Source organism: Stenotrophomonas sp. GD04145, assembly GCF_029835135.1.
In the GTDB taxonomy this organism is placed as follows: Bacteria; Pseudomonadota; Gammaproteobacteria; order Xanthomonadales; family Xanthomonadaceae; genus Stenotrophomonas; species Stenotrophomonas maltophilia_P.
In genome coordinates this window covers 1-55,660 of the sequence record NZ_JAODZG010000004.1, presented here as the reverse complement: position 1 = coordinate 55,660, position 55,660 = coordinate 1, and the positions used below count along the sequence as shown (strand labels likewise).

General features: G+C 66.7%; 57 protein-coding genes and 1 other RNA gene (1 of these 58 cut by a window edge). 40 read left to right on the top strand and 18 right to left on the bottom strand.

Features of this window, described 5'->3' with window-relative positions:
• The 10 genes from N7367_RS03410 to N7367_RS03365 all read left to right on the top strand — a co-directional run.
• Positions 1-149: the 3' portion of a DUF1674 domain-containing protein gene (locus N7367_RS03410; RefSeq protein ID WP_074901279.1), read on the top strand. It extends 22 nt beyond the left edge of the window; the window shows 149 of its 171 coding nt (coding positions 23-171); its start codon lies beyond the left edge, outside the window; it ends in the stop codon at positions 147-149.
• A 56-nt stretch (positions 150-205) separates the two neighbouring features.
• Positions 206-598 (top strand): succinate dehydrogenase, cytochrome b556 subunit, encoded by a 393-nt coding sequence (gene sdhC, locus N7367_RS03405; RefSeq protein ID WP_004153151.1) that lies wholly within the window; start codon positions 206-208, stop codon positions 596-598.
• Entirely contained in the window at positions 595-981 is a 387-nt protein-coding gene (sdhD, locus tag N7367_RS03400) for a succinate dehydrogenase, hydrophobic membrane anchor protein (RefSeq protein ID WP_053517295.1), read from the top strand. Before sdhC ends, sdhD begins: the two co-directional genes overlap by 4 nt.
• Before the next feature lie 31 nt (positions 982-1,012).
• Complete coding sequence (sdhA, locus tag N7367_RS03395) at positions 1,013-2,803, top strand: succinate dehydrogenase flavoprotein subunit (RefSeq protein WP_053517296.1); 1,791 nt, start codon at positions 1,013-1,015, stop codon at positions 2,801-2,803.
• 67 nt (positions 2,804-2,870) lie between these two features.
• Complete coding sequence (locus N7367_RS03390) at positions 2,871-3,656, top strand: succinate dehydrogenase iron-sulfur subunit (RefSeq protein ID WP_053517298.1); 786 nt, start codon at positions 2,871-2,873, stop codon at positions 3,654-3,656.
• Between the two features lie 90 nt (positions 3,657-3,746).
• On the top strand, positions 3,747-3,995 hold the full coding sequence (locus N7367_RS03385) for a succinate dehydrogenase assembly factor 2 (protein ID WP_053517299.1): 249 nt from the start codon (positions 3,747-3,749) through the stop codon (positions 3,993-3,995).
• Positions 3,946-4,395 (top strand): hypothetical protein, encoded by a 450-nt coding sequence (locus N7367_RS03380; RefSeq protein WP_081279720.1) that lies wholly within the window; start codon positions 3,946-3,948, stop codon positions 4,393-4,395. Before N7367_RS03385 ends, N7367_RS03380 begins: the two co-directional genes overlap by 50 nt.
• 23 nt (positions 4,396-4,418) lie before the next feature.
• Complete coding sequence (locus N7367_RS03375; RefSeq protein WP_065174956.1) at positions 4,419-5,660, top strand: lipoprotein-releasing ABC transporter permease subunit; 1,242 nt, start codon at positions 4,419-4,421, stop codon at positions 5,658-5,660.
• A complete protein-coding gene (locus N7367_RS03370; protein WP_065174957.1) occupies positions 5,653-6,471 on the top strand; it encodes an ATP-binding cassette domain-containing protein in 819 nt (272 codons plus the stop codon). Before N7367_RS03375 ends, N7367_RS03370 begins: the two co-directional genes overlap by 8 nt.
• Before the next feature lie 107 nt (positions 6,472-6,578).
• The gene (locus N7367_RS03365; RefSeq protein WP_053517332.1) at positions 6,579-7,028 is read left to right on the top strand and encodes a DUF6491 family protein; all 450 of its coding nucleotides are present in this window, start codon (positions 6,579-6,581) and stop codon (positions 7,026-7,028) included.
• An 18-nt stretch (positions 7,029-7,046) separates the two neighbouring features.
• Here the strand turns inward: N7367_RS03365 and N7367_RS03360 are convergent, their stop codons facing one another.
• The 3 genes from N7367_RS03360 to ftsY are packed head-to-tail and all read right to left on the bottom strand — an operon-like array spanning position 7,047 to position 9,728.
• A complete protein-coding gene (locus N7367_RS03360) occupies positions 7,047-7,316 on the bottom strand; it encodes an oxidative damage protection protein (protein ID WP_065174958.1) in 270 nt (89 codons plus the stop codon).
• 5 nt (positions 7,317-7,321) lie between these two features.
• Positions 7,322-8,434 carry an A/G-specific adenine glycosylase gene (mutY, locus tag N7367_RS03355; RefSeq protein WP_279941736.1) on the bottom strand — a complete coding sequence of 371 codons (1,113 nt, stop codon included), beginning with the start codon at positions 8,432-8,434 and terminating at the stop codon, positions 7,322-7,324.
• Positions 8,427-9,728 carry a signal recognition particle-docking protein FtsY gene (gene ftsY, locus N7367_RS03350; protein ID WP_279941735.1) on the bottom strand — a complete coding sequence of 434 codons (1,302 nt, stop codon included), beginning with the start codon at positions 9,726-9,728 and terminating at the stop codon, positions 8,427-8,429. Before ftsY ends, mutY begins: the two co-directional genes overlap by 8 nt.
• 129 nt (positions 9,729-9,857) lie before the next feature.
• On the opposite strand from ftsY, the gene N7367_RS03345 reads away from it, so the two are divergent.
• A complete protein-coding gene (locus N7367_RS03345; protein ID WP_065174961.1) occupies positions 9,858-10,157 on the top strand; it encodes a hypothetical protein in 300 nt (99 codons plus the stop codon).
• Between the two features lie 70 nt (positions 10,158-10,227).
• Here N7367_RS03345 and htpG read toward each other — a convergent pair whose 3' ends face one another.
• The gene (htpG, locus tag N7367_RS03340; RefSeq protein WP_279941733.1) at positions 10,228-12,120 is read right to left on the bottom strand and encodes a molecular chaperone HtpG; all 1,893 of its coding nucleotides are present in this window, start codon (positions 12,118-12,120) and stop codon (positions 10,228-10,230) included.
• Positions 12,121-12,730: 610 nt separating this feature from the next.
• Here htpG and rsmD point away from each other — a divergent pair.
• From rsmD to N7367_RS03310, 6 genes are all read left to right on the top strand, one after another.
• Positions 12,731-13,309 (top strand): 16S rRNA (guanine(966)-N(2))-methyltransferase RsmD, encoded by a 579-nt coding sequence (gene rsmD / locus N7367_RS03335; protein WP_279941732.1) that lies wholly within the window; start codon positions 12,731-12,733, stop codon positions 13,307-13,309.
• Between the two features lie 26 nt (positions 13,310-13,335).
• A complete protein-coding gene (gene coaD / locus N7367_RS03330) occupies positions 13,336-13,845 on the top strand; it encodes a pantetheine-phosphate adenylyltransferase (RefSeq protein ID WP_053517312.1) in 510 nt (169 codons plus the stop codon).
• 58 nt (positions 13,846-13,903) lie between these two features.
• Positions 13,904-14,395, top strand: coding sequence for a hypothetical protein (locus N7367_RS03325; RefSeq protein ID WP_053517314.1), 492 nt, complete (start codon positions 13,904-13,906; stop codon positions 14,393-14,395).
• Positions 14,396-14,527: 132 nt separating this feature from the next.
• Complete coding sequence (locus tag N7367_RS03320) at positions 14,528-14,809, top strand: YfhL family 4Fe-4S dicluster ferredoxin (protein ID WP_053517316.1); 282 nt, start codon at positions 14,528-14,530, stop codon at positions 14,807-14,809.
• The gene (ggt, locus tag N7367_RS03315; RefSeq protein ID WP_279941731.1) at positions 14,806-16,536 is read left to right on the top strand and encodes a gamma-glutamyltransferase; all 1,731 of its coding nucleotides are present in this window, start codon (positions 14,806-14,808) and stop codon (positions 16,534-16,536) included. The genes N7367_RS03320 and ggt overlap by 4 nt, the downstream gene beginning before the upstream one ends.
• Before the next feature lie 120 nt (positions 16,537-16,656).
• A complete protein-coding gene (locus tag N7367_RS03310) occupies positions 16,657-17,544 on the top strand; it encodes an MBL fold metallo-hydrolase (protein WP_279941730.1) in 888 nt (295 codons plus the stop codon).
• A 52-nt stretch (positions 17,545-17,596) separates the two neighbouring features.
• Here N7367_RS03310 and upp read toward each other — a convergent pair whose 3' ends face one another.
• The gene (upp, locus tag N7367_RS03305; protein ID WP_053517320.1) at positions 17,597-18,229 is read right to left on the bottom strand and encodes a uracil phosphoribosyltransferase; all 633 of its coding nucleotides are present in this window, start codon (positions 18,227-18,229) and stop codon (positions 17,597-17,599) included.
• 162 nt (positions 18,230-18,391) lie between these two features.
• Between upp and N7367_RS03300 the strand changes: the two genes are divergently transcribed.
• The 6 genes from N7367_RS03300 to N7367_RS03275 all read left to right on the top strand — a co-directional run bounded on the left by N7367_RS03300 (position 18,392) and on the right by N7367_RS03275 (position 26,395).
• On the top strand, positions 18,392-20,953 hold the full coding sequence (locus tag N7367_RS03300; RefSeq protein WP_279941728.1) for a TonB-dependent receptor: 2,562 nt from the start codon (positions 18,392-18,394) through the stop codon (positions 20,951-20,953).
• Entirely contained in the window at positions 20,953-22,065 is a 1,113-nt protein-coding gene (locus tag N7367_RS03295; RefSeq protein ID WP_279941727.1) for a phytase, read from the top strand. Before N7367_RS03300 ends, N7367_RS03295 begins: the two co-directional genes overlap by 1 nt.
• Positions 22,062-23,426 carry a metallophosphoesterase family protein gene (locus N7367_RS03290; protein ID WP_279941726.1) on the top strand — a complete coding sequence of 455 codons (1,365 nt, stop codon included), beginning with the start codon at positions 22,062-22,064 and terminating at the stop codon, positions 23,424-23,426. Before N7367_RS03295 ends, N7367_RS03290 begins: the two co-directional genes overlap by 4 nt.
• Before the next feature lie 10 nt (positions 23,427-23,436).
• On the top strand, positions 23,437-24,057 hold the full coding sequence (locus N7367_RS03285; RefSeq protein ID WP_065174967.1) for an inorganic diphosphatase: 621 nt from the start codon (positions 23,437-23,439) through the stop codon (positions 24,055-24,057).
• Between the two features lie 85 nt (positions 24,058-24,142).
• Positions 24,143-25,558, top strand: a complete 1,416-nt coding sequence (locus tag N7367_RS03280; protein ID WP_279941724.1) for a deoxyribodipyrimidine photo-lyase — start codon at positions 24,143-24,145, stop codon at positions 25,556-25,558.
• Positions 25,559-25,699: 141 nt separating this feature from the next.
• Complete coding sequence (locus N7367_RS03275; RefSeq protein ID WP_053517326.1) at positions 25,700-26,395, top strand: OmpA family protein; 696 nt, start codon at positions 25,700-25,702, stop codon at positions 26,393-26,395.
• 99 nt (positions 26,396-26,494) lie between these two features.
• Here N7367_RS03275 and N7367_RS03270 read toward each other — a convergent pair whose 3' ends face one another.
• A complete protein-coding gene (locus tag N7367_RS03270) occupies positions 26,495-27,220 on the bottom strand; it encodes an SDR family oxidoreductase (protein ID WP_279941723.1) in 726 nt (241 codons plus the stop codon).
• A gap of 122 nt (positions 27,221-27,342) precedes the next feature.
• On the opposite strand from N7367_RS03270, the gene N7367_RS03265 reads away from it, so the two are divergent.
• Positions 27,343-28,239 (top strand): LysR family transcriptional regulator, encoded by an 897-nt coding sequence (locus N7367_RS03265; protein WP_279941722.1) that lies wholly within the window; start codon positions 27,343-27,345, stop codon positions 28,237-28,239.
• Positions 28,240-28,257: 18 nt separating this feature from the next.
• On the opposite strand, the gene N7367_RS03260 is transcribed toward N7367_RS03265, so the two are convergent.
• The gene (locus N7367_RS03260) at positions 28,258-29,289 is read right to left on the bottom strand and encodes a LysR family transcriptional regulator (RefSeq protein ID WP_065174970.1); all 1,032 of its coding nucleotides are present in this window, start codon (positions 29,287-29,289) and stop codon (positions 28,258-28,260) included.
• Between the two features lie 147 nt (positions 29,290-29,436).
• On the opposite strand from N7367_RS03260, the gene N7367_RS03255 reads away from it, so the two are divergent.
• The 7 genes from N7367_RS03255 (at position 29,437) to N7367_RS03225 (ending at position 37,826) form a co-directional block, all read left to right on the top strand.
• Entirely contained in the window at positions 29,437-29,664 is a 228-nt protein-coding gene (locus N7367_RS03255; RefSeq protein ID WP_053517540.1) for a hypothetical protein, read from the top strand.
• Entirely contained in the window at positions 29,661-30,431 is a 771-nt protein-coding gene (locus tag N7367_RS03250; protein WP_074901312.1) for an SDR family NAD(P)-dependent oxidoreductase, read from the top strand. The genes N7367_RS03255 and N7367_RS03250 overlap by 4 nt, the downstream gene beginning before the upstream one ends.
• Positions 30,432-30,520: 89 nt before the next feature.
• The gene (locus N7367_RS03245) at positions 30,521-31,744 is read left to right on the top strand and encodes an efflux RND transporter periplasmic adaptor subunit (protein WP_065181297.1); all 1,224 of its coding nucleotides are present in this window, start codon (positions 30,521-30,523) and stop codon (positions 31,742-31,744) included.
• Positions 31,745-31,871: 127 nt separating this feature from the next.
• On the top strand, positions 31,872-35,042 hold the full coding sequence (locus N7367_RS03240; RefSeq protein ID WP_279941721.1) for a multidrug efflux RND transporter permease subunit: 3,171 nt from the start codon (positions 31,872-31,874) through the stop codon (positions 35,040-35,042).
• Positions 35,043-35,106: 64 nt separating this feature from the next.
• On the top strand, positions 35,107-35,844 hold the full coding sequence (locus N7367_RS03235; RefSeq protein ID WP_128990667.1) for an SDR family oxidoreductase: 738 nt from the start codon (positions 35,107-35,109) through the stop codon (positions 35,842-35,844).
• Positions 35,838-37,259: an efflux transporter outer membrane subunit gene (locus N7367_RS03230; RefSeq protein ID WP_053517459.1), complete on the top strand. Its 1,422-nt coding sequence runs from the start codon at positions 35,838-35,840 to the stop codon at positions 37,257-37,259. Before N7367_RS03235 ends, N7367_RS03230 begins: the two co-directional genes overlap by 7 nt.
• A 303-nt stretch (positions 37,260-37,562) precedes the next feature.
• Entirely contained in the window at positions 37,563-37,826 is a 264-nt protein-coding gene (locus N7367_RS03225; RefSeq protein WP_053517461.1) for a hypothetical protein, read from the top strand.
• An 18-nt stretch (positions 37,827-37,844) separates the two neighbouring features.
• Here N7367_RS03225 and N7367_RS03220 read toward each other — a convergent pair whose 3' ends face one another.
• The 5 genes from N7367_RS03220 to N7367_RS03200 all read right to left on the bottom strand — a co-directional run bounded on the left by N7367_RS03220 (position 37,845) and on the right by N7367_RS03200 (position 44,311).
• Entirely contained in the window at positions 37,845-38,699 is an 855-nt protein-coding gene (locus N7367_RS03220) for an endonuclease/exonuclease/phosphatase family protein (protein WP_065181299.1), read from the bottom strand.
• Between the two features lie 109 nt (positions 38,700-38,808).
• Complete coding sequence (locus N7367_RS03215) at positions 38,809-39,513, bottom strand: PA1136 family autoinducer-binding transcriptional regulator (protein WP_279941720.1); 705 nt, start codon at positions 39,511-39,513, stop codon at positions 38,809-38,811.
• A gap of 5 nt (positions 39,514-39,518) precedes the next feature.
• Complete coding sequence (gene hchA / locus N7367_RS03210; protein ID WP_279941719.1) at positions 39,519-40,391, bottom strand: glyoxalase III HchA; 873 nt, start codon at positions 40,389-40,391, stop codon at positions 39,519-39,521.
• Positions 40,392-40,516: 125 nt separating this feature from the next.
• Complete coding sequence (locus N7367_RS03205; protein WP_111185468.1) at positions 40,517-42,526, bottom strand: alpha/beta fold hydrolase; 2,010 nt, start codon at positions 42,524-42,526, stop codon at positions 40,517-40,519.
• Between the two features lie 285 nt (positions 42,527-42,811).
• Positions 42,812-44,311 carry a S8 family serine peptidase gene (locus N7367_RS03200; protein ID WP_279941718.1) on the bottom strand — a complete coding sequence of 500 codons (1,500 nt, stop codon included), beginning with the start codon at positions 44,309-44,311 and terminating at the stop codon, positions 42,812-42,814.
• 272 nt (positions 44,312-44,583) lie between these two features.
• On the opposite strand from N7367_RS03200, the gene N7367_RS03195 reads away from it, so the two are divergent.
• Positions 44,584-44,799 (top strand): hypothetical protein, encoded by a 216-nt coding sequence (locus N7367_RS03195; protein WP_279941716.1) that lies wholly within the window; start codon positions 44,584-44,586, stop codon positions 44,797-44,799.
• A 276-nt stretch (positions 44,800-45,075) separates the two neighbouring features.
• Positions 45,076-45,750 (top strand): DUF6338 family protein, encoded by a 675-nt coding sequence (locus N7367_RS03190; RefSeq protein ID WP_279941714.1) that lies wholly within the window; start codon positions 45,076-45,078, stop codon positions 45,748-45,750.
• Positions 45,751-46,002: 252 nt separating this feature from the next.
• Here the strand turns inward: N7367_RS03190 and N7367_RS03185 are convergent, their stop codons facing one another.
• Together N7367_RS03185 and ssrA are read right to left on the bottom strand one after the other, a co-directional pair.
• Entirely contained in the window at positions 46,003-46,242 is a 240-nt protein-coding gene (locus N7367_RS03185; protein WP_279941713.1) for an Arm DNA-binding domain-containing protein, read from the bottom strand.
• A 230-nt stretch (positions 46,243-46,472) separates the two neighbouring features.
• Positions 46,473-46,826, bottom strand: a transfer-messenger RNA (tmRNA) gene (gene ssrA, locus N7367_RS03180).
• Positions 46,827-47,055: 229 nt separating this feature from the next.
• Between ssrA and N7367_RS03175 the strand changes: the two genes are divergently transcribed.
• Positions 47,056-47,628: a hypothetical protein gene (locus N7367_RS03175; protein ID WP_053519702.1), complete on the top strand. Its 573-nt coding sequence runs from the start codon at positions 47,056-47,058 to the stop codon at positions 47,626-47,628.
• Between the two features lie 51 nt (positions 47,629-47,679).
• Here the strand turns inward: N7367_RS03175 and smpB are convergent, their stop codons facing one another.
• Positions 47,680-48,183 (bottom strand): SsrA-binding protein SmpB, encoded by a 504-nt coding sequence (gene smpB, locus N7367_RS03170; RefSeq protein ID WP_019661238.1) that lies wholly within the window; start codon positions 48,181-48,183, stop codon positions 47,680-47,682.
• 57 nt (positions 48,184-48,240) lie between these two features.
• Here smpB and N7367_RS03165 point away from each other — a divergent pair, with 57 nt between their 5' ends.
• Positions 48,241-48,666, top strand: coding sequence for a type II toxin-antitoxin system RatA family toxin (locus N7367_RS03165; RefSeq protein WP_053519703.1), 426 nt, complete (start codon positions 48,241-48,243; stop codon positions 48,664-48,666).
• 3 nt (positions 48,667-48,669) lie between these two features.
• A complete protein-coding gene (locus N7367_RS03160; protein WP_053519704.1) occupies positions 48,670-48,927 on the top strand; it encodes an RnfH family protein in 258 nt (85 codons plus the stop codon).
• Between the two features lie 36 nt (positions 48,928-48,963).
• Here the strand turns inward: N7367_RS03160 and bamE are convergent, their stop codons facing one another.
• Positions 48,964-49,356 (bottom strand): outer membrane protein assembly factor BamE, encoded by a 393-nt coding sequence (bamE, locus tag N7367_RS03155; protein ID WP_074901327.1) that lies wholly within the window; start codon positions 49,354-49,356, stop codon positions 48,964-48,966.
• Positions 49,357-49,459: 103 nt separating this feature from the next.
• Between bamE and fur the strand changes: the two genes are divergently transcribed.
• Complete coding sequence (fur, locus tag N7367_RS03150) at positions 49,460-49,867, top strand: ferric iron uptake transcriptional regulator (RefSeq protein ID WP_053519706.1); 408 nt, start codon at positions 49,460-49,462, stop codon at positions 49,865-49,867.
• 55 nt (positions 49,868-49,922) lie between these two features.
• Here the strand turns inward: fur and N7367_RS03145 are convergent, their stop codons facing one another.
• Positions 49,923-51,176, bottom strand: coding sequence for an SGNH/GDSL hydrolase family protein (locus tag N7367_RS03145; protein WP_279941712.1), 1,254 nt, complete (start codon positions 51,174-51,176; stop codon positions 49,923-49,925).
• 97 nt (positions 51,177-51,273) lie between these two features.
• Here N7367_RS03145 and N7367_RS03140 point away from each other — a divergent pair, with 97 nt between their 5' ends.
• A complete protein-coding gene (locus N7367_RS03140; RefSeq protein WP_279941711.1) occupies positions 51,274-52,191 on the top strand; it encodes a LysR family transcriptional regulator in 918 nt (305 codons plus the stop codon).
• Between the two features lie 43 nt (positions 52,192-52,234).
• Here the strand turns inward: N7367_RS03140 and recN are convergent, their stop codons facing one another.
• Positions 52,235-53,896 carry a DNA repair protein RecN gene (gene recN / locus N7367_RS03135; protein WP_053519709.1) on the bottom strand — a complete coding sequence of 554 codons (1,662 nt, stop codon included), beginning with the start codon at positions 53,894-53,896 and terminating at the stop codon, positions 52,235-52,237.
• A gap of 114 nt (positions 53,897-54,010) precedes the next feature.
• Here recN and hrcA point away from each other — a divergent pair, with 114 nt between their 5' ends.
• A complete protein-coding gene (hrcA, locus tag N7367_RS03130; RefSeq protein ID WP_279941709.1) occupies positions 54,011-55,075 on the top strand; it encodes a heat-inducible transcriptional repressor HrcA in 1,065 nt (354 codons plus the stop codon).
• A gap of 63 nt (positions 55,076-55,138) precedes the next feature.
• Positions 55,139-55,654 carry a nucleotide exchange factor GrpE gene (gene grpE, locus N7367_RS03125; RefSeq protein WP_074901336.1) on the top strand — a complete coding sequence of 172 codons (516 nt, stop codon included), beginning with the start codon at positions 55,139-55,141 and terminating at the stop codon, positions 55,652-55,654.
• Positions 55,655-55,660: the final 6 nt, after the last annotated feature.

Here is a 55,660-nt window from a genome sequence, read left to right as displayed (position 1 = left end):
CTCCCGACGACGAAACTGAAGCCCCGCTGGTCCCTGCGGCACCCGTGCCCGTGGAACAGGAAAAGGCAGAGGAATTCGGCGGCCGCGGCGGACTCGATCCGGTGCGGTATGGCGATTGGGAGAAAAACGGACGCTGCATCGATTTCTGATCAGCATTGAGCCAACGCGGCCGCGTGCCGCCCAGCCGAGACAACGAGCCCAGCGAATGGCGACCAGACAACGCCCACTTTCCCCGCACCTTCAGGTGTATCGCTGGCAGATTCAGATGGCCACCTCGATCCTGCATCGAGCCACTGGCGTCTTTCTGTCTGTTGGTGCCCTCATCATCGCTGCGGGCCTGCTGGCCCTGATGATGGGGCCCGATTCGTGGAACTGCTTCACCGGCCATGCCGGGGCCTGGTATGGCCGCGTGTTCCTGTTCGCGTGGACATGGTCGTTCGCCTATCACCTGTGCAATGGCATCCGCCATGTGGTGCAGGACTTCGCCATCGGCTTCAGCATCCCCGCCTTCATCCGCAGCAGCTGGCTGTCGGTCATCGGCAGCCTGGTGATCACCCTGCTGGTGTGGGCCTACGTGATGTTTGGAGGTGCCGCGTGAGCAAGTTCCGTACTCCGCTTAAGAACGTGCGTGGTCTGGGTTCGGCCAAGACCGGCACCGAGCACTTCGTGCACCAGCGTCTGACCGCCGCCGCCCTGGTTGTGCTGGGGATCTGGTTCCTGGTCTTCGTGCTGGGCCTGCTGGGTTCCGACTACGCGACCGCCACTGCTGCCATCGCCAAGCCGTGGAACGCGGTGCCGCTGATCGGCCTGCTGATCGCCATGTTCTGGCACGCACAGCTCGGCATGCAGGTCGTGCTGGAAGATTACATCCACGAATCGCTGCTGGCCCTGGTGCTGCAGACCGCGGTGAAGTTCGTTGCCGTGCTCGGCATGATCGTCAGTGTGTTCGCGGTGGGCCGCATCGCCCTCGGCGTTGCCTGAGCCCAGGCACCTACACAGGAATCCAGACTAGATGTCCGCTTACAAGATCACCGAACACAAGTACGACATGGTCGTGGTGGGCGCCGGCGGCGCCGGCCTGCGTGCCACGTTCGGCCTGGCCGCCAAGGGCCTGCAGACCGTGTGCCTGACCAAGGTCTTCCCGACCCGTTCGCACACCGTCGCCGCCCAAGGCGGTATCTCCGCCGCGCTCGGCAACATGGGTGAGGACGACTGGCGTTACCACTTCTTCGACACCATCAAGGGGTCGGACTGGCTGGGCGACCAGGACGCCATCGAGTACATGTGCCGTGAGGCCATTCCGGCCATCATCGAGCTCGAGCACTACGGCGTGCCGTTCTCGCGTACCGCCGAAGGCAAGATCTACCAGCGCCCGTTCGGTGGCATGACCACCAAGTACGGCGAAGGCCCGGCGGCGCAGCGCACCTGCGCGGCGGCCGACCGTACCGGCCACGCGATGCTGCATACGCTGTACCAGCAGTCGCTGAAGCACGACGCGCGCTTCATGATCGAGTACTTCGCGCTCGACCTGATCTTCGACGACGAAGGCGTCTGCCGCGGCGTGCTGGCCCTGGACATGTCCGACGGCACGCTGCACCTGTTCCGCGCCCAGGGCGTGGTACTGGCCACCGGCGGCTACGGCCGAGCCTATTTCAGCGCAACTTCCGCGCATACCTGCACCGGCGACGGTGGCGGCCTGGCCATGCGTGCCGGCATCGCCATGCAGGACATGGAGTTCGTGCAGTTCCACCCGACCGGCATCTACGGCGCCGGCTGCCTGATCACCGAGGGTGTCCGCGGTGAAGGTGGCATCCTGCGCAACAGCAGCGGCGAGCGCTTCATGGAGCGCTATGCACCGCATTACAAGGATCTGGCATCGCGCGACGTGGTCAGCCGTTCGATGACCATCGAGATCCGCGAAGGCCGCGGTGTCGGCGAGCACAAGGATCACATCCTGCTCGACCTGACCCACCTGGGCCCGGGCGTGATCGATGACAAGCTGCCGGGCATCGCCGAGAGCGCCCGCATCTTCGCCGGCGTCGACGTGCACAAGCAGCCGATCCCGGTCATCCCGACCGTGCACTACAACATGGGTGGCATCCCGACCAACTACCACGGTGAAGTGGTGCGCAAGGTCGGCGACAACCCCGATGCCGTGGTGCCGGGCCTGTACGCCATCGGCGAAGCCGCCTGCGTGTCCGTGCACGGCGCCAACCGCCTGGGCTCCAACTCGCTGCTGGATCTGGTGGTGTTCGGCCGCGCGGTGGCCAACCGCTGTGCCGAGACCATCAAGCCGGGCGCGGCGCACAAGCCGCTGCCGGCCGATGCCTGCGACAAGGCGCTGGGCCTGCTGGACAAGCTGCGCCACGCCAACGGCGATACCCCGACCTCCGTCATCCGCGACCGCATGCAGCGCACCATGCAGGCCGACGCGGCCGTCTTCCGCACCAGCCAGACGCTGAAGGAAGGCTGCGAGAAGATGGACAAGATCTTCGATTCGTTCCAGGACGTGAAGGTCTCGGACCGTTCGCTGGTGTGGAACTCGGACCTGATCGAGACCTACGAGCTGAACAACCTGCTGCTCAACGCGGTGGCGACGATCAACTCGGCCGAACAGCGCAAGGAAAGCCGCGGCGCGCATGCGCACGAGGACTTCCCGGACCGCGACGACGTCAACTGGCAGAAGCACACCCTGGTCAGCGTCGACGAGAAGGGCAAGTGCAGCTTCGACTACCGTCCGGTGCACATGTACACGTTGACCGATGACGTGTCCGTGGTGCCGCCGAAGCCGCGCGTGTACTGATCCGACCCCGCCTACCATGCAATCCGCGCCTTGAGGGCGCGGGCCGCCTGAGCCAACGAGAGCAGCCATGGCCGAGTTTTCACTCCCCAAGAATTCCAAGATCACGAAGGGCCAGCACTTCCCCGTCAAGAACGGCGGCAAGAACGTGCGTACCTTCAAGATCTACCGCTGGAGTCCGGACGACGACAGCAATCCGCGCACCGATACCTATGAGGTCGATCTGGACGCCTGCGGCCCGATGGTCCTGGACGCGCTGATCAAGATCAAGAACGAGATCGACCCGACCCTGACCTTCCGTCGCTCCTGCCGCGAAGGCATCTGCGGTTCGTGCGCGATGAACATCGACGGCACCAACACGCTGGCCTGCACCCGCGCCATCGCGGACTGCGGCAAGAAGGAAGTGCCGATCTACCCGCTGCCGCACATGAACGTGGTCAAGGATCTGGTGCCGGATCTGACCCACTTCTACGCGCAGTACGCCTCGATCAAGCCGTGGATCCGCACGCAGACCCCGGCGCCGCCGGATCGCGAGCGCCTGCAGTCGCCGGAAGACCGCAAGAAGCTCGATGGCCTGTACGAGTGCATCCTGTGTGCCTGCTGCTCGACCAGCTGCCCGAGCTACTGGTGGAACGGCGAGCGTTACCTGGGGCCGGCGATCCTGCTGCAGGCCTACCGCTGGATCATCGACTCGCGCGATGAGGACACCGGTGCGCGCCTGGACGATCTGGAAGATCCGTTCAAGCTGTACCGCTGCCACACCATCATGAACTGCGCCCGCACCTGCCCGAAGGGCCTGAACCCGGCGCTGGCGATTGCCGAGATCAAGAAGCTCATGATGGAGCGTCGCGCCTGATCCATCCCGCATGCGGCCGCATCGACGGCGGCCGCACGCACCCCAGCCGAGCCACGCCATGCGTGGCTTCGCTGTATCTGGAGGCCTGCAATGGATGAAGAAACCCTGCTGAAGAAGCTGCGCTGGCGCTGCCGGCGTGGCATGCGCGAACTGGACCAGCTGTTCGAACGTTACCTCGACCGCGAATGGAGCGCTGCGCCGACCGAAGAGCGCGAGGTTTTCCTGTTCCTGCTCGACTGTGAGGACGATAAATTGTGGCGCTGGTTCATGGGCTACGAGGTCTGCCCGCATGCGCACGCCATCCCGCTCATGGACAGGATCCGCGCCCTCAAGCCTTGAGTGGCGCCCTTCACGGCTGCAGGCGGGTGCCCAGCTGGCGGTACTGCTCGCCGCCCCCTGGCTGCTGCGCGCTTCGGATCTGCCCCGAGACGCCCTGGTTCCCGTCGTACTGCTGGTCTGGGCGCTGGGCCTGGCCGAGCTCTTCTGGCGCCTGCGCCGGCCGAAGGTGAGGGTGTGCCTGCCGGCGTTGCCCGCTCCGCTGCAGGTGGCGGGGCAGGCGCTGGACGCTCCACAGCTGGTGATCCGCGGCCCGTGGCTGTTGCTGCATGGGCGCCAGGGGCGGCGGCAACGGCGGCTGCTGTTCTGGCCGGATGTGCTCGATGCCCGGCAGCGACGTGAACTGCGACTGGCCGTCGCCGCACGCGCCGTTTCCCGTCGAGCCCGGTCGATGGCACCATAGGCTGAATCGTCCGGCGTGCCTGCATGTTCAAACCCATTCCCGTGGCCATCGGCCTGCGCTACCTGCGCGCCAAGCGCCGCAACGGCTTCATCTCCTTCATTTCGATGGCATCGATCCTGGGCATCGCGCTCGGCGTTACGGTGCTGATCACCACCCTGGCGGTGATGAGCGGCTTCCAGAAGGAAATCCGCAGCCGCCTGCTGCAGATGACGGCGCATACCACCATCAGTCGCGACGGCGAGCCCATGCCGGACTGGATGCGCGTGGTGGACGTGGCCAACAAGGACCCGCGCGTGGCGGGCGCCGCACCCTATATCGAGATCCAGTCGATGATCAGCGGCCCGCGCGTGCAGGGTGCGATCATCCAGGGTATCGACCCGGCACTGGAGCCGAAGGTGTCGGTGATCGACCAGAAGGTGGTCAAGGGCAGCTACGACAGCCTGAAACCCGGCAGCTTCAATCTGCTGCTGGGCAAGGAACTGGCGATCTGGCTGGGCGTCGACGTCGGCGATCAGGTGCTGGTGACCTTCGCCGAAGTGCAGGGCACACCCGCAGGTGCCGTTCCGCGGATGAAGCGCTTCACCGTCAGCGGCATCTTCGAGGCCGGCTACAACGAGGTCGATCGCGGCGTCGGCTTCGCCAACATGAAGGATCTCGAGCGCGTACTGCGCGCCGATGGCGCGACCGGCGTGCGCCTGAAGCTGCACGACATGGACCGCTCGCTGGAAGTCGGCGTGGACCTTGCGCAGAACCTCGGCGGCGCCTATCGCGTGAGTGACTGGACCCAGCAGAACGCCAATCTCTACCACTCGCTGCGCATGGAGAAAGTGGTGATGGGCATCCTGCTGTCGCTGATCATCGCCATGGGCGCGTTCAATCTGGTGTCCTCGCAGGTGATGCTGGTCACCGACAAGCAGGCGGACATCGCCATCCTGCGCACGCTTGGCCTGACCCCGGCCGGGGTGATGCAGGTGTTCATGGTGCAGGGCTCGTTGATCGGCATCTTCGGCACGCTGGCCGGACTGATCGGCGGCATCACCCTGACCTTCAACCTGGAACGCATCCTCGGTGCCATCGAGCGCGTGTTCAATGTCAAGCTGCTGCCGGAAGACGTGTACTACATCACCGGCCTGCCGACGGACATGCAGACCGGCGACGTGGTGGTGATCACCGTGGTCGCACTGCTGATGAGCTTCCTGGCCACCCTGTATCCCGCCTGGCGGGCGGCACGCACCCAGCCGGCGGAGGCCCTGCGCTATGAATGAAGCCTTTGACCGCGGCCAGGAAGTGATCCGCGCCGAGCACCTCGGCAAGATCTATGCCGAAGGGCGCATGCAGACCCCGGTATTCGACGGCCTGAACCTGACCGTCACCGCGGGTGAAACCGTGGCCATCATCGGCGCGTCCGGTGCAGGCAAGAGCACGCTGCTGCACCTGCTGGGGGGACTGGACGTACCCAGTGCCGGCGAGGTGTACGTGGCCGGTCAACGCATGTCGGCGCTGTCGGATACCGCACGTGGCCTGCTGCGCAACCAGGCGCTGGGCTTTGTCTACCAGTTCCATCACCTGCTGCCGGAATTCACCGCGCTGGAAAACGTGATGATGCCGCTGCTGCTGTCCCGCTCGCATTCGCCGATGTCACAGCGGGCGATGTTCGCCGGCCTGGGCGTGGTGGGGACGGCGCTGGCCAGCATCGTCAACGGGGCCACCGCCTTCGTCCGTGGTCGTCCTGAAGTGGAGGAGGCGGCCGCGCGCGCAACCTTGCTGCTGGAGTCGGTCGGGCTGGGCCATCGCCTGGACCACAAACCGGGCGAGCTTTCCGGTGGCGAGCGCCAGCGTGCGGCGGTGGCGCGCGCGCTGGTGAATCATCCGGCCTGCGTGCTGGGCGACGAGCCGACCGGAAACCTGGACGATCGCACGGCCGGCACCGTGTTCGACCTGATGCTCGAACTCAATCGTGCCCGCCATACCAGCCTGGTGCTGGTCACCCATGACCGCGGTCTGGCGCGGCGCCTGGACCGGGTGCTGGAACTGCGCGAAGGGCGCCTGCACGAGCTGGCCCACGCCGACGTCTGAGCGGCCGGCAACGTGCACCTCCCGGCGCCTGAACGGTGGCGCCGGGATTCTCGCCGCCCATACCCGGGCAGGCGCATGATGGCCCCCGGTTCCCCGTGGAGATCGACATGAAGACCCCGCTTGTGATCGCAGGGCTCTGCCTTGCCCTGGCCGCGTGTGCGACCACCGGCCGCCTGAGCAGTGCCGAGCGGCTGGACCTGTACCGGGCGCACGCCGGCGCACCGCAGAATGACATGCAGTTCTTCGGCAGCCTCAACGGCTGGACCGAACTGGGCGACAGTGCACTGGCGGTATGGACCCGGCCCAGCGAGGCCTACCTGCTGGAATTGAACGGCCCCTGCCAGGATCTGTCGTTTGCGACCGCCATCGGCCTGACCAGCCGCATGAACCGCGTGTCGGCCCGCTTCGACAAGGTGCTGGTCCGGGACCCGACCGGAGGCCCGCGCCTGCCGTGCTTCATCAGCAGCATCCGCAAGCTTGACGTGAAGGCGCTGCGTGCTTCGGAACAGGAGCTGCGGCAGGCGCAGGTGCAGGAGCGCGAGGAGCCGGCGAACTAGGCCGGCGCCATCTCCGGATCAGGCTTCCGGGATGAAGCCGGCGGGCTTCTCCGCGTCCTTCTCGAACAGGAACTTGACCAGTTCCCCTTCCAGGAACGCGCGGTGCTTCGGGTCGCGCGGTGACAGGCGGTTCTCGTTGATCAGCATCGTCTGGTGCGCCAGCCATGCCGCCCAGGCCTGCTTGCCGATGTGGTTGAAGATGCGCTGGCCCAGTTCGCCCGGATAGGGCACGAAGTCCAGGCCCTCGGCATCGCGTTGTTCGTACTGGCAGAAGACGGTTCGGGGCATGGCACTCACTCGTGGTTGCGGGGTTTCTTGGATCTGCGTTGTGGCGGTTTGATCGCGGTGCCATCAAGCAGCTTGCGGATGGGAGCCGGCAAGCCCAGCGTCGGCAGTTCGTCGGCGGTGACCCAGCGCAGCGAGGATTCTTCCACGCGCAGGCCGCGTACCTGTCGCGACAGGATCTGCAGGTGCAGCCTGTAGTGGCTGAAGGTGTGCTGCAGCACCGGCAGCTCGTCGGCATCTTCCAGCGAGCCGTCCACGTGTGCATCGAACCAGTCCTGCAGCGCTTCACCGGCGTCGGCCTGCGGCAGGGTCCACAGTTGCGCCCAGATGCCGGTCTCCGGTCGCTTCTGCAGCAGCACGCGCTGCTGGGCATCGCGCAGCAGCAGGGCCACGGCTTCGCGTTCGGGCAGGGCCTTGCCGGGCTTCGGCGTGGGCAGCTCGGCGGTCCGGCCTTCGCGGCGCGCCACGCAGTCCTGCTGCTGCGGGCAGATCACGCAGGCGGGCCTGGCGCGGCTGCACACGGTGGCACCGAGGTCCATCTGCGCCTGCGTGTAGTCGGCCATCCGGCCATCCGGCACCCGGGCCGCGTGCGCTTCGGCGATGGCCCACAACTGCCTTTCGATGGCTGGCAGGCCGGGGAAGCCTTCGATGCCGTGATACCGGCTGAGCACGCGCTTGACGTTGCCGTCGAGGATCGGAAACCGGTCGTTCCAGGCTTGGCTGAGGATCGCGCCTGCGGTGCTGCGGCCGATGCCGGGCAGCGCATGCAGCGCGTCGAAATCACGCGGCAGTTCGCCGTCATGCAGTTCCACGCAGCGCTGGGCCGCCGCATGCAGGTTGCGCGCACGGGCGTAGTAGCCCAGCCCGGCCCACTGCGCCATCACCGCATCGTTGCTGGCCGCGGCCAGCGCGGGCAGGGTCGGGAAATGCTGCAGGAACCGCTGGAAGTACGGGATGACCGTGGCCACCTGGGTCTGCTGCAGCATGATCTCCGACAACCAGACCCGATAGGGGCTGCGCGGATGCTGCCAGGGCAGGTCGTGGCGGCCGTGGTGGTCGAACCAGTGCAGCAGGCGGGCGACGAACGGGTCGCCCGCGGGCACGACGGTGGCCTCAGGCACTGCCAAGCGCTTCGGGCAGCAGCGCGTCGACGAAGGCTTCCGGATCGAATTCACGCAGATCTTCAGGGCGTTCACCGATGCCGGCGAAACGGATCGGAATGCCGAACTCGCGGGCCAGTGCGAACACCACGCCGCCCTTTGCGGTGCCGTCCAGCTTGGTCACCACCAGGCCGGTCACGTTCACCGCGGCGTTGAACTGGCGCAGCTGCGACAGCGCGTTCTGGCCGGTGGTGCCGTCGATCACCATCAGCACCTCGTGCGGCGCAGCGGGATCGATCTTGCCGAGCACACGACGGATCTTGCCCAGCTCGTTCATCAGGCCGGACTGGGTATGCAGGCGGCCGGCGGTATCGGCAATCAGCACCGACGTGCCGCGCGCCTTGCCGGCCTGCAGCGCGTCGTAGGCCACCGAGGCGGCGTCGGCGTTCTGGCCCTGGGCCACCACGGCCACGCCGTTGCGCTCGCCCCAGGCCTGCAGCTGGGCCACGGCAGCGGCACGGAAGGTATCGCCGGCGGCCAGCATCAGGCTGTGCCCGTCGTCCTTGAAGCGCTTGGCCAGCTTGCCGATGGTGGTGGTCTTGCCGACGCCGTTGACGCCAACGGTCAGCACCACGAAGGGCCTGGCGTTGCGATCGATCACCAGTGGCCTGGCGACCGGCTGCAGGATCGCGATCAGGTCGGCACGCAGTGCGCCCAGCAGTGCGTTGGCATCGGCGAACTCACGTGCCTTCATGCGTCTGCGCAGGCCTTCGACCAGCTCGGTGGTCGCACCGACGCCGACATCGGCGGTGATCAGCGCGGTTTCCAGTTCGTCCAGCAGGTCATCGTCGAGCTTGGGATTGCGCGAGAACAGGCCGCCAAAGCTGCGCGCGATGACGCTGTTGCGCAGGCGTTCGCGCCAGCCGGACTTGCCGGCGGGGGCCGGTGCGGCATCCACCAGCACCGGCAGGTCGGCGGCCGGTGCGGAGGGCTGCTGTGCGGGGATCACCGGAGCCAGCGGGGCGAGCACGGCTGCGGCGGCACGTGCCTCGGCCTCGACGTCTTCCGGTGCCAGGACGCGTTCGGTCGCTGCCGGCGCCGGCGGGGACGCCGGGGCAGCGGCGGGCGGCGCCGGGACGGGCACCGCCTCAGCTGGAGCCACGGCGGGCGGGGCGTCGGCTACGACCGTGGTGTCCTCGACGGGCGCGGCCGACGGGAATGCCGCCGCCAGCTCTTCAGCCGAGTAGTGCTGGGTCTTGGGCGCGTCCGGTGTGGCGGCGTCCTGGGGCTTCTTGCGGCGGAAAAAACTGAGCATTGGCAAAAGGCGCTGAAATCAGAGGGATATGCTACCACCCGGGCCCGTCTGCCCGATGTGGACTCAAGGTCGCGGCCGGGCAGCCGCTAATGGCTTCGGAGGGCTGCACCGGGCGGCCCGGAGACCGCCATGGACAACGTGATGGCAACGGCCTGGAGCGGCATGCGGGCAGCAGGGCAAGGCGTGCAGGTGGCCGCGCACAACGTGGCCAACCTGGCGACAGCCGATGCACCGCGCCTGCAGGTGCAGCGCGCGGCGGTGGAGCAGGGTGGGGTGCAGACCCGGGTGACCGCTGCCGGCGCCGATCCCGCCGCGCCGCTGGCTGATCTGCTGGCGGCAAACGCGGAGGTGGTGGCCTTCGCCGCCAACGCTTCGCTGGTCCGCCGCCAGGACCAGATGCTGGGGTCGCTGCTGGATCGCCGGGCCTGAGCGGCCCGGCCTGGCAGATGACAGCCAGCGCCTGGCAGCGCCGGGCCATGCCCGGCGACCACCCAGCGTGTCAGGCCGACAGTTCCAGCAGCAGCTTGTTCAGGCGCGCAACGTAGGCGCCCGGGTCCTTCAGGCTGTCGCCGGCCGCGAGCGCGGCCTGGTCGAACAGCACGCGGCCGAGATCATCGAAACGATCACCGTCGGCCTCGCCATCGAGCTTGGCGATCAACGGGTGCCCCGGATTGATCTCCAGCACCGGCTTGCTGTCAGGCACCTTCTGGCCGCTGGCTTCCAGGATCTGGCGCATCTGCAGCCCCAGATCCTGTTCGCCGATGGCCAGCACCGCTGGCGAATCGGTCAGCCGGTGCGACACGCGGACTTCGGCCACGTCGTCGCCAAGCACCGCCTTCAGCCGCTCGATCAGGGCCTGCTTGTCCTTGGCCGCCGCTTCCTGTTCCTGCTTGTCCGACTCGGTCTCCAGCGCGCCGAGGTCGAGGTCGCCACGGGCGATGTCGACAAAGCCCTTGCCGTCGAAGTCGGTCAGGTAACCCATCAGCCATTCGTCGATGCGGTCGGTCAGCAGCAGCACTTCCACGCCCTTCTTGCGGAACACTTCCAGGTGCGGGCTGTTGCGGACCTGGCTGTAGCTCTCGCCGGTCAGGTAGTAGATCTTGTCCTGGCCTTCGGCCATGCGACCGATGTAGTCGGCCAGCGAGACGGTCTGGGCATCGCCCTCGCCACGGGTGGAGGCGAAGCGCAGCAGGCCGGCCACCTTCTCGCGGTTGTTGTAGTCCTCGGCCGGTCCTTCCTTCAGCACCTGGCCGAACTCCTTCCAGAACGTGGCGTACTGCTCGGGCTTGTCGGTTGCCAGCTTCTCCAGCATGTCCAGCGAGCGCTTGGTCAGCGCGGCCTTCATCGAATCGATGACCGGGCCGGACTGCAGGATCTCGCGCGAGACGTTCAGCGACAGGTCGTTGGAATCGACCACGCCCTTGATGAAGCGCAGGTACAGCGGCAGGAACTGCTCGGCCTGGTCCATCACGAACACCCGCTGGACATACAGCTTCAGGCCCTTGGGCGCATCGCGGTGATACAGATCGAACGGTGCACGGCCCGGCACGTACAGCAGCGAGGTGTACTCCAGCTTGCCTTCGACCTTGTTGTGGCTCCACGCCAGCGGATCGCTGTGGTCGTGTGCCACGTGCTTGTAGAACTCGCTGTACTCGGCGTCGCTGATCTCGGTGCGCGGACGGGTCCACAGCGCGCTGGCACGGTTGACGGTTTCCCATTCGACCGCCGCGCCCTCTTCACCCCCTTCCTTCGGCATCTGGATCGGCAGGCCGATGTGGTCGGAGTACTTCTTGAGGATGCTGCGCAGGCGCCAGCCATCGGCAAAGTCGTGTTCGCCGTCCTTCAGGTGCAGCACGATGCGGGTGCCGCGCTCGGGCTTGTCGAGGGTCGCGACATCGAAGTCGCCTTCGCCGCGCGAGGTCCAGCGCACGCCTTCGCTGCTGGCCAGGCCGGCCCGCCGCGAGGTGACTTCGACTTCGCCGGCGACGATGAACGCGCTGTAGAAGCCGACACCGAACTGGCCGATCAGCTGCGAGTCCTTCTTCTGGTCGCCGGACAGCTGGCGCAGGAAGTCGCCGGTACCGGACTTGGCAATGGTGCCGAGGTGGGCGATGGCCTCGGCGCGGCTCATGCCGATGCCGTTGTCCTCGATGGTGATGGTGTGGGCGGCCGGGTCGAAACTGACGCGCACGCGCAGGTCGCTGTCGTCTTCCAGCAGGGACGGCTGGGTCAGCGCCTCGAAGCGCAGCTTGTCGGCCGCGTCGGCGGCATTGGACACCAGCTCGCGCAGGAAGATCTCCTTGTTGGAGTACAGCGAGTGGATCATCAACTGCAGCAGCTGCTTGACTTCGGTCTGGAAGCCAAGGGTTTCGGTCTGGGTCGTCTCGGTCATCGATAGGGCTCCGTGTGCAATGCCGCGCCAGCGCGTGCGGCCTCGCCAAGGGGTAGGGGTGATTGTCCCGAAATCAAGGGGGTTGGTCGGGCAGGGCGGCGCCCTGCACCCGCAGAGGCCAGAGCAAAAGCAACAGCGTGCATTCCGAGGGATGGCGGGGCACTGTGGGTTCGCGGGGGCGCCGTGAATCCGTCCATGGAGGCTTGGTCGCCGCATCCATGCGGCTCACACCCCGCGAACCCACAGTGCCCCGCCTTCGACAGTTGGCCGGTGGCCACTAGATCCACGCCATGCGTGGATGAAATCTCCCAGATCTCGAAATTCAAACCAAGGGCCGTTCCGACAGATCGCAGGAAACGGTCGAAGGCGGGGTGGGTCAGGTTGTGGGGGTGTCCGCGGCATGGATGCCGCGGCCAAGCCCCCAGGGATGGGTTCACGGCGTCCCCCACGACCTGACCCGCCCCGCCAACCCACAGGAAACCAGCCTTTGCCGTTGCTCCAGCCGTTGCTCCAGCCGTTGCTCTGGCTTCTGCGGGTGCCGGGCGCCGCCCGGCCGAACTACAATCCCGCTCATGCTGAAATTCTCGAACACCCCCCGCAGGTGGCGCCGATGAGCGGCCGTGGGGGCAATGAAGGCCAGGTCCGCATCATCGGCGGGCGCTGGCGCAATACCCGCCTGCCGGTGCCGACCCTGCCGGGCCTGCGGCCCAGCAGTGACCGTGTGCGCGAGACCCTGTTCAACTGGCTGATGCCCCGACTGGCCGGGGCCCGCGTGCTGGACCTGTTTGCCGGCAGCGGCGCGCTGGGCCTGGAAGCCGTCTCGCGCGGTGCCGCTCACGCCACCCTGGTCGAGCGCGATGCCCAGCTCGGCCGCAATCTGTCGGCCGCCGTCGCCAAGCTGCAGGCCAGCGCGCAGATCACCGTGGTCCAGGCCGATGCCCTGCGCTGGTTGCAGGGCGCTCCCGCGCAGCAGGCGGATCTGGTGTTCATCGACCCGCCGTTCGCCGATGGCCTCTGGCAGGACGTGCTGGCCCAGCTGCCGCGGCATCTGGCAGCCGACGCCTGGCTCTACCTGGAGTCGCCGGCCGGTCACGTCCCGGTGCTGCCGCCGGACTGGCTGCTGCACCGCGAGGGCGGCACCCGTGAGGTGCGCTTTGCCCTGTACCGCCGCGCCGCTGCTACACTTTGACTTCATCTGAACATCTGCAACCGCCCATGACCGTGGCCAACCGCCGCATTGCCGTCTACCCCGGCACGTTCGATCCGATCACCAACGGTCATATCGACCTGGTGAACCGGGCCGCGCCGCTGTTTGAAAAGGTCGTGGTCGGCGTGGCGCAGAGCCCGTCCAAGGGGCCGACCCTGCCGCTGGAGCTGCGCGTGCAGCTGGCCCGGGATGCCCTGGGCCACCATGGCAACGTCGAGGTCTGTGGGTTCGATACCCTGCTGGCCCATTTCGTACGCTCCGTCCAGGGCGGGGTCCTGCTGCGCGGCCTGCGCGCGGTGTCGGACTTTGAATACGAGTTCCAGATGGCGAGCATGAACCGCCACCTGATCCCGGAAGTCGAGACCCTGTTCCTGACGCCGGCCGAGCAGCACAGCTTCATTTCGTCTTCGCTGGTCCGCGAGATCGCGCGCCTGGGCGGCGACGTGTCCGGCTTCGTGCCGGCCGCGGTGCTTGAAGCCCTGCGCAGGGTCCGCGAGGCGAAATCGACCCAGTCATAAGCCCCGCCGTACCCGCACCCCTTACGTACAACACCACGCACCATTCCGGGAGGAAACCATGAACACCACCATGCGCGCGATGCTGATCGCCTCGTTGGCCCTGGCCTTCACTGCCTGCAAGAAGGAAGAGGCCGCTCCGGTCGACGAAGCCAAGCAGGCGCTGGTCGCCCCATCCAAGGACGACGACGCAGGCTGGAAGAAGTACCTGCAGGAAGTCGCCATCCAGAACATGGGCAACATCTCCAACAGCCCGTTCCTGTACTACCTCTCGCCGGAATCGGACCCGGACTTCCAGGCCAAGTACGAGCGCCAGACCGAGAGCGCGACCCAGGCCGTGGCCCGTGGCGTGCAGCCGGGCAACATGCTGGCCTTCGGTTCGTCGGCCTCGGGCAAGATGGCGGACATGATCCAGGCCGTGTTCAAGGACGTGTCGCCGGATTCGATGAAGGGCGTGCGCGTCGTCTTCATCGGCCAGTCGGCCGACAACGCCCGCGTGCAGGCGGCCGTGCAGCCGACCGGTGCCGAGTACATTTTCGTCGAAGCCAAGTAAGACCGAGCCGTGGCGGCCACGTTGCAACGTGGCCCGGGTGGCGCCTGTAGCGGGCGCCACCGATGACCTGACCGGCCCGCGCGCCCGCGCTGGCCGGTCCTTTGTCCCAAGGCGCGGGCGAGGAGTATCGCCATGTCGCTGAAAATCAATGAGCTCTGCGTCAACTGCGACGTCTGCGAGCCGGCCTGCCCGAACCAGGCCATTGCGATGGGTGAAACCATCTACGTGATCGACCCCGCCCGTTGTACCGAGTGCGTGGGCCATTTCGACGAGCCACAGTGCGTGGTCGTCTGCCCGGTCGAATGCATCGATCCGGACCCGGAGATCGTGGAAACGGAAGACCAGCTGCTGGCCAAACTGCGCCGACTGCAGCACGATCATCCCGAACTCTACGCGGAGCCCCCATCCGAATGAAGACGCTGCTCGTCCGTCCCGTGTTGCTGCTCGGCCTGTTGCTGAGCCCGCTTGCCTGGGCCGATGCGCCGGCCCGCGCCGAACGCCCCGATGGCGCTGCCATTGCCAGCGGCCACGCGCTGGCCACCCAGGCCGGCGTCGACATCCTTGCGCAGGGAGGCAACGCGTTCGACGCCGCGGTGGCGGTGTCCTCGACGCTGGCGGTGGTCGAGCCGATCAGTTCCGGCCTGGGCGGTGGCGGTTTCTTCCTGCTGCATGACGCGGCCACCGGCAAGGACGTGATGCTGGATGCGCGCGAGACCGCGCCGGCTGCTGCCACGCCGCAGGCCTTCCTCGACGGGAAGGGCAACCTGGACCGCGACCGCTCGGTCAACGGCGCCTGGTCGGCGGGTATCCCCGGCCTGCCTGCGGCGCTGGTGGAGCTTTCGGCCCGGCACGGCAGGCTGCCCCTGGCGGTTTCGCTGCAACCGGCCATCCGCATCGCCCGCGACGGCTTCCCGGTGTACGAGCGGATGGCCAAGGGCTATGCCTCGCGCCGCGAGGTGATGGAGCGTTACCCCGGGACCCGCGAGGTGTACCTGCGCAACGGCAGGCCGATCGCCTCCGGTGATGTGTTCCGGCAGCCGGAACTGGCGCAGACACTGGAGCGGCTGGCGGCGGGTGGCTTCGATGGCTTCTACAAGGGCCAGACCGGCAAGCTGCTGCTGGCCGGAGTGAAGCAGGCCGGTGGCCGCTGGACCGCCGAGGAGCTGGCCGGCTACCGGGTGAAGCAGCGCGAGCCGATCGTCTTCGACTACAACGGCTGGAAGATCACCACGGCGCCGCCGCCGTCGTCCGGTGGCATCGCCCTGGCCAGCATGCTGCAGATCCTCGAAGGCTGGGACATCAAGCAGATGGATCCGGCGCACCGCGCCCATCTGGTAGTCGAATCGATGCGGCGCGCCTACCGCGACCGCACGTTCTTCCTGGGCGATCCGGACTTCGTGCAGATCCCGCAGAAAGTGCTGACCAGCAAGGATTACGCGCAGGGCCTGCGTGCCACCATCCATCCGGAGAAGGCCACGCCCAGCGACCTGCTGTCGGGCAATCCGACGCCACTGGAGGACGACGAGACCACCCATTTCTCGATCATCGACCGTGATGGCAACCGCGTCGGCGCCACCCAGACCGTCAACCTGCTGTACGGCTCGGGCCTGATACCCAAGGGCACCGGTGTGCTGCTGAACAACGAGATGGACGATTTCGCGCTGAAGCCGGGCACGCCCAATGCGTTCGGCGTGATGGGCTACGAGGCCAATGCACCGAAGCCGGGCAAGCGCATGCTCAGCTCGATGACGCCGACCTTCATGGAGAACGCCGACAAGGTCGTGGTGCTGGGCACCCCCGGCGGCAGCCGCATCATCACCATGGTGCTGCTGGGCATCCTTGGTTACGACGCCGGCCTGGACGCGCAGCAGGTCGCGGCGCTGCCGCGCTACCACCACCAGTGGTTGCCGGACCTGATCGAGGCCGAAGACAACGCGTTCGACGCGGCCACCGTGAAGCAGCTGCAGGCGATGGGCCACAAGATCGATCTGCCGGGGAATGTCGCCGCCGGTGGTCGCGGCTCCAGCCACGTCTGGGGCAATCTGCAGACGGTGGAATGGGATCGCAGGAGCAACCGGTTGTTCGGCGGCAGCGATCCGCGCAACCCGGTCGGCAGCGCCCAGGTGGTGCCCGGCAGGTAACGGCCGGGCTCGCCGGGTCCCATCCGGCCGACGGTGAGCCGCAGCGCCCTGCCCGCAACGGCAGGGCGCTGCAGTTTCGTTCTAGCGATTATTTAACGGCCTGCCGACGATAATCGGCGCATGAAACTCTGGTCGATTCGTGGTAACTCGCAGCGCCTCGACGGCGGTGCGATGTTCGGCAACGCACCCCGTGCGTTGTGGGAAAAATGGGCGGCACCGGATGAGCTGAACCGTATCGAGCTGGCATGCCGCGCGCTGTTGGCCAGCCCGCTGGAAGGCAAGACGGTCCTGTTTGAAACCGGCATCGGCGCGTTCTTCGATCCGCGCATGCGCGAGCGCTATGGCGTGCAGGAAAGCCAGCACGTGCTGATCGATTCGCTGCGTGAGGCGGGCTTCGAACACGAGGACATCGACGTGGTGGTCCTCAGCCACCTGCACTTCGACCACGCCGGTGGTCTGCTCGCAGCATGGAGCGAGGGGCGCGAGCCCGAACTGCTGTTTCCCAATGCCACCTATGTGGTCGGTGCACAGCACTGGCAGCGCGCACTTCAGCCGCACCCGCGCGACCGGGCCAGTTTCATCCCGGAGCTGCCCGGGCTGCTGCAGGCCAGTGGGCGCCTGGAAGTGGTCGACGGCGAGTTCTCCCGGGCGCTGGGGCGCAGCGTGCGTTTCAGCTACAGCGATGGCCATACGCCGGGGCTGATGCTGGCCGAGATCGTCGGCCATGGGCATGCAGGCGAGGTCGCGCACGGTGGCGTGGTGTTCTGCGCTGACCTGATTCCGGGGCGCTCGTGGGTGCATGTGCCGATCACCATGGGATATGACCGCAATGCGGAACTGCTGATCGACGAGAAGCGGCAGTTCCTGGAGGACAAGCTGGCGCGCAACGTGCATCTGTTCTTCACCCACGACCCGCAGGTCGCACTGGCCCAGCTGGGTCGCGACGACAAGGGGCGTTTCGTGACCCTGCACGAGCAGGGTGAACTGAAGGCGCGCGCACTGGGGTGAGTGCCGGGGTCGGAGCCCTTTCTGCGAAAGGGATCTGACCCCGCCGCACCGGTCAGCCGACGCGGGTGCCGAAGATGCGGTCGCCCGCGTCGCCGAGGCCCGGCAGGATGTAGCCCTTTTCGTTGAGCTGGGCGTCGATTGCCGCCGTGTAGATCTCCACATCCGGATGCGCTGCCTTGACCGCGTCGATGCCCTCCGGAGCGGCGACAAGGAAAATGCCCTTGATGCGTCGCGCACCGGCCCGCTTGAGCATGTCGATGGTGGCGATCAGGGTGCCGCCCGTGGCCAGCATCGGGTCCAGGATCAGCGCATCGCGCTCTTCCAGGCGCCCGGTGAGGCGCTCGAAGTACGGCACCGGCTGCAGGGTTTCCTCATCGCGCTGCAGGCCGACCACACTCACGCGGGCGGCAGGGATCAGCGACAGTACGCCGCTGAGCATGCCCAGGCCGGCGCGCAGGATCGGCACCACGGTGATCTTGGCGCCAGCGATGCGCTGCACGGTCACCGGACCGGCCCAGCCGGGCAGGGTGTGCGGCTCGGTGTCCAGGTCAGCGGTGGCCTCATAGGCCAGCAGCGTGCCCAGCTCGTTGGCCAGTTCGCGGAAATCCTTGGTGCTGAGCGCAGCGTTGCGCATCAGGCCGATCTTGTGCTGCACCAGCGGGTGGCGCACTTCGACGATCTTCATGGTCGGAAAGGGGGAAGGGAGAGGCGATCATTCTGCCGGATCGGGGTGCGGAACCCCAAACGGAGCGCAGCCAGCGGGCGCGGATCGAGGGCGTCTGTCATGGCCATGCAACCTTGCGGACATACCGTCCAGACCCATTCTTAACAGGAATGGGGATTCCCAGTGCATATCAAGACTCCGTTGGCCGTTGCCATCACGCTGACCCTGGCGATGGGGGCCAGCGCTCCGCTGCAGGCCGCCGCGCAGCAGACGGTCGCCGCCACGGGGGCAGCGGCGGTCGATGCGATCGACCTGGACCGCGTCGAGGTGCGTGCGCAGCTCGAATCGCAGATCCGCGCGGTCGATCTGAAGCGCAGCAGCGACGCGATCGAAGACGCCGTGTCTTCCGACGCCCTTGGCCAGTATCCGGACAAGAACGTGGCCGAATCGCTGCAGCGTCTACCCGGCATCAGCGTCACCCGCGACCAGGGCGAAGGCCGTTTCGTGGTCATCCGGGGCCTGGACGCCAACCTCAACAGCGTCAGCGTCGATGGAATCGCCGTGGGTACGCCGGAGGACTCCAGCCGCGCTGCACCGCTGGATGTCATTCCCTCCGACTCCACCGAGCGGCTGCGCGTGGTCAAGTCGCCAACGCCGGACATGCCCGGCGACGCGATCGGCGGTGCGGTCCTGGTCGAATCGGCCTCGGCATTCGATCGCGACGGGCGCAGCCTGCGTGCCAAGATCGAAGGCAGCCACCAGCAGCTCTCGGGCGAAACCAGCCCGAAGGCCGCCTTCAACTACAGCGAAGTGTTCGCCGATACGTTCGGCATCGCGCTGGGCGTGAACTACCAGAAGCGCAGGTTTGAATCGGACAACACCGAAGTGGAGTACGACGGCGAGGATGATGCTGCACCGGGGGATGTCACCGCGATCAACCTGCAGCACCGCAAGTACGAGATCGAGCGCAAGCGCATCGGCGCCAACCTCAACCTGGACTGGCGCCCGAATGAAGACAGCAAGTACTACCTGCGCACGTTGTACAGCCAGTTCGACGATGCCGAGACCCGCCAGCGGGTGATCTTCAATTTCGACGATGCCGACATGGTGCGCACCGGCACCGACCAGTACCGGCTGGATGACATGCCGGGCGATGCGATCGACAAGCGCATGCGTTACCGCACCAAGAAGGAGAACACCTTCGCAGCCAGCCTCGGTGGCGAGAACCGGCTGACCCGCGCGGTGGTCGATTACCGTATCGGCTACACCCGCACCGAGGAGCGGGTGAACGACGAGATGGAGGCGCGGTTCACACTGGATGGTGATGACTTCAACGGCACCCTGGACCAGCGCAGCCGGCTGCCGACCTACAGTTTCGACAACCCGCAGTGGCTGGACAACGGCAACTACGCCTTCGACCGCTTCGTGCTTTCGCCCAAGCAGGTCAACGACAAGGAGCACAGCGCGCAGGTCAACGTACGCTTCGACGGCGACAGCAGCAGCCTGAAGTTCGGCCTGCTGGGCCGCTGGCGCGACCGCGATGTCAATACCGACGAGCGTGAGCTGCGGGTGGGCCCGAAGGTGGCACTGTCGAGCTGGACCACGTCGGCCCCCGAGCATCGCCATGGCAACCTGGGCGATGGCATGGATTCGGCGGCGATGCGGGCGTACTGGGCGGCCAATGGCAGCCAGTACAGCGCCCGGCCGCAGGATGCCGGCGCCAATGCCCTGGCATCGCTGGAAGAGGACTATGTGGCCAGCGAAGACATCTTCGCCAGCTATGCGATGGGGACCTGGGATATCGGCGCGCTGCGCATCATCGGCGGCGCACGCGTGGAGAACACCCGTTTCAGGGCGGTGGGCAACCAGGTCGAGGTGGCGGCCAACGGGCGCAGCTTCACCGTCACCCCGCGCGTGGCCAACAACAGCTACACCAATGTGCTGCCGGGCCTGCATCTGCGCTACGACGCAGCCGATGACTGGGTGCTGCGCGCTTCGGCCAACAAGACCGTCTCGCGCCCGTCCTTCGGCGACGTTTCGCCCCGTGTGGGCTACAGCCGCGGCGACGAGGAAGTGCGGCTGGGCAATCCCGAGCTGGATCCGTACGAGTCGAAGAACATCGACCTGTCGGTGGAAAAGTACATCGGCAGCACCGGCATCGTTTCGCTTGGCCTGTTCCACAAGTCCATCGACGGCTATATCGTGGAAACCGTGCGTACCAACGATCCGGACTACGACGGCTTCGACGTGACGCAGCCGATCAATGGCCGCAAGGCCACGGTACGCGGCGCCGAGTTCAACTGGCAGCAGCAGCTGGCCTTCCTGCCGGCAGGCTTTGACGGTCTTCTGGTCGGGGCCAGCGGCACCTGGCTGGATACCGAATTCGATGCCGGCATCGCGGACCGTGCCGGCGAGGACTTCACGCTGCCGCGTGCCTCCAAGCACGTGTACAGCGCGCATGTCGGCTACGAGAAATATGGCCTGAGCACCCGCCTGGCTGCGGTGTACCGCAGCGAATATCTGGACAGCATCGGCAAGGGCCGTGCATTCGACATCTACGTGGCACCCAACACGCAGCTCGACTTCTCGCTGGATTATCGGTTCAGCCCGCGCGTCAGCCTGTACTTCGAGGCGCAGAACCTGCTGGACAAGCCGTTGGAGCTGTACCAGGGCACGCGCTCGCGCACGCTGCAGATGGAAGAATATGGCCGCACCTATGCGTTGGGCCTGAAGGTGGCGCTGTGATGGGGCGGCACGTTCCGGGGCTCGTGGCAGCGATCGCAACCGCGCTGGTCGTGAGCTGCACGCCAGCGGCCGACCGCGCGCCGGCAGCACATGCGGCGTCGCCGACGCCTCCGGCGCGCACGGTGGCCACCGTTGCCGAGGCGTTCGTCTCGCCACTCACCCCCGCCGACAACATCGATTCGCCTGCAACCTGGCGGGCGCCGGACGGGCAGATCTGGCTGATCGCCACCGCCAAGGCCACCGACAAACTGGTGGTGTACGACGGCAGCACCGGCCGTCACCTGCGCGACGTCGGTGCCACCGGTACCGGCCTGGGACAGTTCGATCGCCCCAATGGCATCGCCGTGACCGACGACCTGCTGTGGATCGTGGAACGCGACAATCACCGGGTCCAGGTCCTGTCCCTGCCGGACTTCACACCGCTGGCGACGTTCGCTGCCGAAGATCTGCGCAAGCCCTATGGGCTGTGGGTCGATCGCAGGGCGGACGGCTACAGCGTCTACGTCACGGACTCTTGGGACAACGGCGAGGACGCACAGGGCCGCGACATCCTGCCGCCGCTGGCGGAACTGGACAAGCGCGTGCGCCAGTACCACGTTTCCCGCGACGGCGCGAAGATCGACGCGAAGCGCATCGCCGACATCGGCGACACCAGTGAGGCCGGTGCGCTGCGCGTGGTCGAATCGATCTGGGGCGATCCGGACAACGACCGTCTGCTGATTGCCGAAGAGGATGAGAGCTACGCCAGCGAGTTCAAGGTCTATACGCTGGCAGGCCGCTTCACCGGCACCACCTTCGGCCGTGACGTGTTCAAGGCGCAGGCCGAAGGGGTGACCCTGCGGACCTGCGGCAAGGACGGCTGGTGGATCACCACCGAGCAGGGCAAGCAGCGCAGCGTGTTCCATCTTTTCGATCGGCACACGCTGAAGCCGGTCGGTGCCTTCCAGGGCAATACCGTGGCCAACACCGATGGCATCTGGCTGATGCAGCAGCCCAGCACGCGGTTCCCGCACGGTGCGCTGTACGCGGTGCATGACGATCAGGGCGTGGTCGCCTTTGACTGGGAAAGCATTGCCAGGCAGCTGGCGCTGCCGCTGGAGTGTGGCGCATGAGGCGGCACAGCACGCGCGCGTTCGTCGCCAGCCTGCTGCTGGCCCTGCCGCTGCTGGTCACCGCGGCGGTCGAACCCAACACGCAGGTGCCTGCGGGCAGCCGCCACTATGCGGCATCGCCACTGCCGGATCGTATCGTTGCCTCGCCCTCGGCCGACCCCAGCCACGGATTCGCCGTGGCCTGGCGCACGGATGGCAGCGTACAGGCGCCACTGCTGGAGATCGCGCGTGCCGGCGATTCGCCGGCCATCGAAGGCATTCGCGCGCTGCGCGCGACCACGCGGGCGCTGCAGACCGAGAACGGCCTGTCGCACCATCACCGCGTTGACATCGATGGCCTGCAGCCGGATACCGCATACATCTACCGTGTGCAGGGCAGGGCAGGCTGGAGTGCATGGAACCAGCTGCGCACGCTGGCGGCCGCCGGGCAGCCGCTGACGCTGCTGTACTTCGGCGATACCCAGAACAAGAATCTCAGTCACGTCAGCCGAGTGATCCGGGCCGCGCAGAAGGCGGCACCGGACGCTCGCCTGAGCCTGTTCGCGGGTGACCTGGTCAGCGGCGGCGACGGTGTGGACGACAGTGAATGGGGCGAATGGTTCGCTGCCACCGCCTGGCTGGCGCAGGAAACACTGGTGGCGCCTGCCATCGGCAATCACGAGTATTTCGAGGAGTTCGAGGACACTCCGCAGGAACGCCGTGTGCTGGGCCGGCACTGGCCGGTGACCTTCGCACTGCCGGGCAATGGCGCCGCTGCCGCGCAGCAGACCAGCTACTGGTTCGATGCGCAGGGCGTGCGCGTGGCGGTGCTTGATGGAACCTCGGCACTCGATCTCGGCACCGCCCAGGCCCAGGCACACTGGCTGGACAAGGTGCTGTCCGGCAATCCGCAGCCGTGGACCATCGTAATGCTGCACCAGCCCTTCTACTCGCCGCGCGAAGGCCGCGAGAACGCCGCATTGCGTGACGTGCTGCTGCCGGTGGTGCGTCGTCACCAGGTGGATCTGGTGCTGCAGGGGCACGACCACACCTATGGCCGCCGTGGCGAAGGACAGGCCGCCACACCACAGTATGTGGTGACCGTGGCGGGACCGAAGCAGTACCGTCTTTCCGATGAAGCCCGAAGGACGATGGCCCCGGTGGCCGAGGACACCCAGCTGTTCCAGGTGTTGCGGATCGATCCGCAGCGCCTGCGCTACGAGGCGCGCACGGTGACCGGGCAGCTGTACGATGCTTTCGAGCTGCACCGCGACGCCAGCGGGGGCAAGCAGCGCACGGAGCTGACCGAAGGCCGCATCACGCCACGCGACTGCCCGCGCGCGCAGACTGCCAAGGGTCGCGCCGACCGTTGCTGGGAATAAGGAGTCGCCGATGACCATGCCCCGACGCATCGTTCCTCTCGCTGCCATCGGTGCCGCCCTGCTGTTGCTGGCCGGTGCGGTGGCCGCCGCTGATGCGGTGCTGCATCCGTTCCTGGCGGCCCAGCCGCAGCAGGCACCGCAGGAGGTGAACCTGGCCGTGGAAATTCCCGCTGGCAGCTTCACCAAGTATGAGATCAAGGACGACGGGCTGGTCCACGTCGACCGCTTCCAGTCGATGCCGGTGGCCTATCCGGCCAACTATGGTTCGATGCCGCGCACGCTGGCGGGCGACAACGATCCGCTGGACGCGCTGGTGCTGACCCGTGAGCCCCTGCATCCTGGCGTGATCATCCGCTTCCGCCCGATCGGCTATCTGAAGATGATCGATGGCGGCGAACATGACGAGAAGGTCATCGGCGTGCCGACCGACAAGGTTGATCCGAGCTATGCAGGCGTCCGCGATCTGGCCGATCTGCCGGAGATCGAGCGGCAGCGCATCGAGGCGTTCTTCCGCGTGTACAAGGATCTGCCAGCCGGACGCAACCCGGTGCAGCTGCAGGGCTGGGGCAACGCGGCCGAGGCGCGTACGCTGATCCGCGAAGCCATGCAGCGTTTCGACGCCGGGAAGTAGTCCGGCTGCGGACGGCGTTGCACCCCTGCGCGGTCTTCACCTGTGCTGGCTATCATGGCCGCCTTCCACAGCAAAGGCGGTGCACGTGTCGGTAGCGTTGGTCTGGTTCCGTCGCGACCTGCGGCTGCAGGACAATCCGGCCCTGCAGGCCGCACTGGATGCGGGGCACGATGTGGTCCCTGTGTACATCCACGCGCCGCACGAAGAAGGCGAGTGGGCGCCGGGAGCGGCATCCAACGCCTGGCGTCATCGCTCGCTTGCCGCGCTGGATGCGGATCTGCGTGGCCGCGGTTCTTCCCTGGTGCTGCAGATCGGCGACAGCCTGCCGGTGCTGCAGGCACTGATCGCACGGACCGGTGCCACGGCGGTGTACTGGAACCGCAAGTACGAGCCCGCCACCCAGCCACGTGATGCCTCCATCAAGCGCACGCTGCGCGAGCAGGGCATCGATGCGCAGAGCTGCAACGGCAGTCTGCTGTTCGAGCCGTGGGATATCGCCACCCAGCAGGGGCAGCCGTACAAGGTGTTCACCCCCTACTGGCGCAACGTGCTCAGTCACTGGCGCCTGCCCGGGCTGCAGGCGGCGCCCGCGGCACTGGCAGCGCATGCCATCGAAGGCGAGTCGCTGCAGGCGCTCGGGCTGGCACCGGCGCTCGGCTGGGACGGCGGCTTCTGGGAGCACTGGCAGCCGGGAGAGGCCGGCGCGCTGGAGGCGCTTTCGGTGTTCGAGGACGGCGCGCTGCGAGGCTATCGCGCGCAGCGCGACCTGCCTGACCGGGTCGGCACCTCGCGGCTGTCACCGCACCTGCACTTCGGCGAGATCGCGCCCTGGCGCATCGCCCATGCGCTGGAAGGGCTGCGCAGCGCCGGTACCGACGCCGACATCGACGGCTACCTGCGGCAACTGGGCTGGCGTGACTTCGCCTACCACCTGCTGCATCACTTTCCGGAGACCCCCACCGGCAACCTCAACCCGCGCTTCGACCGCTTTCCGTGGGCCACGCCCAGCGCCGGCCAGCTGCATGACTGGCAGCGCGGCAACACCGGCGTACCGATCGTGGATGCCGGCCTGCGCGAGCTGTGGCATACCGGCTACATGCACAACCGGGTGCGGATGATCGTCGCCAGCTACCTGTGCAAGCACCTGCGCGCGCACTGGCTGCATGGCGCACGCTGGTTCTGGGACACACTGGTCGATGCCGACCTGGCCAACAACACGATGGGCTGGCAGTGGGTGGCCGGTACCGGTGCGGATGCAGCGCCTTACTTCCGCGTGTTCAATCCGGTCACCCAGGCCGAAAAGTTCGATCCTCAGGCGCGCTACATCACCCGCTGGGTACCGGAACTGGCGGCGCTGCCGGTGAAGGCGCGCTTCGCGCCGTGGCAGCATCCGCAGTGGCTGGCCGAGCACGCGCCGGAGTATCCGCGCAGCCCCCTGGTGGATCTGGCCGCCGGCCGGGATGCAGCGCTCGCCGCCTACCGCCAGTCGGGAGCGGGGTAAAGCGCCGCCGCGGGGTTCCAGACAGCTAGCTGAACAAGGGCCTGTCGAGCGGCGTGTTCATCATCCCGGCATCGCGTCCTGCTGTTTATCCTCTGGGCGGCCCGCAAGCCGCCGGCCCGACCGGAAACCAAGGAGACCATCATGATCCGCAACACCACCCGCAATGTCGCACTGGCCCTGATGAGCGCGGCCGTCCTGTCGGCCTGCGCCACCGGCGGTTCCTACGTGCAGAGCGATCAGTACGGCAACCCGACCGAGCAGCAGAACCGGACCGGTCGCAACGCGCTGATCGGTACCGCCATTGGCGTGGCCGCCGGCCTGCTCAGCGGTGACAGTGCGACCGAGCGCCGCCAGCACGCGCTGATCGGTGCAGGCATCGGCGCGCTCAGTGGCGCGGCCGTGGGCCAGTACCAGGACCGCCAGGAACGCGCGCTGCGCGAGCGCACCGCCAACACCGGCATCGATGTGCAGCGCCAGGGCGACAACATCATGCTGAACCTGCCCGACGGCATCACCTTCGATTTCGGCAAGTCGGCACTGAAGCCGCAGTTCTACGGCGCGCTCAACGGCGTGGCCGGCACCCTGCGTGATTACAACCAGACCATGATCGAAGTGGTCGGCCATACCGACAGCATCGGCAGCGATGCGGTCAACAACCGCCTGTCCAAGGAGCGCGCCGATTCGGTCGCCCAGTACCTGATCGGGCAGGGCGTGCAGAGCGTGCGTATCGAAACGCTGGGCGCCGGCAAGGCGTACCCGATTGCCGACAACAGCACCGATGCCGGCCGTGCCAAGAACCGCCGTGTTGAAATCCGCGTGATTCCGCTGCAGCAGTAACGCGCAGGTCCGGCACGGCCGGAACGGAAATGCCGCCCTTGCAGGCGGCATTTTCGTTGGCGGCGCCGCGCGGCGCCTGCCGCAGGAACGGTGGCCGGGTCATGCCGCGGCCGTCGGCCTCACCACGATCTCGTTCACGTCCACGTCGTCGGGCTGCTCGATGGCGAACCGCACCGCGCGTCCGATCGCATCCGGCTGCAGGGCGATGGCGCGATAGCCGACCATCATTTCGGCGGCGACCGGGTCGGTGATGCTGTCCGCAAGCTCGCTTTCCACCACGCCGGGGTGGATGCAGGTGACCCGCAGCTCGCGGTGTTCCTGGCGCAGGCCCTCCGAGATGGCGCGTACCGCGTGCTTGGTGGCGCAGTAGACCGCAGCGGTCGGTACGACCGACAGCGCGCCGATGGACGCGATGTTGATGATCTGTCCGCGGCCGCGTGCGCACATATGGGGCAACACGGCTGCGATCCCGTGCAGTACACCGCGGATGTTGACGTCGATCATCCGGTCCCATTCGTCCACCTTCAGCGATGCCATCGGCGACAGTGGCATCACACCGGCATTGTTGACGATCACATCAAGGGCGCCGAATTCCTCCAGGGCTGACGCGGCGAACGCCTCGACCTGCGCGCGCTGGGTCACGTCCAGCGCATGCACGCGTACGTCGGCGCCGTGCTGGCGCAGTTCATCCGCCAGTGCCTGCAACCGTTCGAGGCGGCGCGCGCCCAGCACCAGTCGCGCGCCCGGCTGCGCCAGCGAGCGGGCGATGCCGGCGCCGATGCCGCTGGAGGCACCGGTGATCAGGATGGTTCGGGAATGGCTCATGGCAGGTCTCCGGAAGCGCTAGGGGGAAATGCCGGGTCGTGCCCGGTGCAGTCACGGTAGACGGCCTGCCTCGTCGCGATAAGATGGCGACTGCTGACTACCTTGTATAGATCCGCTAACCAATGTCCGTCGATCTCAATGCGCTCGCGGTGTTCCAGCGGGTAGCCGACTGCAGCAGCTTCACCGCGGCGGCCCAGCAACTGGGCGTGACCCGGTCGGCCGTCAGCCAGACCATCGCCCGGTTGGAACAGTCGCTCGGTGTCGCTCTGGTGCTGCGCACCACCCGCAGCGTCAACCTCACCGATGCCGGCCAGGCGCTGCTTGCGGCGGTCAGACCCGCCCTGGCTGAGCTGGGCAGCGCCGTGGAGTCCACGCTACGTCGCGGCAGCACCCTCAAGGGCCAGCTGCGCTTGGCCGTGTCCTCCATTGCCGAGCATTTCCTGGCCGGTCCCCTGCTGGCCAGCTTCGCCGCCCGGCACCCGGAGCTGCAGCTGGACATCACGGTGACCGATGAGGAGTTCGACATCGTCGAGGCGGGTTTCGACGCGGGCGTGCGTCTGGGCGAGGTGATCGCCCAGGACATGGTGGCGATTCCGGTGTCCGGCCGGCAGCGGCAGGTGGTGGTGTGCACTCCGCGGTATGGGCAGCAGCACGGCATGCCCAGGCACCCGCGCGAGCTGCCCGGGCACCGTTGCATCGGCTGGCGCGCCGCACCACGCAAGGCGCCCTATCGCTGGGAATTCGAAGAGCGCGGACGCGAGTTCAGCGTCGATGTGCAGCCGGAGATCACCAGCAATGACATGGCCACGATGACCCGCCTGGCATTGGCGGGCGCCGGGCTGGCCTTCGGCATGGAGGACACATGGCGCCCGTGGCTGCAGCGTGGGGAACTGGTCAGCGTGCTGGAGCCGTACTGCCCGTGGTTCGCAGGGTTCTTCCTGTATTACCCCAGCCGGCGCCAGGCCGAGCCGAAGCTGCGGGCACTGATCGAGCATCTGCTGGAACCGCGCACCGCATGACGCCGGGCAGGCCCCGCTTCACGCCGCCGGCGCGGCCACCTTCTCCAGGATCCGCTTGCCGCTGATCTCAAGCGCGGCATCTTCCTGCTCCTGCTGCTGCCGCGCCAGCTTCGCGCCAGGGCACTGCGCCAGCATGTAATTGGCGTCGAAGTTGAGCTTCTCCACCAGGAAGTCGACGAATGCGCGCACCTTCGGCGAGACCAGGCGGCCGCCGGCAAAGACCGCGTTGAAATCCACCTCCGGACCTGTCCACCCGGCAAGCACGCGACGGACCATGCCTGACTCGACGAACGGCTTGGCCATCACATCGCCGGTCAGCAGCAGGCCTTCACCGCACACCAGCGCGCCGTTGAGCGCGGACATGTCGTTGGCCGTCATCAGCGGCGTCACCGGGAAGTCACGCAGTTCCCCTCCGTTCTCGCCCAGCTGCCAGGTAAAGCGCGGTGAATTGCCAGTGTGGTAGGGCTTGCGCATGGCCAGGATGCGATGGAACTGAAGCTCTTCCGGGTGCAGTGGTTCGCCGTAGCGCTCGATGTAGGCTGGGCTGGCGAACACCTGCGTGCGCAGGCTGCCGAGCTTGCGTGCGACCAGGTTGGAATCGGGCAGGGCGCCGACGCGCAGGGCCAGATCGGCTTCACCGGCGATCAGGTCGAGCTTCTCGTTGCCCATGTGCATGTCCAGGCGGATTTCCGGGTACTGCGCATGGAACTGCCCCAGCAACGGCGCGATCCAGGTGATACCGATGGAGTAGGGCACAGTGAAACGCAGCCAGCCGCGTGGGCCGGACTGCAACTGGCTGACCGCGCTCTCGGCTTCTTCCAGCTCGCGCGCGATGCGCTGGCAGTGCTCGTGGTAGATCGAGCCCGCCTCGGTCAGGCCAAGACGGCGCGTGGTCCGGTGCAGCAGGCGCGCGCCCAGCCGCGTCTCCAGCTCCTGCACCTTGCGGCTGACAGTGGTCTTGGGCAGGCCGAGCGCTTTGGCAGCTGCGATGAAGCTGCCCTGCTCGACCACTTTGACGAAGATCAGCGTTTCATTGAGATCGTGGGACATGGTCGGGAGTCCTGGACGTCGGGGGTGGGACAATCGTGACAGATCGATTGGACCGGGAACGGGATGATTATTCCCCTTAATCAGGACTAATCAAGTAAAGGTTTGAGGTCTATCGTGGCGCCATTCGTGAAATGGAGTCCCCCCGCCATGAGCCTGCGCAACATTCTTGCCCGTTTCCGGCATGCCGGCCAGAACGCCCTGGATCTGGCGATGACCGTTGAGATCCGCCCGAGTTCCTTGGTGCACAAGGATTTCCGTGAGTTTACCGCGCCCATGCGGCAGCAGCGTGGCGGTGCCATCCGCTTGGCGCCGCAGAAGAGCGATCGACTGCGCCGAATCGGGACTATCCCGGATTTGGGAGGAAATGTCCCGTGAATGGGATTCTGATGCCCGAAGTCCTGGTCCTCGGCGGAACCGGTGCGGTCGGCCAGGGCGTGGTCGGTGCGCTGCTGGAAGCCGGCAGCCCGGTGCTGGTGGTCGGCCGCGATCCAGGACGGCTGGCGTCGCTGGAAGCGCAGTTCGCCGATGAGCCCGGCCTGCAGACCATGCTGGGTTCACTGGCAGACGACGGTTCGGCGCAGGTCCTGGCCGAGCGCGTCGCGCAGCGCCCGCGGCCGCTGGCGGCGGTGATCGCGGCCATGGGCGGTCCTTACAACCGTGGCCGGGTGATGGACCGCAAGGGCGACGAACTGCTCGGCGCACTGCAGGCCGACCTGATGCCCCATGTGCATGCGGTACGCCACCTGCTGCCGCTGCTGCGCGACAACGTGCATGCGCGGCGCTACGTGATGATCGGCAGCCCTGCCGGTCTCAAGCCCTGGGCCGGCTACGGCGAGACCTCGATCACCACCGCCGCCCTGCGCATGTACGCGCAGGTGGTGCACCAGGAAGCACAGGCGGTCGGTGTCCGTGCGCAGATGCTGGAGGTGTGCAGCCCGGTGTGTACACCGGCCAACGCCGCCAACGCCTGCATCGAGTGGCCGAGCTCGCTGCTGGTCGGCCGGCGCGTGGTGTCGCTGCTTGATGGCTGCCGCGACAACCGCGCCATCGTTCGCTGCGACAGCAGCGATGCGGAACTGCCGCGGGGCCTGCTGCGACTGGAAGTTCCACCACCGTGGCGCGACACCGTGGGTGTCGCTTGACCTTGACCTTGGTTGAGGTTGCAGCATACGCCGCACTTTTTGATAGCCATTTTCATTAGCTGTACCACCCCTCCGTACGGATGCATGCCATGACTTCCCCCAAAACCACCCCACATCGTTTCGGCCATCGCATTGCGATGGTCGGCGTGTCGATCCTCGCCGCGGCGGTGCTCGCTGCCTGCAGTGGCGGCCATGCCGAAGAAGCCGGTGCACCGCCCCCGCCGCAGGTCAGCGCAGCGCCGGTGCTGGTCAAGCAGATCAGCCAATGGGACGAGTTCAGCGGCCGCATCGAGGCGGTGCAGAGCGTTGAACTGCGTCCGCGCGTGTCCGGCTACATCGACAAGGTCAACTACGTCGAAGGCCAGGAAGTGAAGAAGGGCGATGTGCTCTTCACCATCGACGCGCGCAGCTACCAGGCCGAGTACGATCGCGCCGCCGCAGAACTGGCCCGCGCCCGCACCCAGGCAACCCTGGCCCGCAGTGAATCGGAGCGGGCCAAGCGCCTGGCCGAGCAGCAGGCGATCTCCACCGAGACCGCCGAGCAGCGTCGCGCTGCGGCAGACCAGTCCGGCGCAGCCGTGCAGGCCGCGCAGGCGGCACTGGATGCTGCCCGGCTCAACCTGGAGTTCACCAAGGTGCGTGCGCCGATCGACGGCCGTGCCGGCCGCGCGATGGTCACCGCGGGCAACCTGGTCACCGCCGGCGACAGCGCCAGCGTGCTGACCACGCTGGTCTCGCTGGACACCGTGTTCGTCTACTTCGATGCTGACGAAAGCACTTTCCTGCGTTACGCGCAGATGGCACGCAAGGGCGAGCGCCCGAGCGAGCGCGACAGCGACCTGCCGGTGAAGGTTGGCCTGTCGGGTGAAGAAGGCTACCCGCACGCGGGCAAGGTCGACTTCCTCGACAACCAGGTTGCACGCAGCACCGGCACCATCCGCGTGCGTGCGCTGCTGGACAATGCCGACCGGCAGTTCACCCCGGGGCTGTTCGCCCGTGTGCAGCTGCTGGGCAGTGGCCAGTTCCAGGCGATGCTGATCGACGACAAGGCTGTGCTGACCGACCAGGACCGCAAGTACGTGTACGTGGTCGACAAGGATGGCAAGGCCCAGCGCCGCGACATCCGCCTTGGCCGCACGGCGGAAGGCCTGCGCATCGTCGAGCAGGGCCTGTCCGCAGGCGACAAGGTCATCATCGATGGCGTGCAGAAGGTCTTCATGCCGGGCATGCCGGTGCAGGCCAAGGCGGTGGCGATGCAGCCGGCTGCGGCCGCCGCACCAGGCCGTGATGCCACTGCTGCGCTGAACCGCTGATCCGCCGTCTCCTGATCCGAGTTTCCGCTTAGCTGCCGGCGCCAGCGGCGGCCTTCCCTGCCTTCGTCATATCGGCGAGGGGCAGGGTGGCTGTTGCCCGCCGGCGGCATTTCCCAGGAATTCCTCCATGGACTTTTCCCGTTTCTTCATCGACAGGCCGATCTTCGCGGCGGTACTGTCGATCGTGATCTTCGCCGCAGGCCTGATCACGATTCCGATCCTGCCGATCAGCGAGTACCCGGAAGTGGTGCCGCCGTCGGTGGTCGTGCGCACGGTCTATCCGGGCGCCAATCCCAAGGTCATCGCCGAAACCGTCGCCACGCCGCTTGAAGAGGCGATCAACGGCGTCGAGGGCATGATGTACCTCAAGTCGGTCGCCGGTTCCGACGGCGTGCTGCAGATGACCGTCACCTTCCGCCCGGGCACTGATCCGGACGCGGCGGCGGTGAAGGTGCAGAACCGTGTGGCGCAGGCGCAGGCACGCCTGCCCGAGGACGTACGCCGGCAGGGCGTGACCACGCAGAAGCAGTCGCCCACCTTCCTGATGGTCGTGCATCTGACGTCGCCCAATGGCAAGTACGACACCCTGTACCTGCGCAACTACGCCCGCCTGCACGTCAAGGACGCGCTGGCACGCATTCCCGGCGTGGGCGACGCGCAGATCTTCGGTGGTGGTGACTACGCCATGCGCGCATGGCTGGACCCGGACAAGGTTGCTTCGCGCGGCCTGACGGCCAGTGACGTGGTGCGTGCCATGCGTGAGCAGAACGTGCAGGTCTCTGCGGGTCAGCTCGGCGCCGAGCCGCTGCCGAACAGCCAGTTCCTGACCCTGATCAATGCCCAGGGCCGCCTGCGCAGCGAGCAGGAGTTCGGCGACATCGTGCTCAAGAGCGGTGTCGACGGCGAGATCGTGCGCCTGTCCGATGTTGCCCGCCTGGAACTGGGCGCTGGCGACTACACCCTGCGCTCGCAGCTCGACGGCAAGAATGCGGTGGGTATCGGCATCTTCCAGTCGCCCGGTGCGAATGCACTGGAGATTCGCGACAAGGTCATCGCCACGATGGACGAGATGCAGAAGACCATGCCCGCCGACGTGAAGTACGAAGCGGTGTACGACACCACCATCTTCGTGCGTGATTCGATCAAGGCGGTGGTCTCGACCCTGCTTGAAGCGATCGCCCTGGTGGTGCTGGTGGTGATCCTGTTCCTGCAGACCTGGCGCGCGTCGATCATTCCGCTGATCGCGGTTCCGGTGTCGGTGGTCGGTACCTTCGCAGCGCTGTACGTACTGGGCTTCTCGATCAACACGCTGAGCCTGTTCGGCCTGGTGCTGGCGATCGGCATCGTGGTCGACGACGCGATCGTGGTGGTGGAGAACGTTGAACGCAACATCGAAGAAGGTCTGTCGCCGACCGCAGCCGCCCACCAGGCCATGCGTGAGGTGTCCGGCCCGATCATTGCGATCGCACTGGTGCTGTGCGCGGTGTTCGTGCCGATGGCGTTCCTGTCGGGCGTCACCGGTCAGTTCTACAAGCAGTTCGCTGTCACCATCGCCATTTCCACGGTGATCTCGGCGATCAACTCGCTGACCCTGTCGCCGGCCCTGGCCGCCCGCCTGCTGAAGGCCCATGGCGCTCCGAAGGATGGCCCGAGCCGTCTGATCGATCGCCTGTTCGGCTGGGTGTTCCGCCCGTTCAACCGCTTCTTCAAGTCCAGCTCGGAGAAGTACGAGCGCGGCGTGGCGCGCATCCTCGGCCGTCGCGGCGCCGTGTTCGTGGTCTACGCGATCCTGCTGGTCGGCACCGGTGTGATCTTCAAGCTGGTGCCGCCGGGCTTCATCCCGACCCAGGACAAGCTGTACCTGATCGCGGGCGTGAAGCTGCCGGAAGGTTCGTCGATCGCACGTACCGATGAAATGCTGCGCAAGGTCGCCAAGATCGCCCAGGAAACCGACGGCGTGGCGCATACCATTTCGTTCCCGGGCCTGAACGCGCTGCAGTTCACCAACACCCCGAACACCGGTGTGGCGTTCATTCCGCTCAAGCCGTTCAACGAGCGTCATGGCCGGACGGCGGCGGAGATCAACGCCGAGATCAACCAGAAGATCGCAGGCCTGCAGGAGGGCTTCGCGTTCGCGATGATGCCGCCGCCGATCCTGGGCCTGGGCAACGGCAATGGCTACCAGATGTTCATCGAGGACCGCGGCAATCTGGGCTACGGCGCGCTGCAGAATGCCGTGCAGGCGATGCAGGGGACCGTTGCACAGACCCCGGGCATGGCCTTCCCGATCAGCAGCTATCAGGCCAACGTGCCGCAGCTGGATGCGGAAGTGGACCGTGTGAAAGCGAAGGCGCAGGGCGTGCAGCTGACAGAGCTGTTCGACACGCTGCAGACCTACCTGGGTTCGGCGTACGTCAACGACTTCAACCAGTTCGGCCGCACCTGGCAGGTGATCGCCCAGGCGGACGGCCCGTTCCGTGAGAGCGTCGAGGACATCGCCAAGCTGCGCACCCGCAACGACCGCGGCGAGATGGTGCCGATCGGTTCGATGGTGACCATCAAGCAGACGTTCGGCCCGGACCCGGTGCTGCGTTTCAACGGCTACCCGGCAGCGGACCTGGCCGGCGAAGCCGACCCGCGCCTGCTGTCCTCGGCGGAAGCGATGAACAAGCTGACCGAGATCGCCGGGCAGGTGCTGCCGGTCGGCATGGCCACCGAATGGACCGACCTGAGCTACCAGCAGGCCACCCAGGGCAAGGCCGCGTTCATCGTGTTCCCGGTGGCGATCATGCTGGCCTTCCTCGTGCTGGCCGCGCTGTACGAGAGCTGGTCGCTGCCGCTGGCGGTGATCCTGATCGTGCCGATGACCCTGCTGTCGGCTCTGTTCGGCGTATGGCTGACCGGCGGCGACAACAACGTGTTCGTGCAGGTGGGCCTGGTGGTGCTGATGGGCCTGGCATGCAAGAACGCGATCCTGATCGTCGAGTTCGCCCGTGAGCTGGAGATGGGCGGCAAGGGCATCGTCGAGGCCGCGCTGGAAGCCTGCCGCCTGCGCCTGCGCCCGATCGTGATGACCTCCATCGCGTTCATCGCCGGCACCGTGCCGCTGGTGCTTTCGCATGGTGCGGGTGCCGAGGTGCGCTCGGTGACCGGTATCACGGTGTTCGCTGGCATGCTGGGCGTCACCCTGTTCGGCCTGTTCCTGACCCCGGTGTTCTACGTCGCCCTGCGCAAGTTCGTCACCCGCAACGGCGGTGGCCAGCTGGTGCAGCACGGCGAGCCCACCATTCATCACTGATACGGAACCCCGTCGCCGCCGGTCGATGATCGGCGGCGGCTTCTCCCTCCAAAGGCATGAATCCATGAACACCCATCAGAACAAGATCGCGCTGGTTACCGGCGCTACCCGTGGCATCGGTGCCGAGACCGTGCGTCAGCTGGCGAAGGAAGGCGTGCACACGTTGCTGGCCGGCCGCAAGCGTGAGACGGCGGTGGAGCAGGCACTGAAGCTGCAGGCGGAAGGCCTGCCGGTGGAAGCGCTGCAGCTGGACGTTACCGACGCTGCGAGCATCGCCGACGCGGTCGAGCAGGTGCGCCAGCGTCACGGCCGGCTGGACATCCTGGTCAACAACGCCGGCATCATGATCGAGAACCCGGCACAGGCACCGTCGGAGCAGTCGCTGGATACGTGGCGTCGCACCTTCGACACCAATGTATATGCACTGGTGGCGGTGACCCAGGCGTTCCTGCCGCTGCTGAAGCAGGCCAAGGCCGGGCGCATCGTCAACGTGTCCAGCATCCTCGGCTCGCAGACCCTGCACGCCGACCCGGGTTCGGGCATCTATGACTTCAAGATTCCGGCCTACAACGCCTCCAAGGCGGCGGTGAACAGCTGGACGCTGGCCCTGGCATACGAGCTCCGCAGCTCGCCGATCAAGGTGAACACCGTGCACCCGGGCTACGTCAAGACCGACATGAATGGTGGCCACGGCGAGATCGAGATCGCCGAAGGTGCGCGTTCCAGCGTGCAGATGGCGCTGATCGGCCATGAAGGCCCGAGCGGCAGCTTCACCTATCTGGGCGAGGTGCTGCCATGGTGATCCGCACCCTGGCGGTGGCCGTTTCCAGCCTCGTGCTGGCCGGCTGTGTCACCGTCGGTCCCAATTACAAGGCACCCCAGCAGGAGCCTGTCGTCCTGCAGGGCGCGGAGCAGCCGGTGTTCAGCACCACGTCGCCGGTTGCCAGCTGGTGGGCGCAGTTCGATGACCCGGTGCTGGAAGAGCTGGTGCATGGCGCACTGTCGAGCAATCTCGACCTGCGCGTGGCCGTGGCGCGTGTCAGCCAGGCGCGGGCGGTGTTCGTCGAAAGCCGCTTCGACCAGGCACCGCACGTGACCGCAGGCGGCAGTTACGACCGCCGCAAGCAACCCGATCCGCAGCTGGGTGGGCAGCGGGTGTTCAGTGAAAGCTACCAGCTCGGGTTCGATGCGGGCTGGGAGCTGGATCTGTTCGGCCGCAAGCGCCGTGCTGCCGAAGCGGCACGCGCCGATCTGGGGGCCGAGCAGGCCAACCTGGCCGATGCGCAGGTACTGGTTGCCGCCGAAGTGGCACGCAACTACTTCGAGCTGCGCGGCACGCAGAAGCGGATCGCCGTGGCCCAGCACACACTGGTCAATCTGCGTGATACGCAGAAGCTGACCGAGGCGCGCTGGGAACTGGGGGCCGGCAGCGAGCTGGATGTGCAGAGCAGCCGTGCCCGGCTGAAGGCGATCGAGGCCGATATTCCCCTGCTGGAAGTGGCCGAGACGCAGTCCCGCAATCGCCTGGCGGTGCTGCTGGGCCAGCGCCCGGAAGTACTGGCCGACATGCTCGCGCCGCATGAGGTGCCGGCGTTCGCCAAGCCGCTGCCGCTGGGCGATACCCGCGAGCTGCTGCGCCAGCGTGCCGACGTGCGTGCGGCCGAGCGGCGGCTGGCAGCCGCCACGGCACGGGTGGGGGTGGCAACGGCCGATCTGTTCCCGCGGTTGTCGCTTTCCGGTTTCGTCGGCTTCCTCGGCGGCGACGCCAATGGCCTGGTCAACGGCAACAACAAGGCCTGGTCGCTGACGCCGTCGTTGAGCTGGGCGGCCTTCGATTTCGGAACCGTGCGCGCACGTCTGCGTGCCAGCAAGGCCGAGGCCGAGGGCGTTGCCGCGCAGTACGAGCAGACGGTGCTGCTGGCACTGGAAGACACCGAGAACGCGCTGACACGCTACTCCAAGCAGCAGGCACGGCTGGCGATCGTGGTGGAGCAGGCGCAGGCCGCACGACGAGCCGAGTCGCTGGCGCAGATCCGCTATCGCGAGGGCTCGGAAGACTTCCTGACCCTGCTCGACGCACAGCGCACCCAGCTGGCCGCCGATGATGCACTGGCGGCCGCCGAGGCGGAGGTCAACGTCAGCGTAGTCGGCGTATACAAGGCGCTGGGTGGTTGGGGCCAGTCCCCGCAGGCGCCGAGCGTGGCACAGGTGAATTGACCGGACGGGGACGGAGGCAGTGGCCTCCGTCCTCGTTTCCGGTCAGGGCCACCGATGGGCGGGCGCCTGCCGCCCAGCGTGGCGGCGCAGAAGCGAGTGCCTTCGTCGGCGGCTGCGTCCTGGCTGTCGATGATGAATCCGGCCGGACGGCGCGGGTGTGCCCTGCCGTCCTCCACACTTTGCGAACTCAGGCAGGGCAGCGCGGCGTGAGCCGTGGACACCGTCACATTCATGACGCTTCTGACTCTCCCGGAAGCGCCTTCTGCCGTGTAACAAGTGGGGCGGGCCATCAGAGGACAGGCGATGACGGACGGCAAGCGGGATACCCAACGAATGTTGTTCGGCGATCCGGGACCACCCGGTGCAGGACTGTCCGTCGCGGTGGTCGTTCTGCTGGTGCTGGCGATGCTGGCCGCGGCCATCGGCTTCGTACGGCTGCCGGACTCCATGCTGGGCCTGGGCCTGATCGGCGTGGCCGTGCTGCTGGCCATCGGCGCTCGCATCTGCCAGGCGCGCGATCAGCACCAGGCGCTGTATCGCCTGTTGGCGCGGCAGCCGCCGCGGTGAACGCGGCGGCAACCCGACTCAGGGCCGGGGCCAGTCCAGCTCGACCACCAGCGGGAAGTGATCCGAGGGCAGCACGCCGTCGATGCGACGGTCATCGGTCAGGAAGCTGCGCGCACGGAAGCCTCTCACCAATACCCAGTCCAGCTGCGTGGTGGCCTTGCCGGTGAAATCATGGAAGGTCAGGCGCGGCCCCTGGGGAGACGCCACCTGGGTGCGTGCGTCCTGCAGAACGCGGGTGAGCGTCGCGTAGGTTCCGCCCCCGGGTTCACTGTTGAAGTCGCCCGTCAGCACCACCGGCAGATCCGGCGGCAGCGTCGCCACCCGCCTGCCGATCAGCTCGGCTCCCTTGACCCGGCGCGGTTCGTCTTCGTCGCGATAGGGCAGGTGGGTGTCCATGAAGTAGAAGCGGCGGCCATCGTCAAGGCGACGGAACAGGGCCCAGGTCACCATGCGCGGGTACAGGTTGCCCCAGGTGATGCTGCCGGCGACCTCCGGTGTATCGGACAGCCAGAAGTTGCCTGATTCCTCCACGGCCAGCACCCGCGTGTCGTAGAACACGCCCATGTGCTCATCGCCGCTGCCACCGCGCCGTCCTTCACCGAACCACGCGTAGCCGGGCAGGTGGCCGGCGAGATAGTCGGCCTGTTCCTGTACCAGCTCCTGGGTGCCGATGACGGCCGGGCGGGCATCCAGGATGACCTTGACCATCGCATCGCGGCGATCCGGCCAGCGCTTGCCTGGCGCGGTGTCGGCCGGGGTGCGGACATTGAAGGACATCACCTTCAGCGGCGCAGGGGCCGCCGCCCAGGCGATGGCGGGAAGAGCGAAGGCCAGCAGCGCACACAGCGCAGGGCGACGGAAACGCGACAGCATCGTGGAATCCCTCCATTCCATGTAAACGATTCCATGAAGGATGGCACGGATTGGCAGGGGAGGGTATGCCGGGATGGGTCATTGGCCTGGCGGCTGCACGGGGGCACGCTCAGTCTTCGATCTCGCCGCGTCGCGCGGCCGCGCGCACGGCCTGCGCCGTCGTCGCAACGCCCAGGCGCTGGCGCGCGCGGCGCAGGTGGTTCTCCACGGTGCGCGCGGACAACCCCAGCGTGGCGGCGATCTCCGCCTGGCGCCGGCCGGCTGCGACCCAGCGCAGAACCTCGCGTTCCCGCGTGCTCAGTTCGCCCAGGGGGCGTTCGGCCGGTGCTTCGGCCAGCCGGCGGGCAGCGCGGAATGCTGCTGTGCCGGCAGACTCCAGCAGCAGCCGGGCAGGCGCGGAAGCGTCGATGATCGTTCCGGCGAAACTGATTGCCCCTTCTAGCCCCGTGGTTCCGAACACGGGTACCTGCAGGCCATGCAGGCCGTCGCCGCGGGGCTGCCTGACCACCTGGTAGCGGGCCCCCCTTGCGCCGTCGCGCTTGCTCCAGAAGAACGGGGCATCGCTGTCGAGCACGTGGCGGTTGACCGGGCAGGCATGCAGGTAGCGGGCAAGATCGGTCTCACGCCCTGTGCCCAGCCAGTCGCCCTCGATCCAGTACACACGGTGTGCGCCGCGTTCGAACCCGGTGCCGGCCGCAAACACCAGCACGCGATCGTAGCCGAGGGGCGCGGCGATCGAGCGAAGCAGCGCGCCGATCCCGGCGATCGAACGCGCCTGCTCCAGTTCCAGCAGCATGGGCACCAGCGCGGCCACGGTGTTCAGCGACCTGCCAGCGCGTCCAGCAGGGTGCGTGCGGCCAACTGGCCGAGTGCATTGCCGGCCAACGGACTATCGCCTGTCAGCAGCAGGCGATCCTGCAGCACGCTGCCGTCAATACCCTCGTTGACGATCTGCACGCCCTGCTGCGCGAGCTTTTCACCGAAGAACCACGGCAGTTGCCCGGGCATGTAGCCGATGTCCGGCGTCTGCCGGTCCATCGCATCGGGGAAGGCGCAGATGCGGTAGCCACGGAACAGCGAATCACCGCCCGCTTCATCGATCCTGGCAGCCAACAGCGCTGCAGGGCCGTGGCAGAGCGTGATGATGTAGCGCTGCTGTGCCATCGCCCAGTGCAGCGCCTTGCTGACCGCGCGGCTCTCCGGCAGACCGATCAGTGCACCATGCCCGCCCGGAATGAAGATGGCTGCATAGTCCGACGCCGCGTCCAGCGAGGCCACGATGTCGTCCAGCACCTTCGGCTGGCGGAACCGCGCCTGGTAACGTTCGTACAGACCGCCGATGTCGCGGTCCTCGCCGGGGAACGCCCACCATTCGAACTTCACGGCGTTGCCGGACAGGGTTGCCACATCGAAGTCGAAGCCGGCCTTGTCCAGGTGATACATCGGCAGCAGCGTTTCGACCGGGTGATTGCCGGTGGAGAACAGGTGGCCGTTGGCGGTCGGCAGGTAGCGCTCATCGGCGCCGATCATCAGTATCTTCCAGCGGCCATCCCGGCGTGCGTCGGCATAGTCCGCGCCGGACAGATTGCTGGTGGGTGACGTGAACTGCGAGAGCGACCAGGGCGAGGGAAAGAAGGCATCGCGCTCGGCCGGATCGGGACGGGGTTGGCGGCTGAGGTCCTGGGTGTTCATGTGGCTGGCCTGCTGTCGGGGAGGTGCGGCCAGCATAGGAGGCACTGTGCGTACGTGCGATGAGGGATTTCCCGCAACGCCTGACCCGCCGTCTCCGCCGGTGGCGGAACGGCGATCAGCCTGCGCTATTCATCGCGCCGGTCGTGTGCCTGCATGTCTTCATGCAGGATGCGCCTGAGCTCGACGATGGCGGGCGTGGCTTCCTGCACGCTGTGACCGGACACGATTACCTTCTCCGATTCGGCGCCCGGCAGATGCGAACTCCAGTACGGCACCAGTCCGTCGCTGGTCTGCTCCAGCGGTCCATCGGCTTTGGCGCGCGCGATGATGGAGTGGTAGCGCACGCTCGGAGACATCGGCAGATCGGCGACGGCCTTGACGAAGGGGTCATCCTTGTCGAGATTCTGGATGCTGTTCATCTGGTAGCCGTGCTTGCCGTCGTCGCGGTCGACGTGGCCGTCGTTGGCGATCGTCGCCACGTCCTCCAGCACGGTCAGTGGCAGCCGTACCAGACGGCCGATCCAGCGCCCGAGGCGGGTACCGGCGACGTCGGTGCCGCGATGCGGCGTGGCAATGAATACCACCCGTGAGATCTCCGGTTCCGGCTTGAACGTGAGCACCGGCGCGCCGCGGGTGCGCAGCAGCTCGCGCTGTGCCGGCGTCATCTGCGCGGTTGCCAGCAGGGTCTCGACCAGATGGTCGCCGGACGAAGACACCATCAGCCGCGAGATCACTCCGCCCATGCTGTGCCCGACCAGCACCATGTCATGCGAGGCCGCCGCCTTTCCAGTGGGATCGAAGTGCTGCAGCACGTCGGCCAGCATGTGGCGGATCGCATCGTGGCTCATCGCGATGGGCATATTGGTCGGGTAGTAGAACTGCCACACCTGGAAGTCCCGGCGGATCTCATCGTCGCGCATCAGCTCGTTGGCGACGTTGACCCATGCCTCCGGGCTGCTTGCCAGGCCGTGGATCATCAACAGCACGCGGCGCTTCGGGTCGTAGGGCTGCATCATGTACAGATGCGGCGTATCGATGCCGCCCTTGCTGCCGAACAGCGAGCGCAGCGATTGCCGGCTGAAGTTGGAGCGTGCGAGCCACAGCGCGTAGCCTGCCGTGAAGTTGGCCGCCAGTGGCACCTGCTGGCCATGCAGGGTGACTTCCGAAACCTGGTAGGGATCGTGGATCTCCACCTCCGGCTCGTCGTCGTGCAGCACTTCCCACAGGTTGTTGCCGGAGAACCGCAGCAGCACCGACATCGAGGGTGAAGGCATTTCGCTCCAGCTGCGTTGTACGGGCGCGGCGGCGCTGGCCTCGGCAGCAGGCATGTCCACGTCGCTGCCGGGATCATCCATCACCGCTACCAGCTCGGCGCCGAAGCCATCCCGGCGATGCACGCTGCGCAGGGTGCCGGTGAACGAGAGCGCTGCGGCGGGAACCAGCTCCCTCGGCGTACGCTCGTCCAATGGCGAGCCGTCGTCCGATGGCGCCAGCACAAAGGTCCATCGACCCAGCTGGAAGCGGCTGGTGTCGCTGTGCACCCGGCCGGTAGCGTAGGCCTCGAACAGCTGCACGGAGGCTTCCTGCACGGCCAGGTTGTAGTAGTCCCGCACCTGCGTCTGGCGATCCTCGAAACCCCGCTGGTTGGCGGTGCGCTCGGTGAAGAACAGATAGGCGTAGGCCTGCCGCGCAACCTGCATCCACGCATCCAGACGCGGCTGGAAGCCGGCGTCCAGTTCGGTGACCACGGCCTTGGCGCGGCCTTCGGCGGAGTACTCGCGCTTGGGGGCGGGCAGGGTCAATGCGTACTGCAGCCAGAGTTCGGCCAGGGCCGAGCGCTTGTCTTCCTCGCGTACGACGATGCTGGCCTCCATTGCATCGATGCAGGGCGGACCGGGCTTGGCGCAGACACCCTCGTCCAGACCGGCCACGCGCAGGGTTTCCAGGGTGGCCGAGCTGAGCTTGCCGGTGGTGAGGATGTCACCGCGCTTGAGCGCGATGTACTGGCCGGGGGTAACCGAGGCGACCTGCACCGAGGGCCCGAACTGGCGCAGGGTGGCGCAGCCGCTCAACGCCAGCAGCAGGGTGAAGACGAGAGCCGTGCGGCCGACGATGCCCATTCCCGTGGTTGCCATACGATCCTCCTGCGCGGTCGCGCCACTCTAGCGGGAGGTATGTCAAGGCGGAAGCGGCGTGCGCCGGTTCCTTCAGCGGCCGGTCGTCAATCGTCCAGATCGCTGTTGCGGATTGCCAGGACCACCGCAGCAGTACATGCCAGGACACCGAGCAGGAAGCCGATGGCCATACCGTCGAACCAGTTCATGGGTTTCGTGCCGGGAGTGTGGGAGAAGGTGGCCTGTGGATCTGACCGGCGGGCAACGCATGGCGCAGCGGCTGTGGCGGGCCGCTGCGCCCGGGCCTCAGTTGCTGGCCTCCCTGATAGCTTCTGCGGCGTCGATGATGCCCGGACCGCAACCCCCCGGGCAGTTGGCCGCCGCGATCGGATGGGCGGTGCGGCGCAGGATGTCCTTGACCTGGCTGGTGGTCTTCGGCACCGGTGCCACCGCCTGCATCAACGCGACGACGCCGGCCACGTGCGGTGCCGCCATCGAGGTGCCGGACATGAAGTCAAAGGCATTGTTGCCCACCGTGGACAGAACGCCCTGCGCCGGATGCTGGCGGGTCGGTGCGCAGTTGGTCGAGTTCGGTGGTGTGGCCAGGGGCAGGAACTCGCCCACCGAGGCGCGGCACGACCACGTCTCGCCACCGGGCGCGGTGATATGGATGCCTGCACCGTAGTTGGAGTAGAACGCGCGGCGCCCGCCCTGGTCGTTCGCGGCTACCGCGATCACGCCGTTGCAGTTCGCCGGTGCGAACTCGGACACATCGAGGTTGCTGTTGCCCGCCGCGACCACCACGAGGGTGCCGGTGGCCGTGATGTCGTCGATCGCATCCTGCTCGGCCGGCGAGCAGGGCCGACGGCCGCCCAGGCTGAGATTGATGACCTCGGCCGGGTTGGCATTGGCGGGAACACCCGGCACAGCGATGCCAGCGCTCCAGAGCATGCCGTCGATGATGTCATCCGAGCCGCCATTGCCCTGGTTGCCCAGCACGCGTACCGGTACGACCTTCGCGTTGTAGGCCACGCCGGCCACGCCGATCTGGTTGTTGGTTACCGCCGCGACGGTTCCCGCAACGTGGGTGCCGTGCGCGATGCCCGAGGCATCGAAGGCATCCGCATCGCGGCCATCGCCATCGTCGGAACCGCCACAACCGGGATTCAGCCCGCCCAGGATGCACTGCAGATTGCTGAACGGCCGGGTGGAGGAAATCATGTCGTAGCCTGGCAGCAGGTTCGGCTGCAGGTCGTTGTTGTCGAGATAGCCCGAATCGATCACCGCCACCACGACCCCTTGGCCGGTGGAGCGATCCCATGCCGCCGGCACGCGTGCGCCACTGACGGGATTGCTGTAGTGCCACTGTTCGGCGTAACGCGGATCGTTGGGCGTGGCGAACGCACTCATCATGAAGTTCGGCTGCACGTATTCGACGTCCGGGTCGTCGGCGATGCGCTGCATCAGGATCTCGGCCTCCGGACGATCCAGTGCCTTGTCTGTCCTGATCACATCGGCGCCGCCACCCATGCGGCGCTGATGCGCCACCGCCGCAGCCTGCGCCGCACCCACCGAGCGCTTGCTGCGCTGCTGCGCGCCCAAGCGCTGTTTCAGCGCATCCTGGGCGGTGTCGGCAGAGACGCGTTTGCGGCTGCCATCGCGGTACTTGACGATGAAACTGCTGTACTGCTGGTTGTTGTCCATGCCCCGTGTCCACACCCGTTCGGTGGATTGGGCGAAGGCAGGGGCACTGGCCAGGACCAGGGTGATGGCACTGGCAAGGGAAACCCGAAGCGACGTACGCATGAATACAGTTCCTTTGTGAAAGGTGCGATGAGCCGGTCGTGCCCTGGGGGCTCGACTCGAGATGAAGGGGGTATGTCCGCGCGGTCTCCTTTCTGATGGCGACCTTGAACGAACGGCTTCGCAGACCGTTCTCCCCCAGTGCGGGGGTAGGAAATTTCTGAACTGATTTACCGATGTCGAGATCGACACGCGCGGCGAGCGGTCTATACCGCAGGCAATAAAAAAGGCCCGGAGATCCCCTTCTGGCGGGAATGTCCGGGCTTCTCCGGTCCTTGAAGGACCGCTCGTTGGTGGAGGTGGGGTGTCCCAGAATTTCTTATAAATGGTTGAATGGCAAAGAAAATTTTCCGGGCCTGCTCCTTCGGGGCAATACCTCAAACGATACCCAATCCCATGTGGGCACGATGATGGGCTGGTGTGCGGTCGTTCTCGAAGAGGACGGCATGCTGTGGAAACTCTTGGTGGTGGTGACGCTGGGGCCGCTGTGAGCGCAAAGCGGTTCGATCCCGCACACCGGAAACAACCAGGGGCGGGGTAGCGCCAGCATCTGGGCGACCATATCAGCGAATCCGGCGAGGCTTTGCCGAACTTCCTTAGGCGCGCTGGCGAGTGCTTCACGACTTCACTCGTTAAAACGGGCACGAGGCCTGCTGATGTTGCTTCCAACGCTGCTCCTACCGGCGCCCAGCATCTTCAGCTGAGGCTCTGTGCACCCAACTTTTCAGCCGGTACAGTCTCAATCTGAGAGACTGCGCTATGGCTCAATGCCGAATATTCGCGAAGCAGTTGCTTGGACTAAAGCACTTGGACAGACTGCCTTAACGGCTCGGATGGACCTTGATCGGGGGAAGGGGATGGATATATGGCAAAGCGATAAGCTGGCAATATTTTTGCTTTTTGTGGTCCCAGGTTTCATCAGCATCAAATGCTATCAACTCGCATTTCCAGGAACGGTGAGAGCTACTTCGGAGCAACTGATTGATGCTGTCGCTTATAGCTCTATCAACTACGCCTTGCTTTTCGTGCCAGTAATGCTAGTCGAAAGGTCATCCTTAGCGGCTGCCAGTCCGCTGGCCTATTACCTCTTCTACTTTTTTGCAGTATTCATTGCCCCGATACTCTGGGTAGTCATCTGGAAGCTGATGAGAGCGTCGAGCCTGATGCAGCGAACGGCTCCTCATCCAACAGCGAAGCCGTGGGATTTTGTCTTTCAGCAGCGGAAGTTGTATTGGGTAAAGGTGACCTTATCCAACGGAAGTGTCATCGGTGGTCGATACGCAGGGAGCTCATTCGCGTCAAGCGCCCCTGCACCTGAGCAAATCTACCTTGAAGAGTGTTGGATTCTTGGGGGGAAGGGGCAGTTCGTTAGGAAGAAAAATCAAACTGCCGGTGTTTTAATCCTGTCGAAAGACATTTCGCATATCGAACTTAGGGAGTAGAAAATGGGAAATCCTGACAAGACACGGCATGATGGGTACATGCCCGTGGAAAAGGGCTATCAGCCTATTCAAACGCCGTCTGACCCAAGCCCGCAGGGTGGTTATCAGCCTACATCTCAGCAGGACAATCCAGGCAACAACAGTCCTCCTCAAGAGGAATGATATGCAATGGAACACCTCTTGTCTGGCTAGGAGAAGAGGTGTTTTGTTTTGTGTGAACGCGCCAGAGTCGGCAATGGTATTTCCGGCGTGTCACTCATTGGCGATGGCCTCGAGGCTGTCCGAGCCGAGGGCGGAGTGAACGAGGGCAGCAGCCTTCTTCTGCGCGCCGGGGGGCGACCCCTCTTGCCAGCAGCGGGCTTCGTCGCGGGCCTCGCGAGCGCGAGCCAAGGAGACATCCGGGTACAGGCCGATCGACAGCAGCTCTTCCTTGCCGGCGATGCGGCACTTCCAGCGCCAGCTGCGCGCGCCGGTCGGGGGAGGTAGAGGCACAGGCCGCCGCCGTCGGTGATCTTCTGCGGCTTGGCGCGCCGGATGGCTGCGTCGGTCAGAGGCATTGGGGGTATCGCTTAAGCGGGGACGGTCGGATACCCCTTGATGTACCCCCACCGTCTCGAGGATTGAAACGGATTGCCCCGGCCTGATGCGGACAATAAAAAAGCCCGGAAACCCTTGTGCTGCGGGGGTTTCCGGGCTTCTCCGGTCCTTGGCGGACCGCTCGTTGGTGGAGGTGGGCGGAATTGAACCGCCGTCCGAAGGCACTCCATCCCCAGCACTACATGCTTAGCTCGCCGTTGAATCTCGTCCCCGAACAGCACGGCGTGCAAAGCGCATCCGGGAACCAGCCTGTTGTGTTCTAGTGCCGGACTGACAGGCAGCCGTCCAGCGCGATTCCATGATAGTGACTCTACACCGCGAGCATGGACACAAGCGGTTTCGAGGCTTAGGCCTTAAGCGGCCAGAGCGTAGTTGTCGTCGTTGGCAACTAGAGTTTTGCAGCTGGATTTACGAGGAAAGCTACCCCCTCGGCATGCGCCAGGCGACTTCACAACCCCCGTCGAAACCAATGCACCCCCGGTTTCTACAGTGCTGCAAGGTACAGGGCCGATTCCGTGTCACCACGGGCAGGGCCTGCCCAACGGTTGTCATGCTACGGCAAAACAGCTGAACAGTCACCTCGCGCGGCCGGTCAATCCGCAACATGTTGTACTGCCTGTGTCATAGCGGATTGCTAACGTCTCCGGCACGGATTTGCGACACACTGGTCGTGACCATCCAGGGCAGGACAGAAACGGGAGACTGTGGGTGACCGACGCGATGCAACAGCGCAGCCTGCGCCAGCTGGTGGGCCCGGTCGGGGCCGACTATCAGCGACGGGCGTTGCCTCCCGGTTGGGTCTGGGCGCTGCTGGCGGTGCTGCTGGCGGCGACCTGGCTGACCGAACTGCCGGCCACCGCAGCGGTGGCGCTGGTCGCCAGCGCAGTGGTGGTGCATTGGCCGCAGCGTGGGCGCACCCATTGGCTGGGCTGGCGGCTGCCGGCGCTGGCGGTACTGGCGGCGTTGCTGTGGGGGCCGGACGTGCTGGCGCAGTGGTTCGAGCACGGCCTGGCGCTGACCTTGATGACATTGGCCAGCCTCAGCATCGGCGTTCACGTGTGGCAGTCGCGGCAGCTGGCGCGCCAGCTGCAGGGTGCAGCCGATGCCCTCGACGATACGCAGCTGCTGGCCCTGCTGCCGGCCGATGCAGCCCAGCTCGCCCAGCAGTGGCGGGCGGGCGATGACCGCCACGCGCCGGAACTGGCGGTAGTGATGCACCTGGCCGTGATGCACGCGGCCCTGGCGCCGCGCGCGCGCGGGCAGGGCATGCTGGCCGGTTGATGGCCCGGGCCGCCGGGCATCGCCCGGCGCCACATGGCGGCGGGGCCTGCCTCAGGCGTCGCGGTTGCCGCGCCGCATCACCCGCTGCTTCTCGATCGCCCAGTCGCGATCCTTGGCCGCATCGCGCTTGTCGTGGTTCTGCTTGCCCTTGGCCAGCGCGATCTCCAGCTTGATCTTGTTCTTGCTCCAGTACATCGCGGTCGGCACGATCGTATAGCCATCACGCTCGACCTTGCCGATCAGCTTGTCGATCTCGTTCCGGTGCAGCAGCAGCTTGCGCTCGCGCCGATCCTCGGCCACCACGTGGGTGGAGGCCTGGATCAACGGAGTGATCTGTGCGCCGATCAGGTAGATCTCGCCACGCTTCACGTAAGCGTAGGCGTCGATGATGTTGCCGCGCCCCGCCCGGATCGACTTGACCTCCCAGCCCTGCAGGGCGAGCCCGGCCTCGAAGCGCTCTTCGATGTGGTACTCGTGGCGGGCACGCTTGTTCAGCGCGATGGTTTTGTTGGCCGTCGCGCTCTTTGCTTTATCCTTGCCGCTGTTCTTGCTCATTTCCGTATTGTCTCCGATTCGGGCCCGCCCGGTCGATTGCCGAAACGTCCCGTATACATGCCTACTATCCGCCGCAGCGCCCTGGTCGAACATTCGGCCGCGCGCATGTTCGACCTGGTCAACGACGTCCAGGCTTATCCGCGCCGCTTCCGCTGGTGCTCCGATGCCCGCATCCTGGAGCAGGGCGAGGACCGGCTGGTGGCGCGTCTGGACCTGGGCCTGGGTTCGTTCAGTACCTGGTTCCAGACCGAGAACACCCTGCAGCGCCCGCACAGCATCGACATGCAGCTGCGCGACGGTCCCTTCAAGCAGCTTCATGGCCGTTGGGAATTCCACGCGCTGGCCGAAGACGCCTGCAAGGTGACGCTGACCCTGGAATTCGAACCCAGCTCACGGCTGCTGGGCCCGGCGCTGGCGATCGGCTTCCAGGGGCTGGCCGATCGCATGGTCAACGATTTCGTCCGGGTCGCCGACGAGGACTGAGCGATGATCGAGGTCGAGGTGGTGCTTGCCTGGCCGCAGCGGGTGCTGTCACGCCGGTTGCAGCTGGAAGAGGGCGCCACGGTTGCCGATGCGATCGCCGCTGCCGCTCTTGAGGGCAGTGCCGGCTGCCCGGCTGCCGCCGTGCATGGTGTGCTGGCCCGCCCGCAGCAGGCACTGCTGGATGGGGACCGGGTCGAACTGCTGCGCCCGCTGCAGGCCGATCCCAAGGACAACCGCCGGCGTCGCGCGCTCGGCGGTTGAGGGCCAGGGCCCGTCCGTCGGAACGGGCCGGCGGCCTCAGCGGCCCTTCTTCTTCTTGTCCTTCGGCAGGTTGCGGCCGAACTGGCGGACGGTCTGCTGGGCCAGCGCCTTGTCGTTGGCCGGGAAATAGTCACCCTCCCAGCGCGTCACGGTGTCGTTCTCGAAATACACGGTGAAGTTCTTCACTTCCGTGCGGCCGAGACGGTCGACCCGCTGGCTGGAGGTGTAGTCCCAGCGCTGGGCATGGAACGGGTCCGGCACGGAGGGCGTGCCCAGCAGCGCGTTCACCTGCTGCTTGCTTTGCCCGACCTGCAGCTTGGCCACGGCATCTTCCCGGATCAGGTTGCCCTGATAGATGGGTTGCTTGTAGATGATGCCGCACCCGGTGGTGGACAGGGCGACGGCGGCGACCAACAGGAGATTGCGCATCGGGACTGGCGGTTGGGGAAATCGAACCGATGATACACTCCCGGCGTGCCACCGCGACCCAATCCGAGGCAGCTGGCGCTAAATCGCCAATGAACGGAGACCTATGGAAACCCACGACCTGCGTAAAGTCGGCCTGAAGGTAACCCATCCACGGATGCGGATCCTGGCGCTGCTCGAGCAGCGCACTGCCCAGCACCACATGACCGCCGAAGACATCTACCGCCAGCTGCTGGAGCATGGTGACGAGATCGGCCTGGCCACGGTGTACCGGGTACTGACCCAGTTCGAGGCTGCCGGCCTCGTGCTCAAGCACAATTTCGAAGGCGGCCAGGCCGTCTATGAACTGGACCGCGGCGGCCATCACGATCACATGGTCGATGTGGACAGCGGCAAGATCATCGAGTTCGAAAGTACCGAGATCGAGGAACTGCAGCGCAAGATCGCGGCCGATCACGGCTATGAGCTGGAAGAACACTCGCTGGTGCTGTACGTGCGCAAGAAGCGCAGATAGGCGCCCCCTGCGTGCCGGTTGCGACGAGACCCCGGGCTGGCCCCGGGGTTTTTCGTCAGCGCGGCGGAGTGACCGCCGGGTGCGATGGCGGCATCAGCATCCGCAGATCCACGGCCTTGGCCATGGCCCGGTTGCCGGCATCGCCCGGATGCAGATGGTCGCCTGAATCGTAGGCGGCGGCCATCCGTGAGGGATCGGCGGGGTCGCGCAGCACTGCATCCAGGTCGATCACCGCATCGAATGGGCTGTCCTGCCGCAGCCAGGCATTGAGCTGCTGGCGCAGTGCGTCCTTGTCCGGCTGGTAGTAGTCGTCCAGCGGGGTGCCGGGCAGGGCACCGGCGAACGGCGGAAGGGTTGCGCCGACAATGCGCAGTCCATGGCGATGGGCCTGTCCGGCCAGGCTGCGATAGCCGGCCTGCAGTTCGGCGAGCCCGGGCCGGGCCTGGCCGCGCGCGAACGCTGTGCCCGGCCAGCTGATGTCGTTGATGCCGATCAGCACGATCACACTGGCGACACCGGGCTGGTCGAGGACATCGCGCGGGAAGCGGGCCAGGGCGGATTCTCCCATGCCGTCGCGCAGCAGGCGTCCGCCGGAGATGCCAGCGTTGACCACTGCGATTCCCTGCGGTGCCAGCCGTGCGGCGAGATGGTCGGTCCAGCGCTGGTCCTGGTCGAGGCTGGCCGTTGCGCCATCGGTGATCGAGTCGCCGATCACCACCACGCTGCGTGCGCGGGTTGCGGTTTCGACGTCGATGCCGGACAGCAGCAGGCGGGCCGTGGTGCTGCGGGCACCGTCCAGGTCCGCGGCCAGGCTCTGGTCACCCGGCGCGATCCAACTGGTCTGCCGGCCCTCCCAGTGGAACGTCCGCAGCGGTGTGGGCTGTGGCAGATGGATGCTGACCTGCAGCGACTGCAGGTCGCGCGTGGACAGCGGCAGCGCGTCGCTGAGCCGGTCCTGGCCAGGCGCGATCAGCACGCCGGGCTGGCCATCGAAGGTCAGCGCCTGCGGCACCTCGCCCGGATGTGCCGCCAGGGTGGCCCGGCCCACCCGCAGTGGCTGTGTCCCGTAGGCGTTGCTCAAGCGGACACGCAGGCGTGAGCCGCCCAGGCTGATGCGGACGGTCTGGCGGAAGGTCTGGTCGGCCAGCTCTGCGGGGATCAGCGTTGGAAACAGGAAGTCTGCCTGCCATACCGGTTGTGGACTGGCCTGCCAGCTGGCCACCCAGTGCCGGGGAGGAGCGGCCGTGGCGCTGGCTGCTGCGGACAGGGTGAGCAGGGCAGCGGTAGTCAACGTGCTCAGGCGGTTCATCGGAAGGGTCCGTCGGAAGGAGGGGCCATGGTGTCCTTGCCGCTTTCTGTGAACTAGACTGCGCTTGGATAATCATCTGTGAACTGAATTCATCACCATGGCGCGACCCGACATCAATCGTTCCGGCGAGCTGGAAGTGTTCGTGAGGGTGATCGAGACCGGCGGATTCTCCGCGGCGGCCCGCAGCCTGGACATGACGCCCTCGGCGGTCAGCAAGCTGGTGGCGCGGCTGGAGCAGCGACTGGGCACGCGCCTGCTGCAGCGATCCACCCGCCAGCTGCAGCTGACCCCGGAGGGCTGCGCCTTCTACGAGCGCGGGCTGCGCGTGCTTGCTGACCTGGAAGAGGCCGAGCGCTGTGCGAGCGCGCATGCCGAACCGCGCGGGCGGCTGCGGGTGAATGCCAACGTGCCCTTCGGCCAGCATTTCCTGCTGCCATTGCTGCCCATGTTCCTGCAGCAGCACCCGCAGGTGGGGGTGGATCTGACCCTGACCGATGAAGTGATCGATCTGCTCGAGCAGCGCACCGATGTGGCCGTGCGGGCCGGTCCGCTGAAGAGTTCCAGCCTGGTGGCACGACGGTTGGGGGCGACGCGGATGATGATCGTGGCCTCACCCGGCTATGCGCAGCGACACGGTCTGCCTGGCAATGTCGACGACCTGCAGACGCACAACCGGCTGGACATCGGCCATGCGCGGGCGATGCAGGGGTGGCCGTTGCTGCAGGGTGGCCAGGTGCTGCGCGTGCCCACCAGCGGCAATGCCCGCGCCAGCAACGGCGACGCCCTGCGGCAGCTGGTGCTGGGTGGGCTCGGGCTGGCCCGGCTGGCCGCCTTCCAGGTCAGGGACGACATGGCGGCCGGGCGACTGCTGCCGGTGCTGGAAGAGGCCAATCCCGGCGATCTGGAAGAGGTGCACGCGGTGTTTCTGGGGCAGGGTGGGTATCTGCCGCTGCGGGTGCGTGCGTTCCTGGATTTCCTGGTGGAAAAGGTGGATCTGGCGCGGCCACTGGGGTGAACCTGCGGTGGGACGGATCCGGCGTCGCTCGGCGCCGCCGGCGTCAGACCTGCAGCAGCTTGCGGGCGGCGGCGCGCGCTTCCTTGCTCACTTCGACGCCACCGAGCATGCGTGCCAGTTCTTCCTCGCGTGCCTTGAGGTCCAGCTTCTCCACCGCACTCTGGGTCATGCCTTCTACCGGTGCCTTGCTGACCCGGTAATGGGCATGGCCCTTGGACGCGACCTGCGGCAGGTGGGTCACGCACAGCACCTGGCGCTTCTCGCCGAGGGCGCGCAGCTTCTGGCCGACGATGTCGGCCACCGCGCCACCGATGCCCGAGTCGACTTCGTCGAACACCATCGTCGGCACGGCGTCCAGGTCCAGCGCGGCCACTTCGATTGCCAGCGAGATGCGCGACAGTTCGCCACCCGAGGCCACCTTGCGCAGCGCGCGTGGTGGTTGACCGGCATTGGCCGCGACCAGGAACTCCACGCGTTCGGCGCCCTGCGGGTCGGGCTTGCCGCCGTCCTGGGGTTCCAGCTCGATCAGGAACTGGCCGCCGCCCATGCCCAGCTCGGCGATGATGCCGGTGGTGGTGGTCGACAGCGCGGCCGCCGCACTGCGCCGGCTTGCGGTCAGTGCTTCGGCCTGCACCCGCCAGGCGGCCGCGGCCTTGTCGATCTCGCCGGCCAGGCGCTGCAGCCGCTCGTCGGCGCCGCGCAGCTGCTCCACTTCGGCATGCATGCGCTCGCGCTGCGCGCCCAGTTCGTCCATCGGCACGCGATGCTTGCGCGCAAGGTCGTGCAGGCGGCCGAGACGGCGCTCGTTCTCCTCGAACTGTTCGGGGTCGGCATCCAGGTCGTCGTGCACGCGGTCGAGCAGGGACAGGGCTTCGTGCAGCTGGATCGATGCGTTTTCGATCAGGCTGTCCACCTCGCCCAGGCGCGGGTCGTGTTCGATCAGCCGGGCCAGTTCGTGCCGCACCTGCTGCAGCTGATCCAGCGCCGAACTGCCCTCGTCGCCGTTGAGCTGGTTGCTGGCGGCCTGGCAGGCGGTCAGCAGCGCGCTGGCATGGGCCTGGCGCCGATGGCTGGCGCCCAGCGCGAGGATCGATTCGGGCTCCAGATCCTCACGGTCCAGCTCGCGCAGCTGATGCTCGAGGAAGCCGATACGGTCACTGACGTCGCCCTGTTGCGACAGCGCCAGGGATTCATCGACCAGTGCCTGCCAGGCGGCTGCGGCGCGGCGGACCTGACGGCGCTCTTCCTCGTTGCCGGCATAGGCATCGAGCAGGGCCAGCTGGGAAGGACGCGCCAGCAGGGCCTGCTGTTCATGCTGGCCGTGGATTTCCACCAGCAGCGCGGCCAGTTCGCCCAGCTGGGCGAGCGTGACCGGGCGGCCGTTGATCCAGGCCCGCGAACCGCCGTCAGCGCGGATCACGCGGCGCAGCTGGCACTGGTCCTCATCGTCCAGCTCGTTGTCGGCCAGCCACTGGCGTGCGGCCTGCAGATGCTCCAGCGCGAACTCGGCCGACAGCTCGGCGCGGGCGGCACCGTGGCGGACCACGCCACTGTCGGCGCGCAGGCCGGACAGGAAGCCCAGCGCGTCGACCATCAGCGACTTGCCGGCGCCGGTCTCGCCTGAAACCACGGTCATGCCAGGCCCGAATTCCAGTTCGGTGGCGCGGACGACGGCGAAATCCTTGATCGATAGGTGTCTGAGCATGGGTCTGGGGGTAGCTGAGCCGCGCAACGCTAGCACGCGCACGCGGGCGGTCCAATGGCTTGCCAAGGTGATCCGGCGCCATTATCTAGTCTCCGTGTCTCACAGGTTGATTCCATGCACGGTTCCGCCGACCAACTCGCCCCGCGCGCGCGCCATCTGCTGCGCACGCTGATCGCGCGCCACATCCAGGATGGTGAGCCGGTGGGCTCGCAGACGCTGGCGCGCGTGGCCGGGCTGGAAGTCAGCCCGGCCACCATCCGCAACATCCTCGGCGACCTGGAGGACCTGGGTCTGCTGGCGTCGCCGCATACCTCCGCCGGGCGGATCCCGACCGCGCATGGCTACCGGGTGTTTGTCGACAGCCTGCTGCAGATGCAGCCGCCGGGCGAGGGCGAGCTGGCCCGCTTGCGCCAGGAACTGGCCGGTGGCGGCAGCACCCAGGCCCTGCTCGGCAGTGCCTCCGAGCTGCTGTCGGCGATGAGCCACTTCGTCGGCGTGGTCAGCGCGCCGCGGCGCGAGCAGTTCGCCTTCCGCCAGATCGATTTCGTGGCGCTGGACGGCCGCCGGGTGCTGGCGATCCTGGTGTTCGCCGACAACGAGGTCCAGAACCGGGTGATCGAAACCCGCCAGGACTTCGCCCCGGGCCAGCTGGAGCAGGTCGCCAATTACCTCAACGCCCATTTCGCCGGGCTGCCGCTGGCGGAGATCCGGGCGCGCCTGCTGCTGGAGCTGCGTGATGCCCGTTCCGAGCTGGAGCAGCTGCTGGCGCACAGCATCGAACTGGCCGAGCAGGCCCTGCAGCCCGCGGCCGACGACATGCTGGTGGCGGGCCAGACCCGCCTGATGGGGGTCCAGGACCTGTCCGACCTGGAGCGCCTGCGTGAACTGTTCGAGCTGTTTTCCAGCAAGCGCGAGATCCTGCAGCTGCTGGAACGGACCATCCAGGCCCCGGGCGTGCGCATCTTCATCGGCGAAGAGACCGGGATGATGCCGCTGCAGGGGGTTTCGCTGGTGACCGCCCCGTATACGGCCAATGGGCAGGTGCTGGGCGTGCTGGGGGTGATCGGGCCGAAGCGGATGGCCTATGACCGCATGATCCCGCTGGTACAGGCCACCGCCGACGTGCTGGGCGCGGCCTTTTCACCGACCGGGCGCGGATCCGGTGCCGCGGACGCTTGAAACGCAGCATCCCGCCCACACTAGGGTGGGTGGAGGCGGGGAGTGACCGCCAGGGACCCAGACATGAACCACGAACATCCAGATTTCGAATCCCAGCAGAGCGCCGCCGACGCGGCCGCCGCAGCAGGCGTCAACGACGAAGTGGAGCGCCTGCGCGCGGAAGTCGAGCAGGTCAGGGCCGATGCGCTGCGTGAGCGCGCCGACCTGGAGAACCAGCGCAAGCGCGTGGCCCGCGACATCGAGCAGGCCCGCAAGTTCGCCAACGAGAAGCTGCTGGGCGAACTGCTGCCCGTGTTCGACAGCCTGGATGCCGGCCTGAAGGCCGCCGGCGACGACCCGCACCCGCTGCGCGAGGGCCTGGAGCTGACCTACAAGCAGTTGCTGAAGGTCGCCGCCGACAACGGCCTGGTCCTGCTTGACCCGACCGGCCAGCCGTTCAACCCGGAGCACCACCAGGCGATCAGCCAGGTGCCGGCCCCGGACGCCGCCCCGGGCAGCGTGGTGACCGTGTTCCAGAAGGGCTATCTGCTCAACGAGCGCCTGCTGCGGCCGGCGCTGGTGGTGGTGGCCGCCGACTGACCCCTG

Bases quoted from the DNA above. Each gene is read 5' to 3' on its own strand.
- sdhC (WP_004153151.1), top strand. From the start codon at position 206: ATGGCGACCAGACAACGCCCACTTTCCCCGCACCTTCAGGTGTATCGC.
- sdhA (WP_053517296.1), top strand. From the start codon at position 1,013: ATGTCCGCTTACAAGATCACCGAACACAAGTACGACATGGTCGTGGTG.
- N7367_RS03390 (WP_053517298.1), top strand. From the start codon at position 2,871: ATGGCCGAGTTTTCACTCCCCAAGAATTCCAAGATCACGAAGGGCCAG.
- N7367_RS03385 (WP_053517299.1), top strand. From the start codon at position 3,747: ATGGATGAAGAAACCCTGCTGAAGAAGCTGCGCTGGCGCTGCCGGCGT.
- N7367_RS03380 (WP_081279720.1), top strand. From the start codon at position 3,946: ATGCGCACGCCATCCCGCTCATGGACAGGATCCGCGCCCTCAAGCCTT.
- N7367_RS03375 (WP_065174956.1), top strand. From the start codon at position 4,419: ATGTTCAAACCCATTCCCGTGGCCATCGGCCTGCGCTACCTGCGCGCC.
- N7367_RS03370 (WP_065174957.1), top strand. From the start codon at position 5,653: ATGAATGAAGCCTTTGACCGCGGCCAGGAAGTGATCCGCGCCGAGCAC.
- N7367_RS03365 (WP_053517332.1), top strand. From the start codon at position 6,579: ATGAAGACCCCGCTTGTGATCGCAGGGCTCTGCCTTGCCCTGGCCGCG.
- N7367_RS03360 (WP_065174958.1), bottom strand. From the start codon at position 7,316: ATGCCCCGAACCGTCTTCTGCCAGTACGAACAACGCGATGCCGAGGGC.
- ftsY (WP_279941735.1), bottom strand. From the start codon at position 9,728: ATGCTCAGTTTTTTCCGCCGCAAGAAGCCCCAGGACGCCGCCACACCG.
- N7367_RS03345 (WP_065174961.1), top strand. From the start codon at position 9,858: ATGGACAACGTGATGGCAACGGCCTGGAGCGGCATGCGGGCAGCAGGG.
- htpG (WP_279941733.1), bottom strand. From the start codon at position 12,120: ATGACCGAGACGACCCAGACCGAAACCCTTGGCTTCCAGACCGAAGTC.
- rsmD (WP_279941732.1), top strand. From the start codon at position 12,731: ATGAGCGGCCGTGGGGGCAATGAAGGCCAGGTCCGCATCATCGGCGGG.
- coaD (WP_053517312.1), top strand. From the start codon at position 13,336: ATGACCGTGGCCAACCGCCGCATTGCCGTCTACCCCGGCACGTTCGAT.
- N7367_RS03325 (WP_053517314.1), top strand. From the start codon at position 13,904: ATGAACACCACCATGCGCGCGATGCTGATCGCCTCGTTGGCCCTGGCC.
- N7367_RS03320 (WP_053517316.1), top strand. From the start codon at position 14,528: ATGTCGCTGAAAATCAATGAGCTCTGCGTCAACTGCGACGTCTGCGAG.
- ggt (WP_279941731.1), top strand. From the start codon at position 14,806: ATGAAGACGCTGCTCGTCCGTCCCGTGTTGCTGCTCGGCCTGTTGCTG.
- N7367_RS03310 (WP_279941730.1), top strand. From the start codon at position 16,657: ATGAAACTCTGGTCGATTCGTGGTAACTCGCAGCGCCTCGACGGCGGT.
- upp (WP_053517320.1), bottom strand. From the start codon at position 18,229: ATGAAGATCGTCGAAGTGCGCCACCCGCTGGTGCAGCACAAGATCGGC.
- N7367_RS03295 (WP_279941727.1), top strand. From the start codon at position 20,953: ATGGGGCGGCACGTTCCGGGGCTCGTGGCAGCGATCGCAACCGCGCTG.
- N7367_RS03290 (WP_279941726.1), top strand. From the start codon at position 22,062: ATGAGGCGGCACAGCACGCGCGCGTTCGTCGCCAGCCTGCTGCTGGCC.
- N7367_RS03285 (WP_065174967.1), top strand. From the start codon at position 23,437: ATGACCATGCCCCGACGCATCGTTCCTCTCGCTGCCATCGGTGCCGCC.
- N7367_RS03275 (WP_053517326.1), top strand. From the start codon at position 25,700: ATGATCCGCAACACCACCCGCAATGTCGCACTGGCCCTGATGAGCGCG.
- N7367_RS03270 (WP_279941723.1), bottom strand. From the start codon at position 27,220: ATGAGCCATTCCCGAACCATCCTGATCACCGGTGCCTCCAGCGGCATC.
- N7367_RS03265 (WP_279941722.1), top strand. From the start codon at position 27,343: ATGTCCGTCGATCTCAATGCGCTCGCGGTGTTCCAGCGGGTAGCCGAC.
- N7367_RS03260 (WP_065174970.1), bottom strand. From the start codon at position 29,289: ATGTCCCACGATCTCAATGAAACGCTGATCTTCGTCAAAGTGGTCGAG.
- N7367_RS03255 (WP_053517540.1), top strand. From the start codon at position 29,437: ATGAGCCTGCGCAACATTCTTGCCCGTTTCCGGCATGCCGGCCAGAAC.
- N7367_RS03245 (WP_065181297.1), top strand. From the start codon at position 30,521: ATGACTTCCCCCAAAACCACCCCACATCGTTTCGGCCATCGCATTGCG.
- N7367_RS03240 (WP_279941721.1), top strand. From the start codon at position 31,872: ATGGACTTTTCCCGTTTCTTCATCGACAGGCCGATCTTCGCGGCGGTA.
- N7367_RS03235 (WP_128990667.1), top strand. From the start codon at position 35,107: ATGAACACCCATCAGAACAAGATCGCGCTGGTTACCGGCGCTACCCGT.
- N7367_RS03230 (WP_053517459.1), top strand. From the start codon at position 35,838: ATGGTGATCCGCACCCTGGCGGTGGCCGTTTCCAGCCTCGTGCTGGCC.
- N7367_RS03225 (WP_053517461.1), top strand. From the start codon at position 37,563: ATGACGGACGGCAAGCGGGATACCCAACGAATGTTGTTCGGCGATCCG.
- N7367_RS03220 (WP_065181299.1), bottom strand. From the start codon at position 38,699: ATGCTGTCGCGTTTCCGTCGCCCTGCGCTGTGTGCGCTGCTGGCCTTC.
- hchA (WP_279941719.1), bottom strand. From the start codon at position 40,391: ATGAACACCCAGGACCTCAGCCGCCAACCCCGTCCCGATCCGGCCGAG.
- N7367_RS03205 (WP_111185468.1), bottom strand. From the start codon at position 42,526: ATGGCAACCACGGGAATGGGCATCGTCGGCCGCACGGCTCTCGTCTTC.
- N7367_RS03200 (WP_279941718.1), bottom strand. From the start codon at position 44,311: ATGCGTACGTCGCTTCGGGTTTCCCTTGCCAGTGCCATCACCCTGGTC.
- N7367_RS03190 (WP_279941714.1), top strand. From the start codon at position 45,076: ATGCCGAATATTCGCGAAGCAGTTGCTTGGACTAAAGCACTTGGACAG.
- smpB (WP_019661238.1), bottom strand. From the start codon at position 48,183: ATGAGCAAGAACAGCGGCAAGGATAAAGCAAAGAGCGCGACGGCCAAC.
- N7367_RS03165 (WP_053519703.1), top strand. From the start codon at position 48,241: ATGCCTACTATCCGCCGCAGCGCCCTGGTCGAACATTCGGCCGCGCGC.
- N7367_RS03160 (WP_053519704.1), top strand. From the start codon at position 48,670: ATGATCGAGGTCGAGGTGGTGCTTGCCTGGCCGCAGCGGGTGCTGTCA.
- bamE (WP_074901327.1), bottom strand. From the start codon at position 49,356: ATGCGCAATCTCCTGTTGGTCGCCGCCGTCGCCCTGTCCACCACCGGG.
- fur (WP_053519706.1), top strand. From the start codon at position 49,460: ATGGAAACCCACGACCTGCGTAAAGTCGGCCTGAAGGTAACCCATCCA.
- N7367_RS03145 (WP_279941712.1), bottom strand. From the start codon at position 51,176: ATGAACCGCCTGAGCACGTTGACTACCGCTGCCCTGCTCACCCTGTCC.
- N7367_RS03140 (WP_279941711.1), top strand. From the start codon at position 51,274: ATGGCGCGACCCGACATCAATCGTTCCGGCGAGCTGGAAGTGTTCGTG.
- recN (WP_053519709.1), bottom strand. From the start codon at position 53,896: ATGCTCAGACACCTATCGATCAAGGATTTCGCCGTCGTCCGCGCCACC.
- hrcA (WP_279941709.1), top strand. From the start codon at position 54,011: ATGCACGGTTCCGCCGACCAACTCGCCCCGCGCGCGCGCCATCTGCTG.
- grpE (WP_074901336.1), top strand. From the start codon at position 55,139: ATGAACCACGAACATCCAGATTTCGAATCCCAGCAGAGCGCCGCCGAC.